Below are 55,777 nucleotides of genomic sequence, written 5' to 3'. Positions count from 1 at the left end.
AGGTACCCGCGCACCGCGACGTCGTGGTCGCCGAACCGCCAGGCTGTGTAGGCGTGCCCGAACTCGTGCAGGCACAGCGACACCACCCAGCCTGCGATGACGAAGATGACCACCCCGGCGTAGGCCATCGGCCGCACGGTGGCCGCCGCGAGCCACGCGAGCACCCCGCCCAGCACGGTGATCGCGACGATGACCAGGAAGATCGGGCTCGGACGCACCGACTGGTGCAGGGGGCGGACGCTCACGCCACGAAGCTACCCCGGCCGCCGACGGATCCGTCGCTCAGTGAACCCGCAGCCACCCGGTGACGTGCCGGTAGAACGCCGCCCGCTTGACCTCGCGCGGCCCGTTCGCCCCGTCACGGACCACACGGGCGCCGGTGCCGCCGAATTGGACGGCCCTGCCGGTGAGCCAGCGCTGCGGGCGCATCCGGCCCGACACGACCGCGGCCCGCAGCCCCGGCATCGACGTGATGGGCTCGATCCGCACACCCGGCACCGACCCGTCGAAGAGCACGTCGTCGTCGACGACGGCCTCACCGTGCAGCATGGCCTCCTCCCCGGGCGGCAGCCACAACGCCGCCCCCACCACCACCGTGCCCGACTCGTCGCGGATCAACGGAACCCGTTGCGCCGCAGCCGTCAACGCCGCGCGCACCCCGCGCCATCCACCGACGTGGGCCACTTCGAGATCGAGCCGCTCGGTGCGCAGCAGCCGGGTCAGCACCGCCGCCAGATCTGCCTCAGTGCCCACCACGACGACCCGTCGCAGCCCCTCGACGGCGGCGTCGATGGCTGCCGCACCGTCGGCGTCATGGCACGGCAACGTGGCCAGCGGACGGGGTATCCGGCGGCCCCCGAAACGCAACACGGCGATATCGGTCTTGGTCAACGACACTCCTCGTCTCGCGCTCCGATAGGGTGGGTCACCGGCTTGACCACAATAAGCAGGAGAAATGCCATGCCGGCAATCGTCCTCATCGGCGCCCAGTGGGGTGACGAAGGCAAGGGAAAAGCCACCGATCTTCTCGGTGGCCGTGTGCAGTGGGTGGTGCGGTACCAGGGCGGCAACAATGCCGGCCATACCGTCGTCCTGCCGACGGGTGAGAACTTCGCGCTCCACCTGATCCCGTCGGGCATCCTGACGCCCGGGGTGACCAACGTGATCGGCAACGGGGTGGTCGTCGACCCCGGTGTGCTGCTCACCGAGCTGGCGGGCCTCGACCAGCGGGGCGTGGACACCACGCGGCTGCTGATCTCGGCCGACGCGCACCTGCTCATGCCGTACCACGTGGCGATCGACAAGGTCACCGAGCGCTACATGGGCAGCAAGAAGATCGGCACCACCGGCCGCGGTATCGGCCCCTGCTATCAGGACAAGATCGCCCGGATGGGAATCCGGGTCGCCGACGTTCTCGACCGCGACCTGCTGGCCGCGAAGATCGGCGCGTCCCTGGAACTCAAGAACCAGGTGCTGGTCAAGATCTACAACCGCAAGGCGCTCGACCCCGACGAGGTGGTCGACACCCTGCTGGAACAGGCGGAGGGCTTCAAGCACCGCATCGCCGACACCCGGCTGCTGCTCAACAACGCCCTGGAGTCCGGCGAGACCGTGCTGCTGGAAGGTTCGCAAGGCACGCTGCTCGACGTCGACCACGGCACCTATCCGTACGTCACGTCGTCGAACCCCACCGCCGGCGGCGCGGCGGTCGGATCCGGGATCGGACCGACCCGGATCACCACGGTGCTGGGAATCCTGAAGGCCTACACCACCCGGGTGGGGTCGGGTCCGTTCCCGACCGAACTGTTCGACGAGTACGGCGCCTACCTGTCCAAGACCGGCGGCGAGGTGGGCGTCACCACCGGGCGGCCCAGGCGCTGCGGCTGGTTCGACGCTGTCATCGCCCGTTACGCCACCCGGGTCAACGGCATCACCGACTACTTCCTGACCAAGCTCGACGTGCTGTCGAGCCTGGAGACCGTGCCGGTGTGCGTCGGTTACTCGGTGGACGGCAAGCGCACCAGCGAGATGCCGATGACCCAGAGCGACATCGCCCGCGCCGAGCCGATCTATGAGGAACTGCCCGGCTGGTGGGAGGACATCTCGACAGCCCGCGAGTTCGACGACCTGCCCACCAAGGCGCGCGACTACGTGCTGAGGCTGGAAGAGCTTGCCGGAGCCCATGTTTCGTGCATCGGTGTCGGTCCCGGGCGGGAGCAGACGATCGTGCGCCGCGACGTGCTGGCGCCCCGGGTATGAGCGACCCGCACCAGCTCGACCCCGAGTACGACCGCCACGGCGGCTTCCCGAAGTTCGAACCCGCCGATCCCGGCCCGGGCTTCGGCAGGTTCCTCGAGGCGATGCGCCGGGTGCAGGACTTCGCGGTGTCGGCCGATCCCGATCGGGATACCTGGGACGCCGCCGCCGACCGTGCCGAGGAACTCGCCGCGCTGCTCGCGCCGTTCGAGGCGCCCGAGGGGGTGGGTCCGGCCAACCGGGTGCCGAGCCTGCCCGGCGCCGGCAGTCTGTTGATGGCGCCGTACCGGGCGACGAAGTTCCGGTCCGACGGCGTCGAGTTGACGGTGCAGTTCAGCCGGTTCCACGTCGGCGGCAACTACGCCGTGCACGGCGGGGTGCTGCCGCTGATGTTCGACTCGATGTTCGGCATGGTCATCCACGCCACCGGCCGCCCGATCAGCCGCACCGCCTTCCTGCACGTCGACTACCGCAACGTCACTCCGATCGACGTGCCACTGACGGTGCGGGGCTGGCTGGACCGCGCCGAGGGCCGCAAGGCGTTCGTCAAAGCCGAGATGACCGACCCCGACGGCACGCTACTGGCCGAGGGGCACGGACTGATGGTGCGTCTGCTGCCCGGGCAACCCTGACATCTGTCACCATGGCGGCGTGGTTGAACACCGATCCAAGACCCTCAAGGCACTGACCACCCCGCGGGCGGCGGCCTTGGCCGGCGTGCTGTTCGCGCTGTTGTTCGGGGCGGCGCTGATCCTGATCAGGACCGCGCTGCCCGAGGGTGGCTCGCCCGGGTCGCAGTGGCTCGACACCGGCAGCGCCAAGATGGACCTCGCAGGCAAGCTCATGCCGTTCGCGGGAATCAGCTTCCTGTGGTTCATCGGCGTGATCCGTGACGGCTTCGGGCGCTACGAGGACCGCTTCTTCTCCACGGTGTTCCTGGGCAGCGGACTGCTGTTCCTGGCGATGATGTTCGCGACATCGGCGGTGGGAGCGGGGCTGGCGGGCAGCAACATGGCGGTCGCGGGTACCGAGATCAACACCGACGTCGCGCTGTTCGGCCAGATGACGGTGCTCGCGCTGTCGAAGACCTACGCGGTGAAGATGGCCGCCGTCTTCATGATGTCGCTGGCGACGATCTGGTTGCGCACCGACCTGATGCCGCGCTGGCTGGTCGCTGTGACATACATTGCGGCCTTGGGCATCATCGTGGCCAGCGAACTGAACATGTGGATCGTCATGGCGTTCCCGATCTGGGTGTTGATCGTCAGTGTTCTATTACTCACCCGGGCAGGCGTTTTCGAGCGCCACCGCGACGAGTACCAGAACGACCGCTAGCGCGCCTCGATCTCGTCGCGGGTGAACGCCGGCCACCAGATCCGCGGGCCGATCAACGTGAACAGCGCCGGGATCACCACGGTGCGCACCACAAAGGTATCCAGCAGGATGCCCAGGCCCACGATGATGCCCAGCTGGGTCAGCACGATCAGCGGCAGCACGCCGAGAACGCAGAACACCGCCGCCAAAACGATTCCCGCACTGGTGATCACCGCACCGGTGGCCGACACCGCCCGAACGATACCGCCGCGGGTGCCGTAGGCCGGTGTCTCCTCGCGGGCCCTGGTGACCAGGAAGATCGTGTAGTCGACGCCGAGGGCCACCAGGAACAGGAAGGCGAACAGCGGCGTGCTGATGTCCAGGGCCGGGAAGCCGAGCACGTGAACGCTGACCCAACCGCCCAGTCCGAGGGCGGCCATCGTCGATAGCACGGTGGCTGCCACCAGTACCAGCGGTGCGATCGCCGCCCGCAGGAGCACGTAGAGCACCGCGAGCACGATGATCAGGATCGCGGGGATCACCACCCAGCGATCGTGGATCGCCGCGGTCTTGGCGTCCAGCGCCTGCGCGTCGGAGCCGCCGACGAGCGCTCCGGGGTCGGCATCCCTGAGGGAATTGCGAAGCGCAGCAACGGTATCGAATGCCTTCTGCGAGCCTGGTGCGGCGTCGGTGACGACCTGCCACTGGGTCAGTCCGGTGGCCGACTGGCCGGCGGGGTTCACCGACACCACGCCGGGGGTGCCCTGGATCGCGGCGGCGACGGCGTCGGCCTTGTCGGTGTGAGCGAACACCCGGGTCGGATCGGTCAGGCCGCTGGGGTAGTGCGCTGACAGGGTCTTGAAGCCGGTGACGGAGTCTGCGCTGACGCGGAACTGGTCGATCTGGTTGAGGCCCACCGGGGTTGCCAGCAGGCCGGTGGCGAGCACGGCCAGTGCCGCGATCGAGATGACGGCGACCCGGGTGGCGTGCCGGGACACCCAGTCGGCCACCCGATGCCACGCGCCGGTGGTGGTGATCTCCTCGGAGCCGGCCTTGGGGACGAAGGGCCAGAACAACTTCCGGCCGAACAGGGCCAGCAGCGGCGGGAGTGCCAGCAGCACGAATACGGCGGCCACCAGCAGCCCCGACGCGGCCTGCACGCCGAGGCTGCGAGTGCTCGGTGACGACGCGAACAGCAGTGTCAGCAGCGCGAGTACCACGGTGGCGTTACTGGCCACGATGGCCGGGCCGGCGTGGCGCACCGCGGTCTGCAGGGCCCGGCGGTGATGCTCGGTCTGATGTCGCCGGCCGCGCGGCTCCGGTGTGCGGCGCAGTTCCTCGCGGTAGCGCGAAATCAGCAGCAGCGCATAGTTAGTGCCCGCACCGAACACCAGCACGCTGGTGATACCCGACGTCGAACCGTCCGCCGTCATCCCGCTGGCGTCGGCGATGGCCGAGCCCAATACGGCCGCCACCCGGTCGGCGAATGCGATCACCAGCAGCGGGACCAACCACAGCACAGGGGAGCGGTAGGTGACGATCAGCAGCAGCGCCACCACCGCGCCGGTCACCGCCAGCAGGGTGATGTTGGCGCCGGAGAAGGCGTTGGCGATATCGGCGCCGAACGCCGGCCCGCCGGTGACGTTGACCACCAGATCGCCCGGCAGGCCGTCCTTGGCGGCCTCCCGCAGTTCCTTGACCTTGTCGGACAACGCAAACCCGGACAGCGTGGCGTCCAGCGGCACCGGCGCCAGGGCTGCCTTGCCGTCGGTCGAGGGAACGACTGGGATCGGTGGTCCCGCGGGGCCGGCGACGGACACCATGCGGGCGCGGGCGTCCTCGGCGGCGGCGAGATCCGATGGCGACAGCGTGCCGCCGTCACCGCGGGTGACGACGAGGATTACCGGCGCCTGGTCGCCGCCGGGGAATTCCTTGAGCAACGCGGCTGCTTTCGCCGACTCCGCACCGGGCGGCAGGGAGACCGGCGACTTGTCGGCCGAGGCGCTCTCCCCGAGCGCGCCCATCAGCCCGACGCCGATCATGGCCACGAGCAGCGCGATCACCCAGGAGAAGCGGACTGCGAGCAATTCGCCGAGGCGGTCCCACAGCGGCGGGGCGGGTTGAGGCGTCTTACGCATGGCGATCAGCATAGCTTCATTTTCTTAACAGTTCATCTACTTAAGGGATATGCTGGGAGTCATGGACGAAACGCGGCGGGCATCGCTGGAATCCGCGGTGGTCGCCGACGTACAGGCACTGTCCGCTGAGTCCGACCAGATCGGCCGGGTGTTCGCCGCCGTCCATGACATGTCCGCGAACGACTTCCGCGCGCTGACGCACATCATGGTCGCCGAGAACGCAGGTACCCCGCTGACCGCGGGGGAGCTCAAGAGCCGGATGGGGATGTCGGGCGCGGCCATCACCTACCAGGTGGAGCGGATGATCGAATCCGGGCACCTACGCCGCGAAGCCCATCCGGCCGACCGCCGCAAAGTGATCCTGCGCTACGCCGACCACGGCATCGAGGTAGGCCGCGCGTTCTTCACCCCGCTGGCCACCCACACCCATCGTGCGCTGGCCGAGTTGTCGGACTCCGACCTGGAAGCGGCCCACCGGGTCTTCGCTGCGGTGCTGGCCGCCATGGGCGGGTTCCGCGCCGACCTGTCGGCACCGCCTGGTTAGCTGACGCCGTGCTCGACACCGTCGCAGTGGAGAACTACCGATCGTTGCGCCGGCTGGTCGTCCCGCTGCGGCGCTGCAACGTCGTCACCGGCCCCAACGGCAGCGGCAAGTCAAGTCTGTACCGCGCCTTGCGGTTACTCGCCGACTCCGCCCGCAACGGGGCGGTCAGCGCGCTGGCCCGCGAGGGCGGCCTGAGTTCGACGATGTGGGCCGGGCCCGGCAAGAAGGGCCCGGTGAGCCTGAAGCTGGGCTTCGCCGGCGACGACTTCGGCTACGCCGTCGACTTCGGGATGCCCGTCCCCGGTCGCACCGCGTTCAACCTGGACCCGGAGATCAAATCCGAAGCGGTGTGGGCCGGTCCGGTGCTGCGGCCCTCGGCGCTACTCGCCGAGCGGACGGGGCCGGCCGTGCGGCTGCGTGACGCCGACGGCGCCTGGCGGGTCAGCCCTGCCGGACTGCGCCCCTTCGACAGCATGCTCAGCGAGCTCGGCGATCCGCAGTCCGCGCCCGAACTACTGGTCCTGCGTGAGCGCGTGCGGTCCTGGCGGTTCTACGACTACGTCCGTACCGACGGCGACGCCCCGGCCCGACAGCCCCAGATCGGCACCCGAACCACGGTGATGAGTCACGACGGATCGGACCTTGCGGCGGCACTGCAGACCATCACCGAGATCGGCGACGCCGAAGCGCTGGCCCGCGCGGTCGACGCCGCCTTCCCGGGTAGCCGGGTGGAGATCGACTGCACCGAGGGCCGCTTCGGGGTGACCCTGCACCAGCCCGGCATGCTGCGTGCCCTGACCGCCGCCGAACTCTCCGACGGCACCCTGCGCTACCTGTTGTGGGCGGCGGCGCTGCTGACACCGCGTCCGGCCGAGCTGACGGTGCTCAACGAACCCGAGGCCAGCCTGCACCCCGATCTGCTGTCCGCGCTGGCCGGGCTGATCACCCGCGCCGCGGAGGGATCGCAGATCATCGTCGTCACCCACGCCGCACCGCTGGTGGCCGAGCTGACGGCCCGAGGCGAGGTCAACACCGTCGAACTCACCAAGGACAACGGCCAGACCGCCATCGTCGGCCAGGGTCTGCTCGACGAGCCGTCCTGGCATTGGCCTGGCCGGGGCTGAGCGCACCTATCCTTGGGCATCATGCGTGTGATGCTGGTGGGATCCGGTGAGCTGAGCCGCGAGCTGGTGCTGGCCTTCCAGCGCCTGGGCGCCGAGGTGATCGCCGTCGACCGCTACGCCGGGGCCCCGGCACACGACGCCGCCGACGAGGCCCTCGTGGTGTCGGTGACCGATCCCGAGGAGCTCGCCGCCGCGGTCAGCCAGAGCCGTCCCGACTATCTCGTGGTGAACACAAACGCGGTGGCCATCGATGCGCTGCGCACCGTGGAGGACAGCGGTGCCGCCCAGGTGGTGCCCTCGGTGCATGCCACCCGGCTGAGCCTGGACCGCGAGGGCATTCGCAAGCTCGCCGCCGACGACCTGGGCCTGCCGACGGCACCCTTCTGGTTCGCCGGGTCGGTCGCAGAGCTCACGGCGATCGCCGAGCACGCCGGATTCCCGCTCGTGGTCAAGCCTGTAGTGGGCGCACCCGGCCAGGGCCAGTCCGTGCTGCTCCGCCCCGATGATGTCGAGCCGGCCTGGCAGCGGGCCGCCGACGCCGGCGGGCGGGTGCCGCACAACCGGGTGCTCGCCGAGACCGTCGTCGAGATCGACTACGCCGTCACGCTGCTCACGGTGCGCACCGAGGGCCCCGCCGGGCCGCAGCTGCATTTCTGCGAACCGATCGGCTACCGCCAGCTCGACGGCGTCGTCCTGGAGTCCTGGCAGCCGCAACACATGACGCTGGCCGCGCTCGGCGCGGCGAAGTCGGTCGCCGCGCGGATCGTGCGGGCCCTCGGCGGTCGCGGGGTGTTCGCGGTAGAACTGCTGGTTCGCGGCGACGAGGTGTACTTCTCCGACGTCCGGGTGCGGCCCAGCGACAGCGCCCTGGTGACGTTGCGCACCCAGCGGCTCTCGGAGTTCGAGTTGCACGCCCGCGCGGTGCTTGGCCTGCCTGTCGACACCATCATGATCTCGCCCGGCGCCGCCGAGGTCACCTACGCCGGCGAGGCCGATGGTCGACCCGAGCGACTGCCGGAACCCGCCGCGGTGCTCGCCGAGGCGATGACCGTGCCCGAAAGCGACGTCAGGCTGTTCGGACGCCACGAGGACGCGTCCCGCCGCCGGCTGGTCCTGGCTTTGGCGACGGCAGGCGACGTCACCACCGCCCGTGACCGGGTGCGCCAGGTTTCGACCACCCTGCGGAGGCTGTGGCAGTCATGACCGACGAAGACAACACCGGGTCGAGCCCGATGCCGATCCTCATCGCGCTGGGGGTGGCTGCGATCGTCCTGATCGGATTCGGCATCTCGTGGCTGATCCGCGGTGACGGCATGACCGAGGACACCCGGGTGGGCCGCGCCGCGGTGGGCCAGAACGACGCCCTGCAACGCGAGAACTATCCGGACTTCCGTAAGTACACATGCGCCGCGCAGCAGGCCACCGAAGCCGATGTGCTTGCGCACCAACAACAGTCGAAGTCGGCGCGCGGAGCTCGGTACGTCGACGACGTCACGGGTGTGAAGATCGACGGCGATCGGGCCACCGCGACCGTGGTCTATCACTTCGAGCGCACACCCGACAAGCGCCTGGATACGCCGATGACGTTCGTCCGGGAGAGCGGGGACTGGAAGGTCTGTTCACCGAGTCCTGCCTAGCCAGCACTCGATTCATCTCAGGGGCATGTGCGAGACTCACGGCCGTGAGCTATGCAGGTGACATCACCCCCGAGGACAGCTGGAAACTGCTCAGCGAGAACCCGGAAGCGGTGCTGGTCGACTGTCGTACCGACGCCGAATGGCGGTGGGTGGGCGTACCCGATCTGACCAGCCTGGGCCGCGACGTGGTGTTCGTGGAGTGGAATCGCAGCAACGGCCAGCGCAACGCCGACTTCGTCGCCGAGCTGATCGCCGCCGGGGTCACGCCCGGCGAGCGCCCCGTGGTCTTCATCTGTCGCTCGGGCAACCGCTCGATCCCCGCGGCCGAGGCGGCCACGGCGGCCGGTATCGCACCGTCCTACAACATGCTCGACGGCTTCGAAGGACAGCTCGACGAGCAGGGCCACCGAGGTGCCAACGGCTGGCGGGCCCTCGGCCTGCCCTGGAAGCAGTCATGACCGACCGAAGACGATCGCGAGTGAGGATCGCAGCGAGGTACGAGCGAGGACCGGAGCGAGTGGGAGTCGAGCGATGACAGACGTGCCCTCGGTGCGCATCCCCGCGCCGCTGCCCGACGGGGTCAGCCAGGCCACCATCGGCGTGCGCGGCGGCCTGCTGCGGTCGGGCTTCGAGGAGACCGCCGAAGCGATGTACCTGACGTCGGGCTACGTCTACTCCTCGGCGGGCGAGGCCGAGAAGGCCTTCACCGGCGAGATCGACCGCTACGTGTACTCCCGCTATGGCAACCCGACGATCTCGATGTTCGAGGAGCGGCTGCGCCTGATCGAAGGCGCCCCTGCGGCGTTCGCCACCGCCTCGGGGATGGCGGCGGTGTTCACCTCGCTGGGTGCGCTACTGGGTGCGGGGGATCGGCTGGTGGCCGCCCGCAGCCTGTTCGGCTCGTGTTTCGTCGTCTGTAGCGAGATTCTCCCGCGCTGGGGAGTCGAAACCGTCTTCGTCGACGGCGAGGACCTCTCGCAGTGGGAAGAAGCGCTGAGCAAACCTACCAAGGCCGTCTTCTTCGAGACACCATCCAACCCGATGCAGTCCCTGGTCGACATCGCGGCGGTCTCGGATCTGGCCCATGCTGCCGGCGCGAAAGTGGTGCTGGACAACGTTTTTGCCACCCCGCTGCTGCAGCAGGGGTTCCCGCTCGGGGTGGACGTCGTGGTGTACTCGGGCACCAAGCACATCGACGGTCAGGGCCGGGTCCTCGGTGGGGCGATCCTCGGTGACAAGGAATACATCGACGGGCCGGTCCAGAAACTGATGCGCCACACCGGGCCAGCGCTGTCGGCGTTCAACGCGTGGGTGTTGCTCAAGGGCCTGGAGACGATGTCGGTCCGGGTGGACTACTCGAACCGCTCCGCGCAGCGCATCGCCGAGTTCCTCGAAGCCCAACCCGGCGTGAACTGGGTGCGGTACCCGTTCCTGGAGTCCCATCCCCAGTTCGACCTGGCGAAGCGTCAGATGCGCGGCGGCGGAACTGTGGTGACCTTCGAACTCGACGGTGGCAAGGACCGCGCGTTCGAGGTTCTCGACAAGCTGCAGATCATCGACATCTCCAACAACCTCGGCGACGCCAAGTCGCTCATCACCCACCCGGCCACCACCACCCACCGGGCAATGGGGCCGGAAGGTCGCGCCGCGATCGGCCTGGGCGACGGTGTGGTGCGCATCTCGGTGGGCCTGGAGGGCACCGAGGACCTGATCGCCGACCTGGATCGGGCGCTGAGCTAGCGGTGTCGCGGCACTCCGATGCCAAGAAGGCCCGCCGCAGGAAGCGGCAGGCCGCCCGCGACTCACGGTGGATTCCCGAGCCGGTGATGGACGCGCTGCTCGGCGACCAATTCGACGACGCGCCACACTTACTCGAGCAGGCCGCGGAGACCTTCGATGAGTGGCTGCTCGCCCGCGGATGGACGTTCGACGCCGAATTCTCCAGCGAGACGGTTCTCAGCTGGTACTTCGCCCCGTCGGCCGCGGAATTCGCCGACGAGCAGTACGAACCCGTGACCAGAATCTGGATCACGTTCGCCGGCACCGAGAACGACTTCCCCGAGCGAGTCACCGCCGTGCTGGTCGGTACCGGGGGAGAGCAGGGCAAGCTCTACACCGTTGAGCCGGAGACGCTGCTACAGAGCATCGAGCCGATCGAGGCATACCGCCCCGGCGATGCCGTACCGGTTCTCGGCTAGTCGTTCTTCGGAGGTTCCACCACGCCGGTGGCTGCCTGGGCGCGCTGCTCGTAGGCGGCACGCGCCGTTGTGTCGAAGTCGAGGAACACGCGGTCGGTGCCCGACTTCGCGCTCAGCCAGCGCCGGGCGCGCGGCGGCAGGAACGCCGTCCCAGCGGCGATGAACCGCAACGGATAGGGAACGGAGACAGCCGTTTTCGGCTTGTCGAGCGTCTTGACGACGGCAGCGGCGATGTCTTCGGGCTGGACGGGCCTGCTGGCGCCGGTGGCGTTGGTGCCGGCGATGAGCTCGGTATTGGTGAACGTCGGCATGACGCAGCTGACGTGCACTCCCTGCGGCGCAAACTCGTCGGAGAGCGCCGTGGACAACCCGACCACCGCGAATTTGGTTCCGGCGTAAAGGGCTTGGCCCGGCACGGCCAGCATGCCTGCCATCGAGGCGATGTTGACGATGTGCCCGCTGCGGCGCTTGACCATCTCGGGAAGTACCAGTCGGCAGCCGGTCAGCACACCGTAGAAGTTGACCTCCACCGCGGTGCGGACGGCTTGTTCGGAGTGGTCCAGGAACGGCCCGACCGGCATCACCCCGGCGTTGTTGATCAGCACGTCGATGTGGCCGCCGCCGTCGGCGCGGGCCTTGTCCAGGAAGGTGGCGAACGACTCGGCGTCGCTGACGTCGAGCGGGTAGCCCGACACCGGCCCGATCTTGCTGAGCTGGGCGACCGCGGATTCCTCCAGCGCGACGTCACGATCACCGATCACCACGCGGGCACCCCGCTGCAGCAGGGCGCGGGCAGTGGCGAAGCCGATGCCCCGGGCAGCTCCGGTGATGGCGATGGTCTTGCCGCGGATGTTGTCCATGGGGACGAACTTTACAGGTGTCAACTATGGGTGGGAAGGGGTCCCGGGTGCGTAGGCTGTGGCCCCGTGAGCAGGGCAGTTCTGATGGCGGTGGTCGTGGCCCTGATCGTCGCCGCATGCTCTCCCGCGCCCCGTCTGACCCCGGCACAGCAGGCCGCGCTACCCGGCGAGCACATCGTGGTCATCGGAGACTCCTACACGGTCGGCGTCAACAACGACCCCGAGGACCCCGACCTGTGGCCCGCGATGGTGTGGAGCCGGCTACGCGACCTGCACTACGAGATCCAGCCGACGGTGGCCGGGGAGGGTGGCGCCGGATACGTCCACATCGGCACCCGCGGCGGGGTGTTCGCCGACCGGCTGGACGTGATCCAGCCGTCCACCGACCTGGTCGTGCTCTTCGGAAGTCCCAACGACGTCGGAACCGCGCCGGACACCCTGCGGTCGGCCGTGCGGGACACCTTGGCGCGGGCGCGCAGCGCCGCCCCGTCGGCACGTCTGCTGGTGATCGGGCCGGCCTGGCCGCGGCCCGATCCGTCAGCCGAGGTGTGGCAGGTGCGCGACATCGTGCGCGACGAGGCCGCCCGGATCGGTGCGACATTCGCCGACCCGCTCGCGCAGCGCTGGTGGTGGGATGACCCGAACCTCATCGGGTGGGACCGGGTGCACCCGAACCGGGCCGGCAACGAGTACCTGGCGCGGCAGATCCTGCCGCTGATCGAAGCCCAGCTGCCCCCGCCGAAATGACCGCGCCGACCGTCGACCTGGGCAGATTTTCAATCACGGCGAGCTGATCACCCGCCAGCGGAATGCGCTGGGCCGCGGCGCGGTAGACAGGTAGGTGATGACTGTGACCGCCGGCAGCGAATTGCGGTTCGTCCGCGTTCGACAGGATGACGACCTGGCTCAGCCCCTGCTGGGCGAGCTCGCCGTGGAGTATGCGACCCGCTATGGCGGGTCGGTCGATGCGGTTCTGGGCGGCCTGCGCAACTACCCCGGCGACGAGTTCGCGCCGCCGCACGGCGGATTGTTGATCGGCCTTCTCGACGGCGAGCCGGTGACCGGTGGCGCGTTCCGCAGGTTCGGTGTGGTCGACGGGCACGAGACCGCCGAACTCAAGCGGATCTGGACCGACAACCGATTCCGTCGCCGCGGCCACGCCGGCCGCCTGCTCGACGCACTCGAGGCCGAGATCGTCGAGCGTGGCTATCGGCGGATCTACTTGACCACCGGGGACCGTCAACCCGAAGCCGAAGCGCTGTACCTGTCCCACGGCTACACCCGACTGAGCGAGCCGCTGCCCGCAGCAGGCGAGGGGTACCCGGTCGCCTTCGAGAAACTCGTGCAACCGTGAAACCGCTCCATCTCGGCGTCGCGCTCGACGGGTACGGCTGGCACCCCGAGGCCTGGCGGCGCACGCTGTCGGCCGACCCGGCCGCGGCACCGGTGACCAGCGGCCGGCACTGGGCCCGGGCGGCGGGCATCGCCGAACAGGGTCTGCTGGACTTCCTGACGGTCGAGGACACCTTCGACACCTACCCGCCGGCCGTGCGCCCAGACGCCGTCCTGGTGGCGGCGCGGATCGCACCGGTGACGCGGCACATCGGACTGATCCCCGTCGCCACCGTGACGCACACCGAGCCGTTCCACCTCTCCAAGGCGATCGCAACCCTGGACTACGTCTCGGGCGGTCGCGCGGGCTGGCAGGTGCGGGTCAGCCCCAGCACCCAGGCCGCGGCCCTGTTCGGCCGCAGAGCCAAGCCCGAGCCCGGCGAATTGTTCGGTGAGGCAGCCGATGCCGTCGAAGTGGTACGCCGGCTGTGGGACAGCTGGGAGGACGACGCGGTGATCCGTGACGTGCCCAGCGGGCGCTACATCGACCGCGACAGGCTGCACTACATCGACTTCACCGGCCGCTACTTCTCGGTGAAGGGACCCTCGATCACGCCCCGGCCGCCGCAGGGTCAGCCGGTGGTCGCTGCCTTGGCCCACGCGGCGCCGGTCTACGAATTCGCTTCCGGTTCCACCGATATCGTGTTCGTCACGCCGACCGACGAGGCGTCCCTCGGCTCTATCCTGGGTGAGGTCGCCGCGGCCGGCGGCGCCCATCTCAAAGTGATCGCCGACGTGGCGGTGAGCTTCACCGGGGACACCGACCTGCGCTCGGACGCGCTGGTATGGGGCGGTACCCCAGCAGAATTGGTGAATCTTCTGCTCGCATGGCACGACGCCGGCGCCGACGGATTCCGGCTGCGCCCCGCGGTCACCGCCACCGACCTGCCCGTGATCACCGACGAGGTGGTTCCGGCACTGCAGCGTGCAGGCCGCTTCCGGTCGAGTTACCGCGACGGCGAGACACTGCGAGAGCGGTTCGGGCTGCCGGCCGCCACAAACCGTTACGCCCCGGTGAGGTTGTCATGACTGTCCCACTGTCCATCTTGGATCTCTCGCCCATCAGCGATGGCTCCGATGCCGCTGCGGCACTGAGCAATTCGGTCGATCTGGCCCGGCACGCCGAAGGCTGGGGATACCGGCGCTACTGGGTCGCCGAACACCACTTCGTCGCCGTCGCCAGCTCCCGCCCGGCGGTGCTGATCGGGCAGATCGCCGCGGCCACCGAACGCATCAGGGTCGGCGCTGCCGCGGTCCAACTCGGCTACACCACCGCACTGTCTGTCGTGGAGAGCTTCGGTATCCTCGATGCCTTCCACCCCGGCCGCATCGACCTGGGGCTGGGCCGATCGGGGCAGCGGCGCCGAGAAGTCGAGAAGGGCGGTCCGGCACCGAAAGAGGCTTCCGATCAACAGGATTGGCGTGACGTCGATGGCGTGGTGATCCCACCTCAGTTCGACGTCCGGTTGCTGTTGGCGAGCCCGAAGATGCGTGCACTTGCCACGGTGCTGACCCAGCCGGAGGCCCAGCCACCGGACTTCGCCGACCAGGTCGGTGACATCCTGGCCTTGCTGGAAGGCAAACACACCGCCGACGGGTACCCGGTCCGCGCCGTACCCGGAGAGGGCTCGGCCCTGACTCCGTGGGTCTTCGGCAGCAGCAAGGGGCAGAGCGCGGCGGTCGCCGGAGCCCGCGGCCTGCCGTTCGTGGCGAGCTACCACAGCACCCCCGGCACCGCCCTGGAGGCCGTCGACGCCTACCGGGCGGCGTTCAGCCCGTCGCCGTTCCTGTCGAAGCCCTATGTTGTGGTCTCCGCCGACGTCCTCGTCGCCGACGATTCCGCGACGGCCCGCCACCTCGCGGCGCCGTTCGGCCACTGGGTGTATTCGATTCGGGCACAGGGCGGTGCGGTGCCCTACCCGGACCCCGATGCCTGCCCGGCGCTGACCGACGAACAGCGCGCCGTCGTCGAGGACCGCCTCGCCACCCAGTTCGTGGGAGACGCCGACGAGGTCGCCGACAAGCTTTCGGCGCTGCAACGGGTCACCGGCGCCGACGAACTGGTGGTCACCACCGCCACCCACCGCCACACCGACCGCCTGCGTTCCCACGAACTGCTGGCCCGACGCTGGGGGCTGGCGGCATGACACGGCAAGGCAAGCAGCGCAAGCAAATTCATCTCGCCGCGCACTTCCCCGGGGTCAACAACACCACGGTGTGGTCGGATCCGACGTCGGGCAGCCAAGTCGACTTCGACTCCTTCATCCACCTGGCGCGCACCGCCGAGCGTGGGCTGTTCGACTTCTTCTTCCTCGCCGAAGGGCTGCGGCTGCGCGAGCATCGCGGCCGCATCCACGACCTCGACGTCGTCGGACGACCGGACACTTTCACCGTGCTCGCCGCGCTGGCCGCCGTCACCGACCATCTCGGCCTGGCCGGAACCATCAACACCACCTTCAACGAACCTTTCGAGGTGGCACGACAATTCGCCACCCTCGACCACCTGTCCGACGGGCGGGCAGCCTGGAACATGGTCACCTCGTCGGATGCGTTCACCGGGGAGAACTTCCGCCGCGGCGGCTTCCTCGACCATGCCGACCGGTACCGCCGCGCCGAAGAGTTCGTCACCGTCGCCCGGGAGTTCTGGGACAGTTGGGCTCCCGGCGCGGTCGTGGCCGACACCGCCGCCGGCGTCTACCTCGACATCGACAGCATTCACACCGTCACCCACCACGGACACCAGTTCGACATCCGCGGCATCGCCACACTTCCCGCCACCCCGCAGGGTCACCCGATCCTGCTGCAGGCCGGCGACTCAGACGAGGGCCGCGACTTCGGCGCCAAACACGCCGACGCGCTGTTCACCGTGCACGGGACGCTGGAAGCCGGGCAACGCTACTACGCCGACGTCAAAGCCCGTGCCGCCGCCAACGGCCGAGATCCCGACCAGCTCAAGGTGTTTCCCGGTGTGACATTCGTGCTCGGCGACAGTGCCGCCGATGCCGAGGACAAGGCCCGCCACATCCGCAGCCAACAGGTCAGCCCCCAGACCGCCATCGCGATGCTCGAACAGGTCTGGCAACGCGATCTGTCGGGATACGACCCCGACGGTCCGCTTCCCGACGTCGAACCCGCCGACGATCCCACGGTCACCCAGGGACGGGTCCGCCACGGCGACCCCAAGGCGTTGGCCGCTGCCTGGCGCGAACGCGCCGAAGCCGAGAACCTGTCCATCCGGGAACTCGTCATCGCCGTCACCAGCCGCCAGCAGTTCGTCGGCACCGCCGACCACGTCGCCGCCGAGATCGACCACTATGTGCAGTCGGATGCCTGCGACGGGTTCATCCTGGTGCCCCACCTCACGCCGCATGGCCTCGACGAGTTCGTCGACACCGTGGTGCCCCTGCTGCAGGAGCGCAGCGTGTTCCGCACTGAGTACAGCGGTGCCACGCTGCGGGAGAACCTCGAACTCAAGCAGGTGTCGCCTGCCGAACGGCTTCCCGGATAGGCCCCCGCCACACCGGCCCGTGGCCGGGGATCAGCGTGTCGGTCTCCAGCATGGCCAGCGCCGCCAGGCTGCGTACGCAGCCCTGCTCGTCATGGTTGAACAGCCCCGGCAGAAGTTGCGGCCCGCGGCGGCGGGCCAGTGGATGACCGGTCACCAGCGCGTCGCCACTGACCAGCACGCCGTCGACCAGATACGAACAGTGCCCGCCGGTGTGGCCCGGCGTCGGCACGGCCAGTGGCCTGCCGGGCAGCCTCTCGGCGACCTCGTCGGTGAGCGCTTCGGTGCTGGGGATACCCGCGCGCACCAGAGCACCCTTGGCTGCGATCTCCAATGACCACTTGATCCAGCGCGGCTGCCAGGCGTGGGCCAGCAGGTCAATGGGACCGGCCTGTTCCAGGTAATCGCGTTTGGAGTGCCCCACTTCGGCGGCGTGGCAGTAGACCGGTGTGCCGTGGGCCTTGGCGAACCAGATCGCCGAGCCGAAGTGGTCGACATGGGCGTGCGTGAGCAGGATCGCGGTCACATCGTACGGCCCGAATCCCAACTGGCGCAGCGATGTCAGAACATCGTCACGACTACCGGGGAAGCCGGCGTCGATCAGCATGACGCCCGCGCCGCCGGTGACCAGTGTCCAGTTCACCAGCTCGGTCCTGGCGACGTGCACGGTGTCGGTGATGGCTTCCAGTGCCGCGGGCATGTCTGAAGTCTATGTACCCTGGTCCGCCGGTCCCGCGGCCATTGGAGTACAAACGAAGATGTGGCTGAACTGAAACTGGGATACAAGGCGTCGGCGGAGCAGTTCGCGCCGCGTGAGTTGGTCGAGCTGGCAGTGCTCGCCGAGGCGCACGGAATGGACAGTGCGACGGTCAGCGACCACTTCCAGCCGTGGCGGCACGAAGGTGGCCACGCCCCCTTCTCGCTGGCCTGGATGACCGCGGTGGGCGAACGCACCGAGCGGATCGTGCTGGGCACGTCGGTGTTGACCCCGACCTTCCGCTACAACCCCGCCGTGATCGCCCAGGCCTTCGCGACCATGGCCTGCCTGTACCCCGACCGGGTGTTCCTCGGGGTGGGCACCGGTGAGGCTCTCAACGAGATCGCCACCGGGTTCATCGGCGAGTGGCCGGAGTTCAAGGAGCGCTTCGCCCGGCTGCGCGAGTCGGTCCGGCTGATGCGCGAGCTGTGGCGCGGTGACCGGGTCGACTTCGACGGCGACTACTACCACCTCAAGGGTGCGTCGATCTACGACGTGCCCGAGGGTGGCGTCCCCGTCTACATCGCCGCGGGCGGCCCCGCGGTGGCCAAGTACGCCGGGCGGGCCGGCGACGGGTTCATCTGCACCTCGGGCAAGGGTGTGGAGCTCTACACCGAGAAGCTGCTGCCCGCCGTCGCTGAAGGTGCCGCGGCCGCTGAGCGCAATGTCGACGACATCGACAAGATGATCGAGATCAAAATCTCCTACGACACTGATCCCGAACTGGCGCTGGAGAATACGCGCTTCTGGGCGCCGCTGTCGTTGACCGCCGAGCAGAAGCATTCGATCGACGACCCGATCGAGATGGAGAAAGCCGCCGACGCGCTGCCGATCGAACAAGTGGCCAAGCGGTGGATCGTCTCCTCGGATCCCGACGAAGCCGTCGAGAAGGTCGGCGAGTACGTCAAGTACGGGCTCAACCACCTCGTCTTCCACGCCCCGGGCCACGACCAGCGCCGGTTCCTCGAACTCTTCGAGAAGGATCTGGCACCGAGATTGCGAAAACTCGGTTAACTCGCTGGCGGTCGTCGCGGACTAAGGAATGCTGTAGCCCGTGACCTCCGCGCGCGCAACGACCTCGATCTACATCGCCTCCCCGGAGGGCGACACCGGGAAGTCGACCATCGCGCTGGGCATCCTGCACCGTCTGACCGCCACGGTGCCCAAAACCGGCGTGTTCCGGCCTATCACCCGCCGTGAGGACCGCGACTACATCCTGGAGTTGCTACTGGCCCACAGCAATGCGGGACTGAGCTACGACGACTGCGTCGGGGTGAGCTACCAGCGGCTGCACGAGGATCCCGAAGGGGCCATCGCCGACATCGTCGACCGCTACCACGCGATGGCGGCCCGCTGCGACGCCGTGGTCATCGTCGGGTCGGACTACACCGATGTCGCCACTCCGACCGAACTGAGCGTCAACGCCCGCATCGCGGTCAACCTCGGCGCGCCCGTTGTGCTCTCGGTACGGGCCCGCGACCGCACGCCGCGGGAAGTGGCCCAGGTCGTCGAACTGTGTCTGGCCGAACTGGCTTTGCAGTACGCGCACACCGCCGCGGTGGTGGCCAACCGGTGCGACCCGGCCCAGATGGATGCCGTGGCGCAGGCGTGCAAGGGGCTGGGCCCGCATGTCTACGTGCTGCCCGAGGAGCCGCTCCTGGTGGCGCCGACGGTGGCCGACTTGCGCACCGCGGTCGACGGTGTGCTGATCCACGGCGACGAGTCCTTGCTGGGCCGCGAGGTGATGGACGTGCTCGTCGCGGGTATGACAGCCGAGCATGTCGTGGAGCGACTGACCGAGGGCGTTGCCGTCATAACCCCGGGCGACCGCTCCGACGTGGTCCTGGCGGTCGCGAGCGCCCATGCCGCAGAAGGATTTCCGTCGCTGTCGGCGGTCATCCTCAATGGCGGTCTGGCGCTGCACCGCAGTATCGCCGAGCTGGTGACCGGGCTGGGCCTCCGGCTTCCGATCATCGCGACCGACCTGGGCACCTTCGAGACCGCGAGCGCGGTGGCAGGTGCGCGGGGCAGAGTGACGGCCACTTCGCAGCGCAAGGTCGACACCGCCATCGAACTGATGGAACACCACGTCGACATCGCCGACCTGCTCGAGCGGTTGTCCATCCCGATCCCGACGGTGACCACCCCGCAGATGTTCACCCACCAGCTGATGGAACGGGCCCGGGCGAACCTCAAGCGCATCGTGCTGCCCGAAGGCGAGGACGACCGCATCCTGCGCGCCGCGGGCCGGCTGCTGCGCCGCGGCGTCGCCGAGTTGACGATCCTGGGTGAGGAAACTCAAGTCCGTTCCCGTGCAGCCGAACTGGGTGTCGACCTGAGTGCGGCCACGGTGCTCAATCCGCGCACCAGCGAGCTCTGCGACCAGTTTGCCGCGCAGTATGCCGAGCTTCGCAAGAAGAAGGGGGTCAGCCTGGAGCAGGCCCGCGAGATCATCCACGACGTCTCATACTTCGGAACGATGCTGGTGCACAACGACATCGTCGACGGCATGGTGTCGGGCGCGGCCCACACCACCGCGCACACGGTGCGCCCGGCATTCGAGATCATCAAGACCCAGCCCGACGTGTCCACGGTGTCGAGTATCTTCCTGATGTGCCTGAGCGATCGGGTGCTCGCCTACGGGGACTGCGCGATCGTGCCGGACCCGACCGCCGAACAGCTGGCGGACATCGCGATCAGCTCGGCGCGCACCGCCGCCCAGTTCGGTATCGAACCCAGGGTGGCGATGCTGTCGTACTCGACCGGTGACTCCGGCAGCGGAGCCGGTGTCGAGAAAGTCCGCGCTGCAACCGAACTCGTCCGAACACGGGCCCCGAGCCTGCTGGTGGAGGGGCCGATCCAGTACGACGCCGCCGTCGACGAGACCGTGGCCGCCGCGAAGATGCCCGGCTCGCAGGTCGCCGGCCGGGCCACGGTGCTCATCTTCCCGGACCTCAACACCGGCAACAACACCTACAAGGCTGTGCAGCGCAGCGCGGGTGCCATCGCGATCGGACCCGTCCTGCAGGGGTTGAACAAACCGGTCAACGACCTGTCCCGAGGTGCCCTCGTGGAGGACATCGTCAACACCGTCGCGATCACCGCGATCCAGGCGCAGGAGGACTGACGATGGGTACGGGAGCCGCTGTGCCGGCGACATCAGGAACCGTTCTGGTCCTCAACTCCGGATCTTCATCGCTGAAATACCAACTCATCCAACCGGATACCGGCGAATCCGTGGCGCACGGCATCGTCGAGCGGATCGGCGACGACGGTGGCGTCCCCGACCACGAGGCAGCGCTGCGGCTGGCATTCGACAGCCTGACCGCAGACGGTCAGGACCTCGACAGCCTCGGTCTGGTCGCCGTCGGCCACCGGGTGGTTCACGGCGGGCAGCAGCTGTTCCGCCCGATTGTGGTCGACGAGTCGGTACTCGACCAACTGCGCGAGCTGTCGTCGCTGGCCCCCCTGCACAACCCGCCGGCCGTGCTCGGGATCGAGGTGGCTCGCCGGTTGCTGCCCGACCTCCCGCACGTAGCCGTGTTCGACACCGCGTTCTTCCATGACCTGCCCGCCGCCGCCGCGACATACGCGATCGACCGGGAGTTGGCTGCGCGCTGGCAGATTCGCCGCTACGGCTTCCACGGCACCTCGCATCAGTACGTCAGTCGGCAGGCGGCCGACTTCCTCGGTGTTCCCCCGGAATCGCTGAATCAGATCGTGCTGCACCTCGGCAACGGCGCGTCGGCCTCAGCCATCGCCGGCGGGCGGCCCGTCGACACGTCGATGGGCCTGACGCCGATGGAAGGCCTGGTGATGGGCACGCGGTCCGGCGACATCGACCCCGGCGTCATCAGCTATCTGGCGCGCACCGCCGGGATGGGCATCGAGGACATCGAGTCGATGCTCAACCGCCACTCCGGAATGTCCGGTCTGGCCGGTGAGATCGACTTCCGGGTGGTTCACCAGCGCATCGAGTCCGGCGACGAGCATGCGCAATTGGCCTACGACGTCTACATCCACCGGCTGCGCAAGTACGTCGGCGCATACTTGGCGATCCTCGGCCACACCGACGTGCTGACGTTCACCGCGGGAGTGGGGGAGAACGACGCGTCGGTGCGGCGCGACGCACTGACGGGGTTGGCTCCGTTGGGCATCGAACTCGACGAGCACCTCAACGAAAGCCCCTCGCGCGGTGCGCGTCTCATCTCGGCCGACAAGTCACCGACCACCGTGCTGGTGATCCCCACCAATGAGGAGCTGGCGATCGCCCGGGAGTGCCTGACCGTCATCTAGGCCAAGTTGTACAGCAACGTCACGGCTGGTTCCCAGGCAATGCACGGTAGCGTCATGGTTCATGGTCCTGCTGTCGTGGACTCTCGACGCGCTCGCGCTTGCGGTGATCGCGGGGCTCGCTGCTGTCTACTTCGGTTGCCGGCGAGCCGCGGGCGCAGCGGTGGGCCGCGGCCAGGCCGTCTGCTTCGGGACGGGACTGGTGGTCTGGGTGCTGGCTGTGGCCAGCGCCGTGGGCGTCTACGCGCCGGTGCTGTTCTGGGTCCGGGCGCTGCAGGTCCTCCTGCTGTTGTTCGTCGTACCGTTCCTGTTGGCGCTCGGACGGCCGTTCACGGCGCTGCGCGCGGGATCGCAGCGAGGTCGCCGGATGGTCGAGTGGGCGCTGCAGTCCCGGCTGATGCGGGTGGCCTTGTCGCCGCCCGTGACCTCGGTTGCCATGTTGGCCACACCGTGGCTGCTCTACCTCACACCGTGGTACGTCGCGTCGATGACGGGACCGCTGGCGGCGCTGACGCGAGTCGTCCTGGTGGTCATCGGGTTCGGGTATTTCTATGCGCGCCTGCAAGCCGACCCGGTGCCCACGCCGTACTCACCGCTGCTGTCCATCGGGATCAGCGTGGTGGAGGCCCTGGCCGACGGCCTGCTCGGTGTGGTGCTCTGGCTCGGCCCGATCGTCGCTGGGCCGTATTACGCCTCGCTGCACCGGGACTGGGGCCCGAGTCAGCGGGTGGACCAGTCCGTCGGGGCGGGCATCCTGTGGATCCTCGGCGACGTGGTCGGCATTCCGTTCATCCTGGTCCTCATGCGGGCCCTCGGCCGCGACGAGAAGGCCAAGGCCGCCCGGGTGGATGCCGACCTGGCCGCGACCCCGGAGGCCGGGGCGTCGACGCTGTGGTGGGAGAACGATCCGGTGTTGCGGGAGCGTTTCGGACACCGTTGAGTGTGCACGCTAGAACGTACTGGTCGGGCGAACGTTGTTGGCCATGTCGACCAGCGCGTAGCGGTGCGCCTGGCTGGTGGCCACCCGCGCCAGGTTGCGCAGCGCAGCCTCGACGCCCAGTCGCAGACCGTGGTCGGTGAACGGGAACCCGAGAATGTGATTGGTGCTGGCCGCGTTGTCGGCGATCCAGTCCATCGCCGTACCCAGCACCAGAGCCCGGATCTGCAACACCCTCGGCTCGCTGTCGGGCAGCGCCTCGACCCGGTGGGCCGCGTCGCGAATCTGCTCCTCGGTGAGTTCCTGTGCCGAGCGGCCGGAGAGCAGGGTCACCGCGCTGGTCAACCGCGCGGTAGTGAAATGCCTTGAGGAAGCCGGCACTTCGTCGAGCGTGCGCACGGCGGCCGCACGTTCACCCTCCACCGACTGCGCGCGTGCCAGGCCGAAGCCCGCCGAGATGATGTTGTTGTCGGTATGCCACACCGTTTGGTAGAACGGTCGCTCACCAGAGGTTCCCGCCAGTTCAGCCGTCGCCGCAAGAGCCAGCTTCGGCGCCTGCTCGCCAGGAAAGGTGTCCAGGACTTCGGTGAAATGCTTTGTCGCCGAGTCATAATCGCCGGTCAACAACTCCGAGACGGCCTTGAACCACACCAGCCGCCACCGCCAGCCCACCCGATCGGCCAGGTCGTCGAGCTTACGGTTCGCTTTGGCCACGTCACCGAGGTCGAGCAGGGCCCGCACTTCCATCAACGGAAGCTCCACCGACTCGCTCAGATCGATGCCCTCGGAGTCCAGTGAGCCGTGCCGGGCCGCACGCAACGAATCCAGCGTCTGCACCGGCTGGGACAGCACCGTCGCCGACAGCACCGTGGCCGCCACGTCGGAGGGGTCGACCAGCGGGACCGGGAGCGCCGTCACGATCTCCGGCGCCGTCAGCTTCTCGGCGTGGGCCAGTCCGTCGAGGTACACATCGGTATGTGCGACAAGCAGTTCCACCCCGAACGTGGAGCGGGTTCGGGTGAACACCGTCGACAGACCGGGCCGGGGCACCCCGGTGTCCTCGGCGACGACCTCCCGGAGCACGCCGAGCAACTGCGAGGACATCTCCTCGGCGGTAGCGAACCGGCGCCGCGGATCGGGGTTGATCGCGCGGCGCAGCAGCCGGCCGAACGAGTCGTACTTGGCCAGCACCGGATCATCGGGCGGCAGCCCGTCGACGTAACGGCCCTTGCGGGTGCGCAGATTCAGCGTCAACGCGGCCAGGGTGCGGCCCACGGTGTAAATGTCAGAGGCAATAGTCGGCCCGGTGCGCACGATCTCGGGAGCCTGGTAACCCGGGGTGCCGTAGAGGTAGCCGAATGAGTTGATTCGCGAGACGGCGCCGAGGTCGATGAGCTTGAGCTGCTCCTCGGTGACCATGATGTTCTCCGGCTTGAGATCGTTGTAGCACAAGCCGATCGAGTGCAGATAGCCCAGCGCAGGCAGAATCTCCAGCATGTAGGCGATCGCCTCGGAGACCGCCAGTCGCTCACCTTTGGGAAGTTTCAGCGACTTGCCGCCGACGTACTCCATCACGATGTAGCCGACCGGTTCGCCGCGGGAGTCAGGGTGTTCGACGAAGTTGAAGATCTTCACGATCGACGGGTGGACGACCTCGGCCAGGAACTGCCGTTCGGCCATCGCGATCGCCTGGGCCTCGGCGTCGCCGGAATGCACCAGCCCCTTGAGAACCACCGGCCGTTCGTTGACGTTGTGATCGACCGCCAGATACACCCAGCCGAGCCCGCCGTGGGCGACGCAGCCCTTGATCTCGTACTGGTCGGCCACCATGTCACCGGGAGCCAGCTGCGGCACAAAGGAATAGATGCTGCCGCAGTGCGGACAACTACCTTCGGACTCCGCTGGGTGATCCTTCGACGAACGACCCACCGGCCGGCCGCAGTTCCAGCAGAACCGCTTCGACTCGGCCACCACGGGATTGACCATCAACGCCGCGAGCGGATCGATCTCGGGGACCCGGGGAATCTCGACCAGGCCGCCGCCGAGCCTGCGGGTCGGGGACAGCAGCCGCGCCACCGTGGTGTGGTGCATGTCTTCGGGCTCGGTGCCCACACTGCCGACGGAGTCGTCATCGTCGTCGAAGTGCGGACGGAAGATCGCCTGGGTGGCCATCGGGCGCATCGTCGACATCGAATCCATGCCGAGGTCGTCGAAGTTCGCCGGCTGGGTGCCGACGTCGATTTCGGGCGGATCCGGCGTGTCCATCAGTCCACGTACCTTGGAGTCGGCGGTGCAGGAGCGGGACCCAGAACCGTCAACCACTTGCGGTACAACGTGTTCCACGTGCCGTCGCGGCGGATGCGCTCCAACGTTCCGTTGACGAATCGCACCAAGGGTGTGTTCTCCAGGTTGATGCCGATGCCATACGGCTCCTGGGCCATGTTCGGTCCGATGATGTGCAGGTACGGATCCTGGGCGACCAGCCCGGCCAGGATCGAGTCGTCGGTGCTGACCGCGTCGACCTCGCGCTGCTGCAATGCGACCAGGCAGTCAGCCCACGTCACCACCGTCACGATGATCGGCGGCGGCGCGATCTGCTGCACCCGCTTGAGCGACGTGGTGCCGCGGGCCACGCACACCCGCCGGCCCGACAAGTCCGACGCCTGGGCGATCGGAGACTCCCGCGGAGCCAGAATGCGTTGGTAGGCAGTGAAATACACCGTGGAGAAGTTCACCTGCTTGCGGCGCTCACAGGTGATCGTCATCGTCTTGACGACGATGTCGACGGTGTTGCTCTGTAGTGCGCTGATCCGGTCGGCCGAGGACAGGATGCGGTACTCGACCTGAGAGGGCGTACCGAAGATGTCCCGCGAAACCTCACCGGCGATGTCCACGTCGAAACCGGTGATCTCGCCGGTGATCGGATCGCGGAAGCTGAACAGGTTGCTGCCGATGTCCAGACCCACGATCAGCCGGCCCCTGGCCCGGATGGTGGCCACCGCGGCGTCGGCGTCGGCCTTGTTGGTGAACGGTCGAAGGCTGGCGGTGCGGTCGCAGTCGTTGTCGTCGGGGTTGGGCGGCTGCGGCGGTTCCGGCGGCAACTCGGCCATCCCGGCCGGGGAGGGCGGCGCCAGCGTCGGTACCGGCGGGGAGTTCGTGTATTCCGTGGTGCTGCAACCGCTGAGCACCGTCACCGCGACGACTGCGAGGCAGGCGAGCACACGAAGTCTGCTCATCGCGGGCTTTTTGGTCTTCGCGCAAGCGCTCATCGCGGGCTTTTTGGTCTTCGCGCAAGCGCTCATCCCGGGCCCTTTGGTCTTCGCGCAAGCGCTCATCCCCGGTACTCGCTCATCCTCGGCCACAACCCCAGCGCCACCGCCATCGCCGCACCGATCGAGAGCACGGCCCCACCGACCGTCGTCCCCGACAACACCCGGCGGGCCGACAGGATGTCGTTACGCAACTGGTTGCGGCTCTCCCGGATACCGCTGGACAGTGCGGCGTCGAGCTTGTCGAACGCGGGCGTCGAATCGTCCTCGCCGGTCCCCAACGCCACCTGGGTCGCGGCTTGGTAGTTGCCCACCGAGATGTAGGCGTTGATCCGCTCGTCGGCCTGGCGCCACTTCATCAGCAACTGGTCGGCGCCGGCCAGATCGGTCTTGTCGATCGCGTCCTCGCGGGCGAGGTAGTCGGTCAGTTGCTGGTGCATCGTCTCAACGCGCTGGTAGTAGGACCGCTTGCGAAGGTCTTCGTCACCGCGGCGGATCAGGGACAGCGTCTCGTCGGCGCGGGCCTGCTGCGCGGTGATCGCCAGGGTAGTCACTGTTTTCAGTGATTCGGCCGCGGTGCCCTTGGCGGCCCTGCTGCCCGCGGTGGAGATGGCCAGCGCCGAGCCCACCCAGATGATCATGATCACGATCGCCAGCCCACCGGCCACCAGGCCGACGTTCACCCTGCGCTTGGTGTGCGACGCCAGCCAGCGGTGGGCGAACGCACCGAACACCAAGGTGATCGCGACGACGACGATCACCGGCGCCGGAATCCGGGTGGAGGCGGTGGTCTCGGCGTCGACCCGCGCCGAGGTCTGCTCGTAGAGCTGCTGGGCATCGGGCAGGATCTGCTGCTGCATCAGGGCCGAGGCCTCCGACAGGTACGACGAGCCCACCGGGTTGCCCATCCGGTTGTTGGTGCGCGCCGTCTCGATGAGCCCGGTGTACACCGCCAGCCGGGCGTTGATCCGGCCGAGCAGCTCGATCAGCGGCTCGTCGGTCAGGCCGCTCGCCGCCCGCGTCACCGCGACGGCCGCGTCGGTGATCGCCTGCTCGTAGCGTTGCCGCACCGCACGAGGTTCGGAGCCGGCGATGAACGCGGTGGCCGCGGCGGCGTCGGCCACCGACAGCGTGGTGTAGAGCTGCCCGGCGGCGAACGCCAACGGCTCGGTGTGGTTGAGCACGGTGGTCAGCTGGCTCTGCCGATTGTTGATCGTCGTCGAGGTCGCGAAGGCGCTCAGCAGTCCGAGGGTGGCAAGGATGATGCCGATGGCAAGGATGCGTCCCGGGCTGGTTTTGAAGAACCACCACCGGGGATGGGCGGGCTCGGTCGGCGACCGCCATGCCAATGGTTCGGTCGACGGGTGCGCCACCTCAACGGTCACCTCGCGCGGACCTCATTTCCTTCGCCCGGATCCCTATCGCGCATTCTGAGTGAATTCTAAGAGCACCTGTGACGGATGGGGCTGGATCGGCCGACGAGTAGCGGCGTGGCGTGCTTATCCTGAACGCGTGCGAGGCGACGGAGACGGCTGGGTGGTGTCCGAAACCGGCACGCCCTACTGGGGCCGGCACGGCGCCGCGGGGCTGTTGTTGCGTGCGCCCCGCCCCGACGGGACCCCGGCGGTCCTGCTCCAGCACCGCGCGCCATGGAGCCACCAGGGCGGCACCTGGGCCCTGCCGGGCGGCGCCCGCGACAGCGACGAGACTCCCGAGCAGGCCGCCATCCGCGAGGCTCACGAGGAGGCCGGGCTGCTCGCCGAACAGCTCAACGTGCGCAGCACCATCGTCACCGCGCACGTCGCCGGCCGGGACGACACCTCGTGGACCTACACGACCGTCATCGCCGATGCGCACGAACAGCTGACCACCATCCCCAACCGGGAGAGCTCTGAGTTGCGGTGGGTCGCCGAGGACGACGTGGCCGACCTGCCGTTGCACCCCGGTTTCGCCGCGAGCTGGCAGCAGTTGCGCATCACCGAGGTGCGGCCTCATGAGCACGACGCCTGCCGGCTGCCCGGCGCGCACACCGTGGAGATCGAGACCGGCGTCTTCATCTGGTGCGCACCGGTCGAGGTCATCCGGCAGTTCTGAGCGCCGACGCGAGGCGGTGCGCCGCCGCGGCCGGATCGGCGGCAGCCGTGATCGCGCGCACCACCACCACCCGGCGGGCGCCGGCGGCCAGCACATCGGGCAGGCGCGCCTCGTCGATACCGCCGATGGCGAACCACGGCTTGTCCGGACGCATCCCGGCCACCTCGCGCACCAGATCAAGCCCCGGCGCGGGGCGGCCCGGTTTGGTCGGCGTCGGCCAGCACGGTCCCACGCAGAAGTAGTCGACGTCCTCCATCAGCGCGCGGGCGGCCTCGCCGGAGGCGTGCGTGGAGCGGCCGATCACGGTGTCGGGGCCGACGATCTCGCGGGCGACGTCCAACGGCAGGTCGTCCTGGCCCAGGTGCAGCACGTCGGCACCGGCGGCACGGGCGATGTCGGCGCGGTCGTTGACGGCCAGCAGGGCTCCGTGCCGGCGCGCCACGTCGGCCAGGATCTCCAGCGCACCCAGCTCGGCGCCGGCCTCCAGCGGCCCGAACCGCTGCTCGCCGGGCGAGCCCTTGTCCCTGAGCTGGATGATGTCCACCCCGCCGGCCAGTGCCGCGTCGGCGAACTCGGCCAGGTCACCGCGCTCGCGGCGGGCATCGGTGCACAGGTACAGCCGGGCAGCGGAGAGCCTCGAGCCGAGCTTGGTTCGACGTTCGTGCACACCGCGACGGTAGCGGCTAGCGTGGAAGGTCGGCACGGGAGTCCCTGGAGCGGGACTGAGAGTGGAGGCCAATACCTCCAGACCGTCACCACCTGATCCGGGTCATGCCGGCGAAGGGAAGCGAAAGGGATATGTCGGTGGAATCGCTGGGCGTCGTCGGGGGCGGCGTCATCGGTCTGGCGGTGGCGCGTCGCGCCGCGCAGGCGGGACTGTCGGTGCGGGTGCATCGTGCCCCGCAACACGGCGCCTCGTGGGTGGCCGGTGGGATGCTCGCCCCCCGCAGTGAGGGCTGGCCCGGTGAGGACCAGTTGTTGGCGATCGGCCTGGAGTCGCTGCGGCTGTGGCACGACGGCTTCCTCGACGGTCTGCCCGACGACATCGTCACCGCCCGGGAGTCGCTGGTGGTCGCCGTCGACCGGGCTGACGCCGCCGACCTGCGTACCGTCGGGGACTGGCTGACCGACCAGGGCTACCCGGTGACCGTCACCACCGCGGCCCGCGATATCGAGCCGCTGCTGGCCCAGGGCATCCGGCACGGTTTCCTCGCCGAGGACGAACTCGCGGTCGACAACCGCAAACTCGTGCAGGCGCTGCAGGACCACTGCGAGCAGCTCGGGGTGCGCTGGGCGGGGCCCGTCGAGCGCCTCGACGACGCCCGCGACGGCGTGGACACCGTCGTCATCGCCAACGGTATCGACGCCCCATCGCTGTGGCCCGGGTTGCCGGTGCGGCCGGTCAAGGGTGAGGTGCTGCGGCTGCGGTGGCGACCGGGCTGTATGCCGGTGCCGCGCAGGGTGATCCGGGCACGCGTGCACGGCCGGCCGGTCTATCTGGTGCCGCGCGCCGACGGCGTGGTGGTCGGTGCCACCCAGTACGAGCACGGCCGCGACACCGCCCCGTCGGTCAACGGTGTCCGCGAGCTGCTCGACGACGCCTGCGAGGTGCTGCCCGCCCTCGGCGAGTACGAACTGGCGGAATGCTCGGCCGGCCTGCGGCCGATGACGCCCGACAACCTGCCGATCGTCGGCCGCCTCGACGAGCGCACCCTGGTCGCCACCGGCCACGGGCGTTCCGGATTCCTGCTGGCGCCGTGGACGGCCGAACGCGTCGCCGCCGAACTTCTGGTGGGGGCACGCGCATGAAACTCACGGTCAACGACTCCGAGATCGAAGTCGGCGAGGACACCACGGTGGCGGCGCTGCTCGCCGACATGGACTTCCCCGTCAAAGGTGTGGCCGTCGCGGTCAACTGGGCGGTATTGCCGCGCTCACAATGGAATTCGGTGCTGCCCGACGGGGCGCACGTGGAAGTGGTGACGGCGGTGCAGGGTGGGTGACATCAAACAACTGACCATTGCGGGCCGAACGTTCGGCTCACGGCTGATCCTGGGCACCGGCGGCGCGCCGAACCTGACGGTGCTCGAGGAGGCCTTGATCGCCTCCGGTACCGAGTTGACGACGGTGGCCATGCGGCGGGTCGACGCCGAAGGCGGAACCGGGGTCCTGGATCTGCTGAGCCGTCTGGAGATCACCCCGCTGCCCAACACGGCGGGCTGCCGCGGCGCGGCCGAGGCGGTACTGACCGCCCAGCTTGCCCGCGAGGCGCTCGGAACCGACTGGGTCAAGCTCGAGGTGATCGCCGACGAGCGGACGTTGCTGCCCGATGCTGTCGAATTGGTGCGTGCTGCAGAACAATTGGTCGACGACGGCTTTGTTGTGCTGCCGTACACGAACGACGATCCGGTACTGGCTCGCCGCTTGGAGGACACCGGCTGCGCCGCTGTCATGCCGCTGGGCTCGCCGATAGGTACCGGTTTGGGTATCTCCAACCCGCACAACATCGAGATGATCGTCGCCGCCGCCGGGGTACCGGTGATCCTCGACGCCGGCATCGGTACCGCCAGTGACGCGGCACTGGCGATGGAACTGGGTTGTGACGCAGTACTTCTGGCCAGCGCGGTAACCCGGGCGGCTGACCCGCCCGCGATGGCCGCGGCGATGGCCTCGGCGGTCACCGCCGGTCTGCTGGCCCGCCATGCCGGCCGCATACCTAAGCGGTTCTGGGCGCAGGCGTCCAGCCCGAGCGTGGTGTGATGGCCAAAAGATATGTCGCCCTGGGCAGTTCGATGGCCGCAGGGCCCGGCATCAAGCCCAGGGCAGTCGGCTCGCCGTTGGCCGCGGGCCGCTCGGCGCGCAACTACGCGCACCAGGCCGCCGAGCGGCTCGGCCTCGACCTGATCGACGTCACCTACTCCGGTGCCACCACCGCCCACATCCTGCGTGAGCGCCAGAACGGTGCGCCGCCGCAGGTCGACGCGCTCAACGGCACCGAGGATCTGGTCACCGTCACCATCGGCGGCAACGACGTCGGCTACGTACCCCTGCTGTTCGCCGCGACCATGCCGCCGCTGCTGCGCCGGCTGCCCGTGCTGGGCGCCAGCCTGGGCGAGCTACTGGACCCGGCGGCCCGCGAGCGGGCGCTCGACGCGGTCGGCGGATCGCTACGGGAGGTGGGGGAGGCCCTGCGCCTGCGCTGCCCGCGGGCGCGAATCCTGTTCGTGGACTACCTGACTCTGCTGCCCCCCGCGGGCGTGGCGGCTCCGCCGCTGCCCGACGACGTCGCCGACCTGGGCCGCCACGTCGCCGACCGGCTGGCCGAGATCACCGCTGAGGCGGCCCGGGACACCGGCTGTGAGGTGGTGGGCGCCGCGCACGCCAGCCGCGAGCACCACGCCTGGTCGGCGCAGCCCTGGACCATCGGCGCGGGCTCGCTGCTGGCGTGGTGGCGGCCGAAACCGTTCCACCCCAACGAAGCAGGCATGCGCGCGGTGGCCGACCTGCTCGTGGCGAGGCTTCAGGAACCGTAGGTGTTGGTCGGCGGGTCGATCCGCACCACGCTGGACACCTCGATCCTGGGAATCGAGTCGGTTCCCGAATACCGTTGGCCGGGTGGCACGGCGCCCTCGACCCGCACCCAGGTGTTGTCCGGCAACCCCGCCGCGACCGGCAATGCCGGCCCCGACAACTGCAGCCGGGCCAGCTGCGCGTCGGCGGCACAACAGAAGATGACGATCTTCGCCAGATACACCCGATCGCCGTCGTGCATCGTGAACCCGGTGACGGTGAGTTCGCGACCGTCCAGGCCGCCGACCCGGCCGACCGCCACCCGCATCAACACCTCGGGCAGTGACACCGTGGGCGCCCGACCGCCGGGTAGTGGCGGAAACGACTGCGCCTGAGTCACTGTCACCGTTGCCGGTGGTGTGGCCTTTGCGCTCAGCGGCGGCGGCACCACGAAGATCAGCAACACGACGGGGACCACCAGCAGCCAGACCACGCCGTTGCGGTGGGTGTGCCCGTGGCCGTGCTCGCCGCCGCCGCGGATGTCGCGCACGATGGCCACCAGCGCCAAACCGATCAACACCGCAGCGGAGGCGGCCAGCCACGGCAGCATCCCCGGCTTGACGTAGCGGGTGTAGGCGCCCGTCACCGTGACCATCGCCACGGCGATCCCGACGACCAGCAGCACCACGTTCTCCGTCTCGCGCCTCACAACAGCACCAACCCCACCGCTGTCGCCAACACGGCGGCGACCACCAGGGTGACCGGCGCGAACCGCAGCGCGAACGCCCGCCCGAACAAACCCGCCTGCATCGCAACAAGTTTCACGTCAACCGCCGGGCCGACCACCAGGAACACCAGCCGCGGAACCAGCGGCACCATCGTGAGGCTGGCCGCGACGAACGCGTCGGCTTCCGAGCACAGCGCCAGCACGAACGCCAGCAGTGCCATGGTCACCACCCCGAGCAACAGATGCCCGGCCACATGCTCGAACACCCACGGCGGCACCACAACCCGCAGTGTCGCGGCCGCGGCGGCGCCGATCACCAGATACCCTCCGGCCTGCAGGAAGTCATGGCGGGCGGCCTCGCTGAACACCGTCCAGCGCGACGCGTCGTCGTCCTCGGAACGCGGCATCCGGCGGGTGACCCACCCGGGCCGGCCCCACCGCGACCACAGGGTGCCCATCACCACGGCGGTGGCCAGCGAGGCCACGCAGCGGGCCAGCACCATCTTCGGCTGACCGGGAAAGGCCACCGCGGTCGCCACCAGGACCACCGGGTTGATCGCCGGGGCGCTGAGCATGAAGGTCAGCGCGGCCGCCCCCACCGAACCCTCGCCGTAGAGCCGCCGGGCCACCGGCACCGAGCCGCATTCGCAGCCCGGCAGCGCCGCCCCGGCCACCCCGGCGGCCAGCACCGCCACCGGGGTCTTGCTGGGCAGCCAGCGGGCCAGCCGTTCGGTGGACACGTAGGCGGCGATCAGCCCGCTGATCACGACACCGAGGACCAGGAACGGCACCGCTTGCAGGAACACTCCGCTGAACACGGTTCCCGCCGTCGCCAGCCGTTCGTTGCCCGCGACGCCGTCACGCATCCAGGTGCCGACCAGTGCGCACACCACCAGCCCGGCCACCAGCACCTCGGTCGAGGTGATCGCGGGGCGGCGGACCGTGTCGACCTCGGTCGGGGCGGCAGGGTCCACGGCGTCGAGATTAACCGCGCGGTGACCGGGATGCGAACGTCTACCCTGGGCGCAGTGAAGCGCACTTACCCGACGGTGATGACCTGGCTGGCCGTGCTGGCCGCCGCCGTCGCCCTGACCGGCTGCAGCAGACCGGCTGTCACCGCCACACCGGTCCCCGCCGGCAAGCCCGCCGCCGAGTTCGCCGAGGCATTACGCAAACAGGTCAGCGTCGACGCCCTGGTGGCGCACCTGCAGAAGCTGCAGGACATCGCCAACGCCAACAACGGCACGCGGGCGGTGGGAACGCCGGGGTTCGACGCCAGCATCGACTATGTCGCCGGTGTGCTGCGCGGCAAGGGCTTCGACGTGCAGACCCCCGAGTTCACCACCCGCATCTTCCAGACCGGCAAGACCGAGATGACCGTCGGCGGCGCCACCGTGGAGGCCCGTGCGCTCGAGTTCAGCCCGGGCACGCCGCCCGCGGGCGTCAGCGGCTCGCTGGTCGCCGCGCCGGCCGACGAGACCCCGGGCTGCGCGGCCGCCGACTACGCCGGCCTACCGGTGCGCGGAGCGATCGTCCTGGTGGACCGGGGCAGCTGCCCGTTCGCCGAGAAGCAGGCGATCGCCGCCAAGGAAGGCGCGGTGGCGATGGTGGTGGCCAACAATGTCGACGAGCAACATATGGGCGCCACCCTCGGCGAGAACACCGACGCCACGATCCCGGTGGTCGGGGTGAGCAAGGCCGACGGCCAGCGGCTACGCGCCAACCCCGGGCCGACCACGATCAAGCTCGAGGCGACCACCAAGACCGTCACCGCCCGCAACGTGATCGCCCAGACCAAGACCGGCTCGGCAGGCGACGTCGTGGTGGTCGGCGCGCACCTGGACAGCGTCCCGGCCGGTCCCGGGATCAACGACAATGGGTCCGGCGTGGCGGCCGTCCTGGAGACGGCCACCCAGCTCGGTCCCAATCCGCCGGTGAAGAACGCCGTGCGGTTCGCGTTCTGGGGTGCCGAGGAACTCGGGACCGTGGGGTCCACCAAGTACATCGAGTCGCTCACTGTCGAGCAGCTCAAGGACATTGCGCTCTACCTCAACTTCGACATGATCGGCTCGCCGAACCCCGGCTACTTCACCTACGACGGTGACCAGTCCACTGCACCGGGCCGCAACGAGACCGTGCCCCGGGTGCCCGAGGGGTCACCGGGTATCGAACGCACGTTGGTCGCCTACCTCAAGGCGGCCGGAAAGCCCGCCCAGGACACCTCTTTCGACGGCCGCTCTGACTACGAGGCGTTCACCATGGCCGGTATCCCCGCCGGTGGGCTGTTCTCCGGCGCCGAGGAGAACAAGACCGAGGAGCAGCAGAAGCTGTGGGGCGGCACCGCCAATGCGCCGTTTGACCCGAACTACCACAAGCCGACCGACACCCTGGACCACATCGACCGGCCCTGCCTGGAAATCCAGGGCGGCGGTGTGGCGTTCGCGGTGGGTCTCTATGCCCAGGACATCTCCGGCCGCAACGGCGTCCCGGTCCGTGACGACCGCACCCGCCACCTACTCACCGAACCCTGAGTTCGGTTCAGCGAGTCTGCGTGTAGATCGTGTTTTCTCGCGTCAGCGCGATCTGTGCGCAGACTCGATGGTCGGCCCGGAGGTCGCGCGCACCGCGCCTAGGGCCCGCATACCGTGGTAGACCACCAACGCTGCGATCGAACCCAGGGCGATTCCGGTGAACGTGAGACTGCCGATGTGCCAGGTGAAGTCGGCGATGCCGATGATGAGCGCGATCGCGGCCGTCATCTGGTTGATCGGTAGGCCGAAGTCCACCTGATTGGTCAGCCAGATCCGCACCCCGAGCACCCCCACGAGCCCGTACAGCACGATCGTCGCACCGCCGAGCACACCGGCTGGGATCGCCGAGATCGCGGCGCCGACCTTGGGACACAACGCCAACAGGATCGCCGTCACCCCGGCCACCCAGTACGCCGCGGTGGAGTAGACCCGGGTGGCCGCCATCACCCCGATGTTCTCGGCATAGGTGGTGGTGGCCGACCCGCCGCCCAGGCCGGCCAGCACGGTGGAAACACCATCGGCGGCCAGGGCGCGTCCGGTCAGCGGGTCGGTGTCGACCCCGGTCATCTGGCCGACTGACTTCACATGGCCGATGTTCTCGGCGACCAGCGCGATCACCGCGGGCAGGAACATCGGCAACACGGCCAGGGTGAAGGTGGGCGTCTGGAACGTCGGTAACCCCACCCAGCCCGCTGCGGCGATGCCGGACGTGTCGACCTCGCCGAGCGCCAGCGCCAGCAGGTAGCCGACGGCGACCGCGAGGAAGATCGCCAGCCGGCCCAGGATGCCGCGGAAGAACGCCAGCGCCGCCACCAGCAACACCAGGGTGACGATGCCGACCAGCGGGCCCTTCTCGAAGTTCGTCTTGGCCGCGGGCGCGAGGTTGAACCCGATGAGCGCGACGATGGCGCCGGTGACCACCGGCGGCAGCGTCACCTCGATCCAGCGCGTCCCCACCACCTGCACAGTGACGCCGATCAGGATCAGCAGCACCCCGACGGCGACCAGACCGCCCAGCGCGCTGCCGGAACCGTGGGAGGCCACCGCGGCGGTCACCGGCGCGATCACTGAGAAGCTCGACCCCAGGTAACTCGGTAGCCGGTTGCCGGTGACCACCAGGAACAGCAGTGTGCCGACACCGGAGAACAGCAGGGTGGTGGCCGGCGGGAAGCCGGTCAGCACCGGCACCAGGAACGTCGCCCCGAACATCGCGACCACGTGTTGGGCCCCGAGGCCCACCGTGCGCGGCCAGCTCAGCCGCTGATCGGGGCCGACGACCAGGTTGTCGCCGGGCCGGGAGTCGACGCGCGTCCAAGTCAGCGGGATCACGGTCAGCACTCAACCGCATGCGGGCGCGACGCGCACGGTGATCGGGCAAGACGCTGTCCACCGGGCAGGCCTACCGCGCCCGGCGCACCGCGTAGACCACCGCACCCAGCACCAGCACCGCCGCCCCGACAACCACGGATTGCGCCGGCAGCGCGAATGCCAGCACCACACACCCCACCAGTCCAGCGGCCGGGATCACCCGGCGCAGCCCCAAAGTCCATGCCGAGGCATTGGCGATCGCGTAGTACACCAGCACGGCGAACGACGAAAAGCCGATCACGCCGCGAAGATCGGCTACCGCGGCCAGTGCGGCGACGACCACGCCGACCGCCACCTCGGCCCGGTGTGGCACACCGAAGCGCGGATGCACCGCAGCCAGCCCGGCGGGCAGATGCCGGTCACGCGCCATCGCCAGTGTCGTCCTCGACACCCCGAGGATCAGCGACAGCAGCGACCCCAGCGCGGCGACCGCCGCACCCGCGCGCACCACCGGCTCCAGCCAGCCCGCACCGGCCGCGCGGACCGCATCAGCCAATGGTGCTGCGGCAGTTGCCAACCGGTCGGGCCCGAGCACACTGAGCACGGTCACGGCCACCGCGGCATACACCACGAGCGTCAACCCCAACGCGATGGGAATGGCACGCGGGATCGTCCTGGCCGGGTCGCGCACCTCCTCGCCCAGCGTCGCGATGCGGGCGTATCCGGCGAATGCAAAGAACAACAGCCCGGCTGCCTGCAACACACCGAGCAGCGTCCCATCGCCGAGCGCCAGCCGCCCGGTCTCGGCCACACCCGAAAACCCCACGGCGACAATCACTCCGGCGAGAACAGCAAGCACCACCGCGACGATGATCCGGGTGAGGAGCGCCGACTTCTGCACGCCGCGATAGTTGACCGCGGTCAGTGCCACCACCGCGGCGACCGCGACCGCATGCGCGTACTGCGGCCAGACGTAGAACCCGACGGTGAGCGCCATCGCCGCACACGATGCGGTCTTGCCGACCACGAAACTCCACCCGGCCAGATACCCCCAGAACGGGCCGAGCCGTTCGCGGCCGTAGACGTAGGTTCCGCCAGAGGTCGGATAGCGGGCGGCCAGCCATGCCGAGGAGGTGGCGTTGCAGTAGGCCACCGCCCCGGCCAGCGCGAGGCCGACCAGCAGCCACGAACCCGCCGCTGCCGCAGCCGGGGTCAGCGCGACGAAGATGCCGGCGCCGATCATTGACCCCAGTCCGATGACGACGGCGTCGCCCGTGCCTAGCCGCCGTTGCAGATTGCTCACCGGCGGCATGGTAAGCCCCGAACATGAATGCGGACCGGTGTGGGAGCGCAGAGCGCCCCCACGCCGGTCCGGCACGGTCCCCCGACCCGGATTAGCGTGGCATCCTCGCGAGCCAACGACTTACGGCGTCGCCGTGCTCGATCAGATTAAGCCAAAATTCTGACGCGGTCGTAAACCTTGCTGAAGTTGTGACCTTCGGGCTCAGCGGTTCCGGGCGATGTTTGCGCCCAGATAGGCGCCGTAAGCGAGCAATCCGGCGACCGCGAGCTTGCGGGTCTTCGGCGCCACCAACGCCAGGCCGATCGCGGTTTCGATGCCGCCGTCGATGTAGGTGTGCGCCACGGTGTTGTTCGGGAACGCCTGGGCCGTCACCGACTCGTAGAGTGCGGGGCGCACGAAGTGCGACAGCCCGGTGGCGGCCACGGCAACTCCGGTGAGCTTGATCAAACCCTCTGCAGACATCGACGTCCTTTCGTGGTTCTAACTGATGTGGTAGTCGCTGATCGGATAGGTCGTGGCCTCACGCACCGCGGTACGCGTGGACATCGGCCGCAGCAATGTTGCCTCACCACTGGGATTGAAATAGTACGACCGCGCCGAGCCGCAGTTGCCGTTGGCGAACAAGGTGTCTCCGAGAAGCTCGGTCATGCGGTCGAGGTAGCGGCTGTTGGCATCCTCGGTGATCTCGAATGTGGTTGCGCCGCGGCGCTTGACCTCGCCCAGCAGGCGGTCCATGTGCCGCATCTGGTATTCCATCGAGTTGAAGAAGTTCAGGCCGAGGAACGCATACGGGCTGGCCAGGCTCAGGAAGTTCGGGAAGTACGGCACTGACACGCCCTGGTAGGCCTGGAACCGGGTCTCCCGCCACCACTTCCCGAGGTTGCGGCCGTCGCGGCCGATCACCTCGAAGGCCGGGAAGTTCGCTTCCCAGATGTCGAAACCCGTTGCCAGAACCAGGGTGTCGATCGCGGCCTTGGTGCCGTCGTTGGCCACGATGCCGTCGGCCTCGACATGGTCGATCCCGCTGGTCTGCAGGTGCACGTTGGGCTTGGTGAAGGTGCGGTAGTACTTGTTGGAGAACGTTGGCCGCTTGCAACCGAAGTCGTAGTCCGGGGTGAGCTTGCGGCGCAGTTCCTTGTCCCGGATGGTCGCGAACCGCCACATCTTGGCCAGGTCGGCGGCGGCGATGGTGATCCGCCCGAAGTGCTTCTGGCGCAGTACCCCGACGTAGACCATCCACTCGTAGAGCGAGTCGGTGATCGTGCGGATGGCCCGCTGCGTCAGCGGCACCCGGGCGAACAGCCGTTTGGCCCGCGCCGAGAACCTGATATCCACCTTGGGCACGACGTAGATCGCGGTCCGCTGGTAGACGGTGAGGTCGGCGGCATCCTTGGCCAGCTCCGGGATCACCTGCACGGCGGTGGCCCCGGTGCCGATGATGCCGATCCTGCGCCCGGCCGAGTCGAAGGAGTTGTCCCAGTCGGCGGTGTGGATAACTGTGCCTTCGAAGTTCTCGATACCCGGGATCTCGGGGGTCTTGGGCTGTGACAGGAACCCGGTCGCGGTGATCAGATAGCGCGCGGCCAGGCTGTCCCCGCCGGCCAGCGTGACCCGCCACAGGGCGGCGTCCTCGTCCCAGCGGGCGCTGTCCACGGCCGAGTTGAACCGCATGTGCCGCCGGATGTCGTACTTGGCGGACACGTCGTCGGCGTACTGCTTGATCTCGGCCCCGGTGGAGAACAGCCGGTCCCAGTTCGGGTTGGGCTCGAAGAAGTAGGAGTACGTGGTGGTGGGCACGTCGACGGTCAGTCCGGGGTAGTGGTTGACGTACCAGGTCCCGCCCAGGTCGTCCTCACGGTCCAGGATCACGAAATCGTCGAAGCCCAGGCGCTTCAGCTGGATTGCCGCGCCGATTCCGGCGAAACCGGCGCCGACGATGATCGCGTCGAACTGCTGCTCGGTCATGCAAAGACGGTACCTGACTCGCCGGTAACCACCCGGGACCAGCGCAGCCTCAGTCGATGGGACCAAGGTCCCCGATCGAGGTCACTCGAGTCGCCATACGCGCGCTAGGGCAGTGCCTTCAAGGCCGCGTCGACGGCCAGTGCGGGCACGTCGAGCGTCTTGGACCCCAGATCGTGGCGTGCCCCGCTGACCTCGACGATCTGCACGGGAGCCGGGATGAGACGGACGGCCTGGCGCAGTTCCTCGATGGTCCCGAACGGGTCGGCGCTGCCCTGGGTGAACACCGTCGGCACCGAGATCGCCGAGAAGTGCTCGGTGCGCAGCCGCTCGGGCTTGCCCGGCGGGTGCAGCGGATAGGAGAACGGTGTGAGCAACCCCACCAGATCGGGATGCTCGGCGACGACCATCGAGGTCTGCCTGCCGCCGTAGGAGTGCCCGCCGGCGATCACCGGGCCGTCGGCCAGGGTGCGGGCCAGGATGATGGCCTCGACGATGCCGTCGCGGTCCCCGGCCGCCGACCCCGACGGCGGTCCCTTGGGCCGACGCCGCCGGTAGGGCAGGTTGTAGCGCACCGCCAGCCAACCGCGGGACGCCCACTGGTCGCAGATCCGGATCAGCATCGGCGAGTCGCGGTTTCCGCCGGCGCCGTGGGTGAGCACCACCACGCCGGCCGGGGTGCCGGCCGGCTCGTGCGCGATGCCGTCGATGTCGTCCAGGCCCGGGCTCATGCTTGCAGCCGCCACAGCGCCGACACCGGCCCGTGCCCGGCGCCCAGCGGGTAGGCGGCGCGCAGGCACTCGGTCACCCACGCCTTGCCAAAGGCCACCGCCTCAGGCATCGAATAGCCGTGCGCCAGTGCGCAAGCGGTGGCCGCGCCCAGGGTGTCACCGGCACCGTGGTCGTGCCCGGTGTCCACGCGCGGGGCGTCGAACTCGTGGAAGTCGGTGCCGTTGTAGAGCAGATCCGGGCTGTGTGTCGACCCGCGCAGGTGGCCGCCCTTGACTAGCGCCCACTGCGGGCCGAGCGCATGCAGGGCCTTGGCGGCGTCGCGCTGGGTCTGCTCGTCGACGACGTCGATCCCAACGATCAGCCGCACCTCGTCGAGGTTCGGGGTGACCAGGCTGGCCAGCGGGAACAGCTCGGTGCGCAGCGTCTCCAGCGCCGACGGATGCAGCAGCGGATCGCCGTGCATGGAGGCGCAGACCGGGTCGACGACGAACGGGGTGGTGCCGGCCAGGCCCAGGTCGCGCCAGGTGCCCGCGACGGTCTCGATGATCGCCGAGGACGCCAGCATGCCCGTTTTGGCGGCCTGCACCCCGATGTCGGTGGCCACCGCCTCGATCTGCCCGGCGATGATATCGGTGGGAATCTCGTGAAAACCCTTGACGCCCAGCGAGTTCTGAATGGTGACGGCGGTGACGGCCACCAGCGAGTGCACGCCGAGCAGGGCGAAGGTGCGCATATCGGCCTGGATGCCCGCACCGCCCCCGGAGTCGGATCCGGCGATCGTCAGGACCCGCGGCGGGGTCTGGGTCGGCGGGGTCAACGGCAGGAAGTTCACGGCTGTGAGTTTTCCAGAGGGATGTACACCCGGTTGCCGTGTGCGGCGAACTCGTCGGATTTGGCCGCCATCGCCTCCCGGATGTCCTGGGTGATGCGCATCGAGCAGAACTTCGGGCCGCACATCGAACAGAAGTGCGCGGTCTTGGCCGGTTCGGCAGGCAGCGTCTCGTCGTGGAAGTCGCGGGCGGTGTCGGGGTCCAGCGACAGGGCGAACTGGTCTTTCCAGCGGAACTCGAAGCGCGCCTTGGACAGCGCGTCGTCGCGCTGCTGGGCCCGCGGGTGACCCTTGGCCAGGTCGGCGGCGTGCGCGGCGATCTTGTAGGCGATCACCCCGTCCTTGACGTCCTTGCGGTTGGGCAGGCCCAGATGCTCCTTGGGGGTGACGTAACACAGCATCGCGGTGCCGGCCTGGGCGATGATCGCCGCACCGATCGCCGAGGTGATGTGGTCATAGCCCGGTGCGATGTCGGTGGCCAGCGGGCCGAGGGTGTAGAACGGGGCCTCCTCGCACAGCTCCTCTTCGAGCCGGACGTTCTCGACGATCTTGTGCATCGGCACATGGCCGGGACCCTCGATCATCACCTGCACACCATGGGATTTCGCGATCGTGGTCAGTTCGCCGAGGGTGCGTAGTTCGGCGAACTGGGCCGCGTCGTTGGCGTCGGCGATCGATCCCGGGCGCAGCCCGTCGCCCAGTGAGAAGGTCACGTCGTAGCGCGCGAGCATCTCGCAGAGTTCACCGAAGTTGGTGTACAGGAACGACTCTCGATGATGGGCCAGGCACCAAGCGGCCATGATGGAGCCGCCCCGGCTGACGATCCCGGTGACCCGCTGCACGGTCAGCGGGATGTGCCGCAGCAGCACCCCGGCATGCACCGTCATGTAGTCCACACCCTGCTCGCACTGTTCGATCACGGTGTCGCGGTAGACCTCCCAGCTCAGCCGGGTCGGATCGCCGTTGACCTTCTCGAGGGCCTGGTAGATCGGGACCGTGCCGACCGGGACGGGGGAGTTGCGCAGGATCCATTCCCGGGTGGTGTGGATGTCGGCTCCGGTGGACAGGTCCATGATCGTGTCGGCGCCCCAGCGGATGGCCCACACCATCTTGTCGACCTCTTCGCCGATCGACGACGTCACCGCGGAGTTGCCGATGTTGGCGTTGACCTTCACCCCGAACGCTTTGCCGATGATCATCGGTTCGGATTCGGGGTGGTTGTGGTTGGCCGGGATCACCGCGCGACCGGCCGCGACCTCCGAGCGCACCAGCTCGGCGGGCACGCCTTCGCGGGCGGCGATGAAGGCCATCTCCGCGGTGATCTCGCCGGTGCGTGCCCTTTGCAGCTGTGTCCCGCGGTCGGTGACCACGCCCGCTCGGGGCGCCAGCCCGGCGCGCAGGTCGATCACGGCGTTCGGGTCGGTGTACGGCCCGGAGGTGTCGTACAGGTCGAGGTGCTCGCCGTCGGCGGTGCTCACCCGGCGAAACGGAACCCGGGCGCCGTCCTCGAGCTGGAGGTACCCCTTCACGCTGCCCGCGATGGGGCCCGTGGTGACGGTGGGGTCGACAAAAAGTTCGGTCATCGTGCACTCCCTACGCCGGCATTACCCGGACAGGTTCATACGGTCGACGGCACCTGGTCAGCCGTCCTCTCAGCGCACTGAGGCGTGCGCTCCCGTGTGTGGTTGTATTCCGCCGCCCACAGTAGCCCAGGCCGCGGCGGGCGGCCGAGCAACGAGTTTCACGTTTCGCAGCGGCCCACTCGACCTTTCGCTGCAGAAGGTGAAAGTCGATCGGTGTCGGTGCCCGGTGACAGGCTCCCGCCATGGCCGAGCGGGAGGTGTTCATCGGACGTGAGGCGCTGACGGATGGTCGGCTCACCAGGAGTGAGCTGGCCCGCTGGTACCAGCCGCTTTTCCGGGGTGTGTACATGCCCAAGGGCTCGGCCGTCACGCTGTGGGATCGGGCGAAGGCGGCGTGGTTGGCGACTGGCTGTCAGGCCGTGGTCACCGGCGTGGTGGCGTCCGGACTGTACGGCGCGAACTGGGTCGACGCGCACACCCCCGTCGAACTGATATCACCGCGTCACGCGCGGCCCCAACCAGGCCTGGTGGTCCGGCAGGAGTCGATCGCACCAGATGAGGTCACCAAAGTTTCGGGTATCCCCGTTGTCGTGCGGGCCCGAGCGGCATTCGATCTCGGCAGGCACCTGGGGCGCGGTGAATCGATCGCGCGGTTGGACGCGCTGATGCGCAATCAAGTGTTCTCATCCGAGGATGTGGTGCTCCTGGCCAAGCGTTATCCCGGAGTGCGCGGTCTGAAACGGCTGGCCGAGGTGCTGCCCCTCGTGGACGGCGGAGCGGCCTCGCCGCAGGAGACAAGGCTGCGGCTGTTGTACGTCGATGCGGGTCTCCCGCGTCCCGAAACCCAGGTACCGGTTTTCGACGGCAGGCGGGCGGTGCGGATTCTCGACCTGGGGTGGGAGCGTTTTCGGGTCGGCTCGGAGTACGACGGCGATGTGCACCGCACGGACCGCCGCTCCTACGTGAAGGACGTGCGACTACGCCCGGTCATGGAAAGTCTTGGTTGGGCGGTCGATCACGTCATCAAGGAACATAGCGATGACGAGATCGTCGAACGCACCCGGCGAAATCTCCTGTCGCGCGGCTGGAAGCCCTAAGCAAGGGCGGGCCCGGATCGAGTTTCACGTTTTGCGCGGGTCTACTCGGTCTTTCGCGGCGAAAGGTGAAATTCGACGCGGATTGGCCTGAAAAGATTTGTATAGCTAACATATGCGTTATTGCGCCGTGGGCGCCTGATGCTGCTACTGATTGATTGCACACGAAACGAGATAGGCCCGTGACCACCGAGATCGACGCCGCCGATATCGAAACCGACCGCCGCCGGCGGCGGATGGACCACGACCATCCCCACTACAAGTGGGTCGTCCTGTCCAACACCACGCTGGGCATCCTGCTGGCTGCCGTCAACGCCTCGATCGTCCTGATCTCCCTGCCCGCGATCTTCCGCGGCATCGGGCTGAACCCGCTGGCCCCCGGCAACGTCAGCTACCTGCTGTGGATGCTGATGGGCTACCTGGTGGTGACCGCGGTCCTGGTGGTGCCGTTCGGCCGACTGGGTGACATGTTCGGCCGGGTCAAGATGTACAACATCGGCTTCGTGGTGTTTACCCTGGCCGCCATCGCGCTGTCGTTCGATCCGTTCCATCTCGATGCTGGGGCGATCTGGCTGATCGGGTGGCGAGTGATCCAGGGGATCGGCGGGGCGATGCTGATGTCCTCGTCGTCGGCCATCCTCACCGACGCGTTCCCCGCCAATCAGCGCGGAATGGCATTGGGCGTCAACATGGTTGCCGCCGTTGCGGGTTCGTTCCTCGGGTTGTTGATCGGCGGCGTGCTCTCCGAGATCCACTGGCAGGCGGTGTTCTGGGTCGGCGTGCCCATCGGCATCATCGGCACCATCTGGAGCATGCGGTCCCTGAAGGAACTCGGGGTGCGCAATCCCGGGAAGATGGACTGGGCAGGCACCGTCACCTTCGGCGTCGGGCTGACCGTCCTGCTCATCGGAATCACCTACGGAATCCAGCCCTACGGCGACTCGACGACCGGCTGGACCAACCCACTGGTGCTCGGCTCGATCATCGGCGGACTGCTGCTGCTGGTGGTGTTCTGTCTCATCGAACTGCGCGTCGCGGAGCCGATGGTCGACATCCGGTTGTTCCGGTCCGCGGCGTTCGGCATGGGAAACCTCGCCGGGTTGATGTCCTCGGTGGGCCGCGGCGGCCTGCAATTCATGCTCATCATCTGGCTGCAGGGCATCTGGCTTCCCTTGCACGGCTACAGCTTTGAATCCACCCCGCTGTGGGCGGGCATCTATCTACTGCCCGCCACATTCGGGTTCCTCGCCGCCGCACCGATCGCGGGGTCGCTGGCCGACCGATTCGGATCCCGGCCCTTCACCGTCGGCGGCATGGTACTGATGGCGGTGACGTTCGTGGCGCTGCTGATGATCCCGGTGAACTTCAACTACTGGGTGTTCGCCGTGCTGGTGTTCCTCAACGGTCTCGGCGGCGGCATCTTCACCGCGCCCAACACCGCAGCGATCATGTCCAGTGTTCCGGCCGCCCAACGCGGGGCCGCCTCCGGCGTGCGAGCGACGTTCTTCAACGCCGGCTCGTCGCTGTCGATCGGCATCTTCTTCTCCCTGATGATCGTGGGACTTGCGGGCACCCTGCCCGATGCGATGAGCCGCGGACTGCAGGCCCAAGGCGTGTCGGCCGCGGTGGCCCAGGACGTGGCCAACCTGCCGCCGGTCGGCAGCCTGTTCGCGGCATTCCTCGGCTACAACCCGATCGCCGAACTGCTTGCGCCACACGGCGCACTCAACCAGCCCGGTGTCAATACCGAAGTGCTGACCGGAAAGACGTTCTTCCCGAACCTCATCATCGAGCCGTTCCACGCCGGATTGGTCGTCGTGTTCGGCGCCGCCGCACTGATGATGGTGATCGGCGCGATCGCCTCGCTGTTCAACCCCGGCCGCTACGCCGAGGACTTCGTCGCCGACTAGTGGCGGCAGTCCGAATCTCCGCTGTCCCGGATGACTTTCGGCCCTGCTGACAGCAGCGGGTGCGCGCCTACCGTTGAACATCCCGGAGGGGCGGAGGAGTCGACGGTGACCTGGCAGCAGATCCAGCCGTTCCTGGTCGCTCTGGCGATCGGGCTGCTGCTCGGCTTCGAGCGCGAACGCAGCCACAGCCGCAAGCTGCCGGCCGGCTCGCGGTCGTTCGCGCTGCTGGCACTCGCCGGCGCCGTCGCGGCGAGTTTCGACATCCGCGTCGTGCTGGTCGGGTTGCTCGGTGTCGGGGCGCTGCTGGCGCTGGCGTACTTCCGCACCAGCTCCGACGATCCCGGGACCACCACCGAGATCGCCGCGCTCGTCGTGTATCTGCTTGGCGCGCTTGCCTACACCAAACCGGCGCTGGCGGTGGCACTGGCCGTGGTGGTCGTGGTTCTGCTGGTATCGAAATCCCGGATTCACCGGTTCGCCCGCGAGATCGTCAGCGAGATCGAACTCGAGGACGCCATCAAGTTCTTCGTGGTGGCGTTCGTGGTCCTGCCGCTGCTGCCGGACCGGTCGATGGGGCCCTACGGGGTGCTCAATCCGGCGAAGATCTGGCTGCTGGTGGTGCTGCTGACCGGCATCGGCTGGCTCGGCTACATCGGAGTTCGAGCGCTCGGCCCGCAACGCGGTCTGCTGATCACCGGCCTGGCGGGCGGATTTGTCTCCGCCTCGGCGACCACCGCCTCGATGGGACGGCTCAGCCGGACAGCTGGTATCCGCGCACCGCTGGCCGGCGCCCTGCTGGCGAGCCTGGCGACGTTCGTGCAACTACTCGTGGTGATCGGTCTGGTCGACCCCGACGTACTGAGACGGCTGTGGTTGCCGGTGGCCGCCGGGTTCGTCGTTCTCCTGGCAGTAGCGGTGCTCGTGTTCCGGGGCGGGACGCACCCGCAGCAGCCGGATCACCCGGCCGAGAACCCGCCGGCACCGCCAGACCGGCCCTTCGCCCTGCGCCCCGCGCTGGTGCTGGCCGCGGTGCTCACCGGCGCCCTGCTCGTCGGCCGTTGGGGCGCCGACGCATTCGGGCCGCAAGGCGCGGTTCTGGCGGCGTTCGCCGCCGGCCTTGCCGACGCGCACGCCGGGTCGGTGGCCGCAGCGAGCCTCGCCGCCAAGGGCGACATCACTGTCGACACCGCCCTGCTCTCGATCGCCGCCGCACTCGGTTCGAACCTGATTGTCAAGGCCGTGCTGGCCTTCACCGCGGGAGGCCGGCGCTTCGGACTGGGTTTCGTCGCCGCGATGGCGCTGCCGGCCGTCGTGTTCGGCGTCGCCCTGACCGTCAGCGTGATGCGGGGCTGACGCGGGCACCCGCCCCTATCGGGACTGCTTGAGCGGCGGGGCCGGGACGCCTTCGGCAACCCAGCGATGCAGCCGTCCGGCGGTACGCCACATCGCGGCCTGCATCTGGTCGGGGCCGATTTCGGCCTGCGCCGACATGGTGAGCCGGTCGGTGATCCTGGCCAACGTCAGCGCCGCCACGCGGGTGGTGCGATCCCGAGAGCCTCGCACGCTCTGCTCCAGCGCCTCACGAAATTCGATCAGATCGCCGATGGTGCGGGCCGCGGGCGCCGGCGTCTGCCGGCGATGGAACTCGATGAGCGCCTCGATGCATGCCAACGTCTGATGTGCAGTGCTCTTCGGGATCAGGATGTCCGAACTCATCGTCACCAACTTCGCAGTGCGGCCGACTCTTCCGTCAGCACACCATGCGGCGGCGAACACAACGTGACGTCCGGGATACGGTCCCGACTCACCAATCCGAACGGCCGGCGAGGATCAGGTCGTGCAGCGCGAACACCGGAACGCCGAGCACCTCGGACAGCTGGGTCGCGTAACGCCTGGCGATCCGCGGGCCGTCCCGCTGTTCGTCGAAGTCGCCCGTCAGGTCGACGGCGACGCGACAGCCGAACGTGTCACCGGCGGCCACCACTTCAGTGCGCAGCACACCCTCGGGCTTGGGCAGCCCCGCCGCGGCGGAACTCACCTGCTCGATGGTGGCAGCCCAATCGACGTAGACAGAAACAAACGATCCCACCCGACGATCCTTGCCTTCCGGCGCGGCGATGGCCACGCGATTAGCCCAATGTTTACCTGCCCGCCACAGTGTTCATGCGTCTCGATGTGTGGAAACCGGCCCCGGCACGGTCGTCGCCTTCGGTAGTTTCACTGACCGTGCCCCCGCTGACCAATCGCCAGATTCTGCTGCGCCGACGTCCGGATGGCCTCGTCCAACCCGAGGACACCGAGATGGTGTCGGTACCGGCGCCCACCCTGGCCGAGGGTGAGGCGCTGCTGCGCACCACCTACGTCGGCCTGGACGCCGCCGCACGAACCTGGCTCAACGACCAGCCGGGTTATCTGCCGCCGGTTCAGATCGGGGAGGTGATCCGCGCGGCGGGCATCGGCGAGGTCGTCGAAACCCGCTGCGAGGCGTTCACGGTCGGCGATGTCATCACCACACTGACCGGTTTTCAGGACTACGTCATCATCCGCGACGACATCTTCAGCACCCCGGTGCAGCGCGGCAGCGACCACCTGGCGGTGATGAGCATCTACGGTCCCACCGGTGCCACCGCCTACTTCGGCATGACCGACATCGGCCGGCCCCAGGAGGGTGACACCGTCGTCGTGTCGGCGGCGGCCGGAGCCACCGGGTCAGTAGCCGGGCAGATCGCCAAGATCGCCGGGGCGCGCGTCGTCGGGATCGCCGGCGGCCCGGACAAGTGCAAGGCCGTCGTCGAGGACTTCGGCTTCGACGCGTGCATCGACTACAAGAACGAAGACGTCCGCGCCGCCCTCAAGAAGCATTGCCCCAAGGGCGTCAACGTGTACTTCGACAACGTCGGCGGCCCGATCCTCGACGCCGTGCTCGGCAGGCTCGCCATGAAGGCGCGGGTGGTGCTGTGCGGCGTGATCTCCAGCTACCTGACCGGCGAGCACCCCGGCCCGGCCAACTACGTCAACCTGCTGTCCAAGACCGCCTCGATGCAGGGTTTCAACGCCCTGGACATGTGGGACCGGTTCGAGCAGGCCTACACCGACCTTCGCCGCTGGGAGGCCGAGGGCCTGCTGGTGCACCGCGAGACGGTCTTCGAAGGCCTCGAGAGGTGCGTCGATGCGCTCAACGGTCTGTTCACCGGCGCCAACATCGGCAAGATGCTGGTGAAGCTCAACGAGCCGAGCTGAGCGGCTGCCTCAGCGCTGCAGGTCCACCAGCACCGGCGCGTGGTCGCTGGGTGCGGGGTCGCCCTTCTTGCCGGGCCGGCGCTCGTCTTTCACGATCTCGCCGTGTACCACCCGCTGCGCCAACGCCGGTGAGCCGAGGATGAAGTCGATGCGCATACCGCGGCGCTTCTGAAAAGCCAGCTGCGTGTAATCCCAGTAGGTGTAGACACCCGGGCCCGGGGTGAACGGACGCACCACATCGGTGAATCGAGTGTCGACGATCGCGTTGAACGCCGCGCGTTCGGCGTCGGAGACGTGCGTGGAGTTCTCGAAAACCGAGATGTCCCAGACGTCCTCGTCAGTCGGTGCGATATTCCAGTCGCCGACCAGGGCGACCTGAGCAGCCGGATCGCGCTGCAGCCACGAATCAGCCGTATTCCGCAAGGCGGCAAGCCATTCCAGCTTGTACCGATAGTGCGGGTCGTCCAGGGTGCGCCCGTTGGGGACGTACAGGCTCCACACCTGGACGCCCGCGCAGGTCGCCGCCAGCGCACGAGCCTCGGCCTTGGCGTCCACGCCGTCCTTGCTCCATGACGGCTGGCCGTCGAAGCCCACCTGCACGTCGTCCAGGCCGACCCGGGAAGCGATCGCCACCCCGTTCCACTGGTTGAAGCCGCAGTGCACCACCTCGTAGCCGGCCTCCAGGAACGGCATCGTGGGGAACTGGTCGTCGGAGCACTTGGTCTCCTGCATGGCCAGCACGTCGACGTCGCCGCGCTGCAGCCAGTCGACCACCCGGCCCACCCGGGTCCGGATGGAGTTCACGTTCCAGGTGGCGATGCGAAGGACGTCGGCTGGCATGCGCTACAGCGTACGACCGAGCACCGACCGGGCATCGACGTAGCGGTGGTGATGGTGCAGCACGAAACCCAGCCCGCCGTACAGCGCGATCGCCGGGGTGTTCTCCTCCAGCACCTGCACGTAGGCGCGCGTCGCCCCGCGCTGCACGCCCCAGCCCAGCAACGCCTGGCACAACCTGCGGGCGTGGCCGCGACGGCGGTGCCCTTCGGGCACGTGCACCGCGGAGATCCCCAGCCATCGGGTGCCGTCCGGCGCGGACGTCACCGCGCCGCGGCCCACCGCCGCACCGGCCGTGGTGGCAAAGACCACCTCGCCGTCGACGACGGCGGTGAGCACCCGCACCGGCACCTCACGCTCGTAGGTCGTCAGCCAGTCCGCATCCGGGCGGTCCTGGAACCGCACTGCCGCAACGGTATTGGCCTGCGTCAGCTCGGTGACCATCACCCGGGTGTGCTTGATCCCGGCGGTACGCACCGGCAACAGCCGATCGGGCAGCGCCAGCCACGGCTGCAGCCCGCGCTGCGCATACCAGTCGATTACCCCGCCGATCCCGGCGATGGTTGCCGAGAAGTCCAACGGCACAGCCGAATTGGCGCGGCTGGTGTAGCCGCCGCCGGCCCGCAGGAACCAGCCGTCGAGCCAGTGCTGCTCGGAGCCCGGCCACGCCAGCGCTGCGGCGTGCTCGAGTGCGCGGATCTCGGAGGCCCGCACCGGAACGTCGCTGAGTTCGCGCACCGCGACGACGTCGGCGGGGTCGATGGACACCACCTCACCGGACTTGGTGCGCAGCACCACCGGGTCCAGGGACTGCACGTGCCCGATCACGTCGGTCATCGGCGCCGCGCTGCCCGCCGGCAGTCGGTAGCGGATGCTCACCCGGGCGCCGACCGGCGGCACGCCAGCCATCAGTGACCGAACGGGTCAGGAACCTCGCCGGGAACCCAGGACAGACCGGGCACACCCCAACCGTTGTGCTTGACCGCTTTCTTCGCGGCGCGGGCGTGGCGGCCGATCAGCTTGTCGACATACAGGAAGCCGTCGAGGTGACCGGTCTCGTGCTGCAGCATCCGCGCGAACAACCCGTTGCCCTCCAGCGTCACCGGCTGGCCGTCGGCGTCGAGACCCGTCACCTTGGCCCACGTCGCGCGCCCGCACGGAAACGACTCACCGGGCACCGACAGGCAGCCCTCGTCGTCGTTGTCCGGGTCCGGCATCGTCTCGGGGATCTCGGAGGTCTCCAGCACCGGGTTGATCACCACACCGCGGCGACGCGAGGTCTGGCCGCGGTCGTCGGCGCAGTCGTAGACGAACAACCGCAGCCCGACGCCGATCTGGTTGGCCGCCAGCCCAACCCCGTTGGCGGCGTCCATCGTGTCGTACATGTCCGTGATCAGATCGGCCAGGTCGGCGGGCAGCGAGCCGTCGGCACCCACCGCCACCGGAGTGGTCGGGTTGTGCAGAACTGGATCGCCCAAGATCACAATTGGTCTGACTGCCATGACCGGCAAGCTTAAGTGAGCCGACGCGCGGGCTCGGCTGCCGTCCCAAGTGATGCAACCGTGATTGAATGACGCCAACACAGGAAATCTCACGGTCAGAACTTTGCGAAAGGGTCCACGGAGCGAAATGGACGGCGCCATGGCACGGGCTGAGCGGTCCAACGACGACGTCGATCTGCCCGAGGGACTCACTCGCCGCGAATACGACATCCTGGCTTTCGAACGGCAATGGTGGAAGTACGCCGGAGCCAAGGAAGAGGCCATCAAGGAGCTCTTCTCGATGTCGGCGACCCGCTACTACCAGGTGCTCAACGCCCTCGTCGACCGTCCCGAGGCGCTGGCCGCGGACCCGATGCTGGTCAAGCGCCTGCGCAGGCTGCGGGCGAGCAGGCAGAAGGCGCGTGCCGCCCGTCGACTCGGCTTCGAGGTTCCCTGATTTTTCGGGTTGACCGCCGTGGCTGGTTAAGGTGGGGCCGATGAACGAGCGTGTCCCCGACTCCTCGGGCCTGCCCCTCCGGGCCATGGTGATGGTGTTGCTGTTCCTCGGCGTCATCTTCCTGCTGGTCGGATTCCAGGCCATGGGTTCCGGCGACGACTCCAGCGACGACAGCTCCACGTCCCAGACCGTCACCACCACCACGGCCAAGACCTCGGCAGCCCCAGCCGCCAAGGCTGACGTGCGGGTGTTCAACGTCAGCGGCGAGGAAGGCGTAGCCGGACGGATCGGTGACCGGCTGCGCGAGGCCGGCTGGAATGTCACCGAGACCAGCAACCTCGCCGCGCCGGGCCTGACCGCCACCACGGTGTACTACGGCACCACCGAGGGTGAACAGCAGGCGGCCGAGGCGGTGGCCAAGGTGCTCGAGGCGCCGGTCGCCCCGAGAACCCCGGAAATCGCCGAGCAACCACCGGGCGTGATCGTTCTGGTGACGGGATAGAGTTCGGGGCATGGTTAAGCCCGCCAGCCAGAGCAAAATTGCCGCCGCAGTCCTGTTCGTCGCTCCCGTCGTGTTGCTGACGGCCTGTTCGCCCAATGAGCCCATCGCGACTCAGCCCGGCACCACCCCGCCGGTGTGGACCGGGTCGCCGGACCCGTCGGCCGAGGCCGAGGCCCACGGTGTGGGTAAGGAGCAGGTCACCGAGACCACCAAGACCCTTAACGCGATCATCACCGGCGTGGACGGCTCGCAGCTCGCCGCCGCCACCATCGAGCTGTCCGAGAAGTTTGCCACGGTGACCGTGCAGACCACCGGTGCCGGAAAGCTGGCCCCCGGCCTGCACAACCTGCAGCTGACCTCGGTCGGCAAGTGTGAACCCAACTCGGTGGGCCCGGCCGGTGGTAACCCGGCCGACTTCCTGTCCGCCGGTGACCCGATTGCACCCGCCGCGGCGAGCGGCCCCTTGGTGCCGCTGCAGATTCGCGGCGACGGCACCGGGATGCTCGTCACCACCACGGACGCGTTCAAGGAAGAGCAGCTGCTCGACGGCGACAAGTCGGCCATTGTCATCTACGACAAGTCCGACACGACCGCGGCAGATCAGACCACTCAGGCCGCCGGCAAGCGGGTGGCGTGCGGTGTCCTCAGCGCCGGCTAGCTCACCACCAAGCAGACGCGCCGCCGCCCGCATCGACTTCGCGGGATCCCCGCGCCCGACCCTCGGCGTCGAGTGGGAGTTCGCCCTCATCGACGCGAAGTCTCGCGACCTGAGCAACGAGGCTGCGGCGGTAATCGCCGATCTGGGTGAGAACCCGCATGTGCACAAGGAATTGCTGCGCAACACCGTCGAGATCGTCACCGGTGTGTGCGACACCGTCGACGAGGCGATGATGGACCTGCGTTCGACGCTGCGCGACGTGCGCGGCATCGTCCGCGACCGCGGGATGGAACTGTTCTGCGCCGGTACCCACCCGTTCGCCGAGTGGGCCGACCAGAAGCTCACCGACGCACCGCGTTACGCCGAACTGATCAAGCGGACCCAGTGGTGGGGACGGCAGATGCTGATCTGGGGTGTGCATGTGCACGTCGGCGTCTCGTCCGCGCACAAGGTCATGCCGATCATCTCCTCGCTGCTCAACTACTACCCGCACCTGCTGGCGCTGTCGGCGTCGTCGCCGTTCTGGGGCGGCGGGGACACCGGCTACGCCAGCAATCGGTCGATGATGTTCCAACAGCTGCCCACGGCCGGGCTGCCGTTCCAGTTCGAGACGTGGCGGCAGTTCGAGGAGTTCGTTTACGACCAGAAGAAAACCGGCATCATCGACCACATCAACGAAGTGCGTTGGGACATCCGGCCTTCCCCGCATCTGGGTACCGTCGAGGTGCGCATCTTCGACGGGGTGTCCAACCTTCGTGAGCTCTCGGCACTGGTGGCGCTGACCCACTGCCTGATCGTCGACCTGGATCGCCGCCTGGACGCCGGTGAGCAGTTGCCGGTGATGCCGCCGTGGCATGTACAGGAGAACAAATGGCGGGCGGCGCGCTACGGCCTGGATGCGATCATCATCCTCGACGCAGACAGCAACGAACGGTTGGTCACCGAGGATCTCGATGATCTGCTGACCCGCCTGCAGCCGGTGGCCGAATCACTGCACTGCGCCGACGAACTCGCCGCGGTGGCCGATATTCCGCGCCGCGGCGCGTCTTATCAGCGCCAGCACCGGGTAGCCGACGAGAACGGCGGTGACCTGCGTGCCGTGGTCGACTCGCTGGTCGCCGAGCTCGACATCTAGCGTATGAGGAGGCGCCACATGGCAATCCGCCGAGTAGGGTTCGCGATGCTGGCGGCGATCGTGGTAGTGACCGGCGCCGGGTGCGCCAAGCCGATTCCCGGCACTCCGGTCGCTGTGCCGGGTCAGGCAGGCAAGCCGCTGGTCCCCGCTGATCTGGCCAGCGCCACCTGCCGCGAGTATCTGGCCATGGACGAGGCCACCCGCCGCGAGGTGATCAAGGCGATCGGTGAGAAGGGCAACGGCCTGATCGGCATGAACCCGGAGCTGTGGGTGGGAGTCGCCAGCGCGCTGTGCACGTTCGTCGCCCCCAGCGCACCGGTGCGCGACATCCTGGTCGGTCAGGGTCTGCGATGAGCGCGCAGCCGATGTTCCCGCTGCAGTCCGCCCTGCTGCCCGGGGAAACGCTGCCGCTGCGGATCTTCGAGCCGCGCTACTCCCAACTGGTGCAGGACTGCCTGGCGATGGACGACCCGGCGTTCGGGGTGGTGCTGATCACCCGGGGTCGTGAGGTTGGCGGCGGGGATGTGCGCGGCGACGTCGGCGCACTGGCCCGGATCGCCGAGTACGCCGACCACGGCATGGGTCAGTATCAGCTCAATGCCGTTGTTTGTGAACGTATCCGGGTGACCGAGTGGCTGGCGGACGACCCGTATCCCCGGGCGATCGTGCAACCGTGGCCCGACGAGCCCGGCCCTGCCGTCGGTCCGGAGCGCATCGGTGAGGTCGTCGACCGGATCCTTGCGCTCTTCGAGCGGATCGTCAGTTCCCGCGGCGCGCAGTTGCGTCCCGACGCGCTGGCGGTCGCCCCCGACATCGCCGACGATCCGTCCCGGCACATCTACGCGCTGGCGTCGCGGGTGCCGATGGGCCAGGCCGATCGGTATGCGCTGCTGGCCGCGCCCACATTGGCCGAGCGGGTCGATCTGTTCACCGACGCGCTGGAAACCGTTGCGGCGATGGTGGAGTTCCAGATCGCCGAGGAGTAGCGGTCTAGGCGTTCGTGGTCAGTTCTTGGTGGCGGCGACGAACGTCGTGTCGGGCACGACCTCCTCGTCGGCCGGCGGTCGCCGGTAGTGCGCCATCAGATCTGGCGCGTCGATGGTCTCCACCTGCCAGCCGTGTCCGGTCAGCCAGTCGGCGACGTCGGTCCGCGCTTCGAGATACCACAGTGCGCTGGTGTCGGGGATCTCGTCGATTCCCGCCTCAGCCGCCGCCCGCCGCGCCTGTGCCATCCGCGCCCGACGGCGTTCCATCACCTCGGGAGAGTAGAAGTCGTGCCCGAACGCCTCCACGGCCAGCCGGCTGCCGGCGGCGCTGAGCGCATCGATGCGTTCGAAGAGCCCGTCCTGGGCCTCGGCGGACAGGTACGGCAACAAGCCCTCCGCGCACCAGACCGTCGGGCGGGACGGGTCGAAACCCCTCTGCTGCAAGGCTTCCGGCCAGTCGTGGCGCAGATCGACGGGCACCGCGACGTAGACCGCGGCGGGGCGGGCCCGGTGCTGTGTCAACACCCGCTCCTTGAACTCGAGCACCTTGGGCTGGTCGAGTTCGTAGATGGTCGTGTCGCTGATCCACGGCAGCCGCCAGGCCCGGGTGTCGAGCCCGGCGGCCAGGATCACCACCTGGTCGAGGCCGTTGGCGCCGGCCGTGGTGAAGAAGT

At 68.5% G+C, this 55,777-nt stretch carries 59 protein-coding genes and 2 riboswitches (2 of these 61 running past the window's edge); of the genes, 35 read left to right on the top strand and 24 right to left on the bottom strand.

The genetic code is table 11. The features are described 5' to 3' along the window. Both HBE64_RS21860 and HBE64_RS21855 read right to left on the bottom strand, forming a co-directional pair. A protein-coding gene (locus HBE64_RS21860; RefSeq protein ID WP_167107058.1) for a site-2 protease family protein crosses the window boundary here: on the bottom strand, positions 1-245 show its beginning. 535 nt of this gene lie to the left of the window's left edge; the window shows 245 of its 780 coding nt (coding positions 1-245); it begins with the start codon at positions 243-245; its stop codon lies off the left edge, out of view. Between the two features lie 37 nt (positions 246-282). Beyond that, positions 283-891: a peptidase M50 gene (locus HBE64_RS21855; RefSeq protein WP_167107055.1), complete on the bottom strand. Its 609-nt coding sequence runs from the start codon at positions 889-891 to the stop codon at positions 283-285. A 69-nt stretch (positions 892-960) separates the two neighbouring features. Here HBE64_RS21855 and HBE64_RS21850 point away from each other — a divergent pair, with 69 nt between their 5' ends. From HBE64_RS21850 to HBE64_RS21840, 3 genes are read left to right on the top strand one after another with little or no spacing between them, the layout of a single operon-like run. After that, entirely contained in the window at positions 961-2,259 is a 1,299-nt protein-coding gene (locus HBE64_RS21850; protein ID WP_167107052.1) for an adenylosuccinate synthase, read from the top strand. Beyond that, entirely contained in the window at positions 2,256-2,888 is a 633-nt protein-coding gene (locus tag HBE64_RS21845) for a PaaI family thioesterase (RefSeq protein ID WP_167107049.1), read from the top strand. The genes HBE64_RS21850 and HBE64_RS21845 overlap by 4 nt, the downstream gene beginning before the upstream one ends. A gap of 19 nt (positions 2,889-2,907) precedes the next feature. Beyond that, entirely contained in the window at positions 2,908-3,591 is a 684-nt protein-coding gene (locus tag HBE64_RS21840; protein WP_243841415.1) for a hypothetical protein, read from the top strand. On the opposite strand, the gene HBE64_RS21835 is transcribed toward HBE64_RS21840, so the two are convergent. Further along, positions 3,588-5,612: an MMPL family transporter gene (locus tag HBE64_RS21835; RefSeq protein WP_371744209.1), complete on the bottom strand. Its 2,025-nt coding sequence runs from the start codon at positions 5,610-5,612 to the stop codon at positions 3,588-3,590. The two genes, HBE64_RS21840 and HBE64_RS21835, sit on opposite strands and share 4 nt — an antisense overlap. A gap of 157 nt (positions 5,613-5,769) precedes the next feature. Between HBE64_RS21835 and HBE64_RS21830 the strand changes: the two genes are divergently transcribed. The 7 genes from HBE64_RS21830 (at position 5,770) to HBE64_RS21800 (ending at position 11,211) form a co-directional block, all read left to right on the top strand. Beyond that, positions 5,770-6,252, top strand: a complete 483-nt coding sequence (locus HBE64_RS21830) for a MarR family winged helix-turn-helix transcriptional regulator (RefSeq protein ID WP_167107043.1) — start codon at positions 5,770-5,772, stop codon at positions 6,250-6,252. 8 nt (positions 6,253-6,260) lie between these two features. After that, complete coding sequence (locus HBE64_RS21825) at positions 6,261-7,376, top strand: AAA family ATPase (protein ID WP_167107040.1); 1,116 nt, start codon at positions 6,261-6,263, stop codon at positions 7,374-7,376. Between the two features lie 21 nt (positions 7,377-7,397). Then, on the top strand, positions 7,398-8,579 hold the full coding sequence (purT, locus tag HBE64_RS21820) for a formate-dependent phosphoribosylglycinamide formyltransferase (protein ID WP_167107037.1): 1,182 nt from the start codon (positions 7,398-7,400) through the stop codon (positions 8,577-8,579). Beyond that, positions 8,576-9,013 (top strand): lumazine-binding protein, encoded by a 438-nt coding sequence (locus HBE64_RS21815; protein WP_167107034.1) that lies wholly within the window; start codon positions 8,576-8,578, stop codon positions 9,011-9,013. Before purT ends, HBE64_RS21815 begins: the two co-directional genes overlap by 4 nt. A 44-nt stretch (positions 9,014-9,057) precedes the next feature. Further along, positions 9,058-9,471: a rhodanese-like domain-containing protein gene (locus HBE64_RS21810; protein ID WP_167107031.1), complete on the top strand. Its 414-nt coding sequence runs from the start codon at positions 9,058-9,060 to the stop codon at positions 9,469-9,471. A 73-nt stretch (positions 9,472-9,544) separates the two neighbouring features. Continuing rightward, the gene (locus tag HBE64_RS21805) at positions 9,545-10,753 is read left to right on the top strand and encodes an O-succinylhomoserine sulfhydrylase (RefSeq protein WP_167107028.1); all 1,209 of its coding nucleotides are present in this window, start codon (positions 9,545-9,547) and stop codon (positions 10,751-10,753) included. Between the two features lie 2 nt (positions 10,754-10,755). Next, complete coding sequence (locus HBE64_RS21800) at positions 10,756-11,211, top strand: hypothetical protein (RefSeq protein ID WP_167107025.1); 456 nt, start codon at positions 10,756-10,758, stop codon at positions 11,209-11,211. Here the strand turns inward: HBE64_RS21800 and HBE64_RS21795 are convergent. Beyond that, the gene (locus HBE64_RS21795; protein ID WP_167107022.1) at positions 11,208-12,071 is read right to left on the bottom strand and encodes an SDR family oxidoreductase; all 864 of its coding nucleotides are present in this window, start codon (positions 12,069-12,071) and stop codon (positions 11,208-11,210) included. The genes HBE64_RS21800 and HBE64_RS21795 overlap by 4 nt on opposite strands. A 66-nt stretch (positions 12,072-12,137) precedes the next feature. Between HBE64_RS21795 and HBE64_RS21790 the strand changes: the two genes are divergently transcribed. The 5 genes from HBE64_RS21790 (at position 12,138) to HBE64_RS21770 (ending at position 16,971) form a co-directional block, all read left to right on the top strand. Further along, on the top strand, positions 12,138-12,818 hold the full coding sequence (locus HBE64_RS21790; protein WP_167107019.1) for an SGNH/GDSL hydrolase family protein: 681 nt from the start codon (positions 12,138-12,140) through the stop codon (positions 12,816-12,818). A gap of 97 nt (positions 12,819-12,915) precedes the next feature. After that, positions 12,916-13,425 carry a GNAT family N-acetyltransferase gene (locus HBE64_RS21785; protein WP_167107016.1) on the top strand — a complete coding sequence of 170 codons (510 nt, stop codon included), beginning with the start codon at positions 12,916-12,918 and terminating at the stop codon, positions 13,423-13,425. Then, a complete protein-coding gene (locus tag HBE64_RS21780) occupies positions 13,422-14,492 on the top strand; it encodes an LLM class flavin-dependent oxidoreductase (protein WP_167107013.1) in 1,071 nt (356 codons plus the stop codon). Before HBE64_RS21785 ends, HBE64_RS21780 begins: the two co-directional genes overlap by 4 nt. Then, a complete protein-coding gene (locus tag HBE64_RS21775; protein ID WP_167107010.1) occupies positions 14,489-15,610 on the top strand; it encodes an LLM class flavin-dependent oxidoreductase in 1,122 nt (373 codons plus the stop codon). The genes HBE64_RS21780 and HBE64_RS21775 overlap by 4 nt, the downstream gene beginning before the upstream one ends. Beyond that, positions 15,607-16,971, top strand: coding sequence for an NtaA/DmoA family FMN-dependent monooxygenase (locus HBE64_RS21770; protein ID WP_167107007.1), 1,365 nt, complete (start codon positions 15,607-15,609; stop codon positions 16,969-16,971). The genes HBE64_RS21775 and HBE64_RS21770 overlap by 4 nt, the downstream gene beginning before the upstream one ends. Here the strand turns inward: HBE64_RS21770 and HBE64_RS21765 are convergent. Beyond that, positions 16,934-17,668 (bottom strand): MBL fold metallo-hydrolase, encoded by a 735-nt coding sequence (locus HBE64_RS21765; RefSeq protein WP_167107004.1) that lies wholly within the window; start codon positions 17,666-17,668, stop codon positions 16,934-16,936. The two genes, HBE64_RS21770 and HBE64_RS21765, sit on opposite strands and share 38 nt — an antisense overlap. A gap of 60 nt (positions 17,669-17,728) precedes the next feature. Here HBE64_RS21765 and fgd point away from each other — a divergent pair, with 60 nt between their 5' ends. The 4 genes from fgd to HBE64_RS21745 all read left to right on the top strand — a co-directional run bounded on the left by fgd (position 17,729) and on the right by HBE64_RS21745 (position 22,958). After that, complete coding sequence (gene fgd / locus HBE64_RS21760; RefSeq protein WP_167107001.1) at positions 17,729-18,739, top strand: glucose-6-phosphate dehydrogenase (coenzyme-F420); 1,011 nt, start codon at positions 17,729-17,731, stop codon at positions 18,737-18,739. 40 nt (positions 18,740-18,779) lie between these two features. Next, a complete protein-coding gene (gene pta / locus HBE64_RS21755) occupies positions 18,780-20,852 on the top strand; it encodes a phosphate acetyltransferase (RefSeq protein WP_167106997.1) in 2,073 nt (690 codons plus the stop codon). A 2-nt stretch (positions 20,853-20,854) separates the two neighbouring features. Next, complete coding sequence (locus HBE64_RS21750) at positions 20,855-22,021, top strand: acetate kinase (RefSeq protein ID WP_167106995.1); 1,167 nt, start codon at positions 20,855-20,857, stop codon at positions 22,019-22,021. Between the two features lie 61 nt (positions 22,022-22,082). After that, on the top strand, positions 22,083-22,958 hold the full coding sequence (locus HBE64_RS21745) for a cytochrome c oxidase assembly protein (protein WP_167106992.1): 876 nt from the start codon (positions 22,083-22,085) through the stop codon (positions 22,956-22,958). Positions 22,959-22,967: 9 nt separating this feature from the next. On the opposite strand, the gene HBE64_RS21740 is transcribed toward HBE64_RS21745, so the two are convergent. The 3 genes from HBE64_RS21740 to glnX all read right to left on the bottom strand — a co-directional run bounded on the left by HBE64_RS21740 (position 22,968) and on the right by glnX (position 27,609). Then, the gene (locus tag HBE64_RS21740; RefSeq protein ID WP_167106988.1) at positions 22,968-25,220 is read right to left on the bottom strand and encodes a serine/threonine-protein kinase PknG; all 2,253 of its coding nucleotides are present in this window, start codon (positions 25,218-25,220) and stop codon (positions 22,968-22,970) included. Beyond that, positions 25,220-26,191, bottom strand: a complete 972-nt coding sequence (locus HBE64_RS21735; protein WP_167106985.1) for a glutamate ABC transporter substrate-binding protein — start codon at positions 26,189-26,191, stop codon at positions 25,220-25,222. Before HBE64_RS21735 ends, HBE64_RS21740 begins: the two co-directional genes overlap by 1 nt. 95 nt (positions 26,192-26,286) lie before the next feature. Then, positions 26,287-27,609 carry a protein kinase G-activating protein GlnX gene (gene glnX / locus HBE64_RS21730; RefSeq protein WP_167106983.1) on the bottom strand — a complete coding sequence of 441 codons (1,323 nt, stop codon included), beginning with the start codon at positions 27,607-27,609 and terminating at the stop codon, positions 26,287-26,289. 127 nt (positions 27,610-27,736) lie between these two features. Here glnX and HBE64_RS21725 point away from each other — a divergent pair, with 127 nt between their 5' ends. Then, positions 27,737-28,318, top strand: coding sequence for an NUDIX hydrolase (locus HBE64_RS21725; protein ID WP_167106980.1), 582 nt, complete (start codon positions 27,737-27,739; stop codon positions 28,316-28,318). Here the strand turns inward: HBE64_RS21725 and thiE are convergent. Continuing rightward, positions 28,302-28,985 (bottom strand): thiamine phosphate synthase, encoded by a 684-nt coding sequence (thiE, locus tag HBE64_RS21720; protein WP_167106977.1) that lies wholly within the window; start codon positions 28,983-28,985, stop codon positions 28,302-28,304. The genes HBE64_RS21725 and thiE overlap by 17 nt on opposite strands. Before the next feature lie 24 nt (positions 28,986-29,009). Then, positions 29,010-29,121: riboswitch (TPP riboswitch) on the top strand. Between thiE and thiO the strand changes: the two genes are divergently transcribed. From thiO to HBE64_RS21700, 4 genes are all read left to right on the top strand, one after another. Beyond that, positions 29,090-30,127 (top strand): glycine oxidase ThiO, encoded by a 1,038-nt coding sequence (thiO, locus tag HBE64_RS21715; RefSeq protein ID WP_371744027.1) that lies wholly within the window; start codon positions 29,090-29,092, stop codon positions 30,125-30,127. (Overlaps the previous riboswitch by 32 nt.) Then, positions 30,124-30,321, top strand: coding sequence for a sulfur carrier protein ThiS (thiS, locus tag HBE64_RS21710; RefSeq protein ID WP_167106971.1), 198 nt, complete (start codon positions 30,124-30,126; stop codon positions 30,319-30,321). The genes thiO and thiS overlap by 4 nt, the downstream gene beginning before the upstream one ends. Before the next feature lies 1 nt (position 30,322). Beyond that, positions 30,323-31,078, top strand: a complete 756-nt coding sequence (locus HBE64_RS21705) for a thiazole synthase (protein ID WP_208300713.1) — start codon at positions 30,323-30,325, stop codon at positions 31,076-31,078. Further along, on the top strand, positions 31,078-31,851 hold the full coding sequence (locus HBE64_RS21700; protein WP_167106966.1) for an SGNH/GDSL hydrolase family protein: 774 nt from the start codon (positions 31,078-31,080) through the stop codon (positions 31,849-31,851). Before HBE64_RS21705 ends, HBE64_RS21700 begins: the two co-directional genes overlap by 1 nt. Here the strand turns inward: HBE64_RS21700 and HBE64_RS21695 are convergent. Together HBE64_RS21695 and HBE64_RS21690 are read right to left on the bottom strand one after the other, a co-directional pair. Further along, positions 31,839-32,537, bottom strand: coding sequence for a TIGR03943 family protein (locus tag HBE64_RS21695; protein ID WP_167106963.1), 699 nt, complete (start codon positions 32,535-32,537; stop codon positions 31,839-31,841). The genes HBE64_RS21700 and HBE64_RS21695 overlap by 13 nt on opposite strands. Beyond that, positions 32,534-33,421, bottom strand: coding sequence for a permease (locus HBE64_RS21690; RefSeq protein ID WP_167109543.1), 888 nt, complete (start codon positions 33,419-33,421; stop codon positions 32,534-32,536). Before HBE64_RS21690 ends, HBE64_RS21695 begins: the two co-directional genes overlap by 4 nt. A 138-nt stretch (positions 33,422-33,559) precedes the next feature. On the opposite strand from HBE64_RS21690, the gene HBE64_RS21685 reads away from it, so the two are divergent. Beyond that, positions 33,560-35,086, top strand: a complete 1,527-nt coding sequence (locus HBE64_RS21685) for a M28 family metallopeptidase (protein WP_167106961.1) — start codon at positions 33,560-33,562, stop codon at positions 35,084-35,086. Positions 35,087-35,128: 42 nt separating this feature from the next. Here the strand turns inward: HBE64_RS21685 and HBE64_RS21680 are convergent, their stop codons facing one another. From HBE64_RS21680 to thiC, 7 genes are all read right to left on the bottom strand, one after another. Next, positions 35,129-36,415, bottom strand: a complete 1,287-nt coding sequence (locus HBE64_RS21680) for a uracil-xanthine permease family protein (RefSeq protein ID WP_167106958.1) — start codon at positions 36,413-36,415, stop codon at positions 35,129-35,131. 70 nt (positions 36,416-36,485) lie between these two features. Beyond that, the gene (locus tag HBE64_RS21675; RefSeq protein ID WP_167106955.1) at positions 36,486-37,706 is read right to left on the bottom strand and encodes an APC family permease; all 1,221 of its coding nucleotides are present in this window, start codon (positions 37,704-37,706) and stop codon (positions 36,486-36,488) included. 192 nt (positions 37,707-37,898) lie between these two features. Beyond that, positions 37,899-38,159, bottom strand: coding sequence for a hypothetical protein (locus HBE64_RS21670; protein WP_167106952.1), 261 nt, complete (start codon positions 38,157-38,159; stop codon positions 37,899-37,901). Positions 38,160-38,177: 18 nt separating this feature from the next. After that, positions 38,178-39,662, bottom strand: a complete 1,485-nt coding sequence (locus tag HBE64_RS21665; RefSeq protein ID WP_167106949.1) for an NAD(P)/FAD-dependent oxidoreductase — start codon at positions 39,660-39,662, stop codon at positions 38,178-38,180. A 104-nt stretch (positions 39,663-39,766) separates the two neighbouring features. Beyond that, positions 39,767-40,390: an alpha/beta family hydrolase gene (locus HBE64_RS21660; protein WP_167106946.1), complete on the bottom strand. Its 624-nt coding sequence runs from the start codon at positions 40,388-40,390 to the stop codon at positions 39,767-39,769. Next, the gene (gene thiD / locus HBE64_RS21655; RefSeq protein WP_167106943.1) at positions 40,387-41,223 is read right to left on the bottom strand and encodes a bifunctional hydroxymethylpyrimidine kinase/phosphomethylpyrimidine kinase; all 837 of its coding nucleotides are present in this window, start codon (positions 41,221-41,223) and stop codon (positions 40,387-40,389) included. Before thiD ends, HBE64_RS21660 begins: the two co-directional genes overlap by 4 nt. After that, positions 41,220-42,803, bottom strand: coding sequence for a phosphomethylpyrimidine synthase ThiC (gene thiC, locus HBE64_RS21650; RefSeq protein ID WP_167106940.1), 1,584 nt, complete (start codon positions 42,801-42,803; stop codon positions 41,220-41,222). The genes thiD and thiC overlap by 4 nt, the downstream gene beginning before the upstream one ends. Beyond that, a riboswitch (TPP riboswitch) is annotated at positions 42,794-42,909 on the bottom strand. Its footprint overlaps the gene before it by 10 nt. Positions 42,910-43,045: 136 nt before the next feature. On the opposite strand from thiC, the gene HBE64_RS21645 reads away from it, so the two are divergent. From HBE64_RS21645 to HBE64_RS21635, 3 genes are all read left to right on the top strand, one after another. After that, entirely contained in the window at positions 43,046-43,900 is an 855-nt protein-coding gene (locus HBE64_RS21645) for a hypothetical protein (RefSeq protein WP_167106937.1), read from the top strand. 179 nt (positions 43,901-44,079) lie between these two features. Further along, the gene (locus HBE64_RS21640; RefSeq protein ID WP_167106933.1) at positions 44,080-45,807 is read left to right on the top strand and encodes an MFS transporter; all 1,728 of its coding nucleotides are present in this window, start codon (positions 44,080-44,082) and stop codon (positions 45,805-45,807) included. 105 nt (positions 45,808-45,912) lie between these two features. After that, the gene (locus HBE64_RS21635) at positions 45,913-47,160 is read left to right on the top strand and encodes a DUF4010 domain-containing protein (RefSeq protein ID WP_167106930.1); all 1,248 of its coding nucleotides are present in this window, start codon (positions 45,913-45,915) and stop codon (positions 47,158-47,160) included. Positions 47,161-47,175: 15 nt separating this feature from the next. Here HBE64_RS21635 and HBE64_RS21630 read toward each other — a convergent pair whose 3' ends face one another. After that, positions 47,176-47,523: a hypothetical protein gene (locus HBE64_RS21630; RefSeq protein WP_167106927.1), complete on the bottom strand. Its 348-nt coding sequence runs from the start codon at positions 47,521-47,523 to the stop codon at positions 47,176-47,178. An 88-nt stretch (positions 47,524-47,611) separates the two neighbouring features. Further along, complete coding sequence (locus HBE64_RS21625) at positions 47,612-47,896, bottom strand: hypothetical protein (protein ID WP_167106924.1); 285 nt, start codon at positions 47,894-47,896, stop codon at positions 47,612-47,614. Between the two features lie 137 nt (positions 47,897-48,033). Between HBE64_RS21625 and HBE64_RS21620 the strand changes: the two genes are divergently transcribed. Then, complete coding sequence (locus HBE64_RS21620) at positions 48,034-49,047, top strand: NADP-dependent oxidoreductase (RefSeq protein ID WP_167106921.1); 1,014 nt, start codon at positions 48,034-48,036, stop codon at positions 49,045-49,047. Between the two features lie 9 nt (positions 49,048-49,056). Here the strand turns inward: HBE64_RS21620 and HBE64_RS21615 are convergent, their stop codons facing one another. The 3 genes from HBE64_RS21615 to HBE64_RS21605 are packed head-to-tail and all read right to left on the bottom strand — an operon-like array spanning position 49,057 to position 51,386. Next, entirely contained in the window at positions 49,057-49,887 is an 831-nt protein-coding gene (locus tag HBE64_RS21615) for an exodeoxyribonuclease III (RefSeq protein ID WP_167106918.1), read from the bottom strand. A gap of 3 nt (positions 49,888-49,890) precedes the next feature. Continuing rightward, positions 49,891-50,793 (bottom strand): GNAT family N-acetyltransferase, encoded by a 903-nt coding sequence (locus HBE64_RS21610; protein ID WP_167106915.1) that lies wholly within the window; start codon positions 50,791-50,793, stop codon positions 49,891-49,893. Continuing rightward, positions 50,793-51,386: a peptide deformylase gene (locus HBE64_RS21605; RefSeq protein ID WP_167106912.1), complete on the bottom strand. Its 594-nt coding sequence runs from the start codon at positions 51,384-51,386 to the stop codon at positions 50,793-50,795. The genes HBE64_RS21610 and HBE64_RS21605 overlap by 1 nt, the downstream gene beginning before the upstream one ends. 127 nt (positions 51,387-51,513) lie before the next feature. On the opposite strand from HBE64_RS21605, the gene HBE64_RS21600 reads away from it, so the two are divergent. Genes HBE64_RS21600 through HBE64_RS21575 form a run of 6 tightly spaced genes read left to right on the top strand, consistent with a single transcriptional unit; the run spans position 51,514 to position 55,103 of the window. Continuing rightward, a complete protein-coding gene (locus tag HBE64_RS21600) occupies positions 51,514-51,822 on the top strand; it encodes a DUF3263 domain-containing protein (protein WP_167106909.1) in 309 nt (102 codons plus the stop codon). A gap of 40 nt (positions 51,823-51,862) precedes the next feature. Next, the gene (locus tag HBE64_RS21595; RefSeq protein ID WP_167106906.1) at positions 51,863-52,324 is read left to right on the top strand and encodes a LytR C-terminal domain-containing protein; all 462 of its coding nucleotides are present in this window, start codon (positions 51,863-51,865) and stop codon (positions 52,322-52,324) included. A gap of 10 nt (positions 52,325-52,334) precedes the next feature. Next, a complete protein-coding gene (locus HBE64_RS21590) occupies positions 52,335-52,982 on the top strand; it encodes a superoxide dismutase family protein (RefSeq protein ID WP_167106904.1) in 648 nt (215 codons plus the stop codon). After that, positions 52,963-54,117: a glutamate--cysteine ligase gene (locus HBE64_RS21585; protein WP_167106901.1), complete on the top strand. Its 1,155-nt coding sequence runs from the start codon at positions 52,963-52,965 to the stop codon at positions 54,115-54,117. The genes HBE64_RS21590 and HBE64_RS21585 overlap by 20 nt, the downstream gene beginning before the upstream one ends. Positions 54,118-54,135: 18 nt before the next feature. Beyond that, positions 54,136-54,471 (top strand): hypothetical protein, encoded by a 336-nt coding sequence (locus tag HBE64_RS21580; RefSeq protein WP_167106898.1) that lies wholly within the window; start codon positions 54,136-54,138, stop codon positions 54,469-54,471. Continuing rightward, positions 54,468-55,103: an LON peptidase substrate-binding domain-containing protein gene (locus HBE64_RS21575; RefSeq protein WP_167106895.1), complete on the top strand. Its 636-nt coding sequence runs from the start codon at positions 54,468-54,470 to the stop codon at positions 55,101-55,103. Before HBE64_RS21580 ends, HBE64_RS21575 begins: the two co-directional genes overlap by 4 nt. An 18-nt stretch (positions 55,104-55,121) precedes the next feature. Here the strand turns inward: HBE64_RS21575 and HBE64_RS21570 are convergent, their stop codons facing one another. After that, positions 55,122-55,777 carry the 3' portion of an SAM-dependent methyltransferase gene (locus HBE64_RS21570; protein ID WP_167106892.1) on the bottom strand. Its footprint extends 277 nt past the window's final position, so only the last 656 of its 933 coding nucleotides appear in the window; the start codon falls outside the window, past its right edge — the gene reads right to left on this strand; its stop codon occupies positions 55,122-55,124.

The sequence above is a fragment of the Mycobacterium sp. DL592 genome, from assembly GCF_011694515.1.
Lineage (GTDB): Bacteria > Actinomycetota > Actinomycetes > Mycobacteriales > Mycobacteriaceae > Mycobacterium.
Note: the sequence above shows the minus strand (reverse complement) of the source record. Positions and strands in the feature narration are given on the sequence as shown.

What these genes read in the sequence shown, in the direction of transcription:
- HBE64_RS21850 (WP_167107052.1), top strand. Translation starts at nt 961, where the DNA reads ATGCCGGCAATCGTCCTCATCGGCGCCCAGTGGGGTGACGAAGGCAAG.
- HBE64_RS21845 (WP_167107049.1), top strand. Translation starts at nt 2,256, where the DNA reads ATGAGCGACCCGCACCAGCTCGACCCCGAGTACGACCGCCACGGCGGC.
- HBE64_RS21835 (WP_371744209.1), bottom strand. Translation starts at nt 5,612, where the DNA reads ATGATCGGCGTCGGGCTGATGGGCGCGCTCGGGGAGAGCGCCTCGGCC.
- HBE64_RS21830 (WP_167107043.1), top strand. Translation starts at nt 5,770, where the DNA reads ATGGACGAAACGCGGCGGGCATCGCTGGAATCCGCGGTGGTCGCCGAC.
- purT (WP_167107037.1), top strand. Translation starts at nt 7,398, where the DNA reads ATGCGTGTGATGCTGGTGGGATCCGGTGAGCTGAGCCGCGAGCTGGTG.
- HBE64_RS21815 (WP_167107034.1), top strand. Translation starts at nt 8,576, where the DNA reads ATGACCGACGAAGACAACACCGGGTCGAGCCCGATGCCGATCCTCATC.
- HBE64_RS21805 (WP_167107028.1), top strand. Translation starts at nt 9,545, where the DNA reads ATGACAGACGTGCCCTCGGTGCGCATCCCCGCGCCGCTGCCCGACGGG.
- HBE64_RS21795 (WP_167107022.1), bottom strand. Translation starts at nt 12,071, where the DNA reads ATGGACAACATCCGCGGCAAGACCATCGCCATCACCGGAGCTGCCCGG.
- HBE64_RS21785 (WP_167107016.1), top strand. Translation starts at nt 12,916, where the DNA reads ATGACTGTGACCGCCGGCAGCGAATTGCGGTTCGTCCGCGTTCGACAG.
- HBE64_RS21775 (WP_167107010.1), top strand. Translation starts at nt 14,489, where the DNA reads ATGACTGTCCCACTGTCCATCTTGGATCTCTCGCCCATCAGCGATGGC.
- HBE64_RS21770 (WP_167107007.1), top strand. Translation starts at nt 15,607, where the DNA reads ATGACACGGCAAGGCAAGCAGCGCAAGCAAATTCATCTCGCCGCGCAC.
- HBE64_RS21765 (WP_167107004.1), bottom strand. Translation starts at nt 17,668, where the DNA reads ATGCCCGCGGCACTGGAAGCCATCACCGACACCGTGCACGTCGCCAGG.
- HBE64_RS21750 (WP_167106995.1), top strand. Translation starts at nt 20,855, where the DNA reads ATGGGTACGGGAGCCGCTGTGCCGGCGACATCAGGAACCGTTCTGGTC.
- HBE64_RS21745 (WP_167106992.1), top strand. Translation starts at nt 22,083, where the DNA reads ATGGTCCTGCTGTCGTGGACTCTCGACGCGCTCGCGCTTGCGGTGATC.
- HBE64_RS21740 (WP_167106988.1), bottom strand. Translation starts at nt 25,220, where the DNA reads ATGGACACGCCGGATCCGCCCGAAATCGACGTCGGCACCCAGCCGGCG.
- HBE64_RS21735 (WP_167106985.1), bottom strand. Translation starts at nt 26,191, where the DNA reads ATGAGCAGACTTCGTGTGCTCGCCTGCCTCGCAGTCGTCGCGGTGACG.
- thiO (WP_371744027.1), top strand. Translation starts at nt 29,090, where the DNA reads ATGCCGGCGAAGGGAAGCGAAAGGGATATGTCGGTGGAATCGCTGGGC.
- thiS (WP_167106971.1), top strand. Translation starts at nt 30,124, where the DNA reads ATGAAACTCACGGTCAACGACTCCGAGATCGAAGTCGGCGAGGACACC.
- HBE64_RS21700 (WP_167106966.1), top strand. Translation starts at nt 31,078, where the DNA reads ATGGCCAAAAGATATGTCGCCCTGGGCAGTTCGATGGCCGCAGGGCCC.
- HBE64_RS21690 (WP_167109543.1), bottom strand. Translation starts at nt 33,421, where the DNA reads ATGCGTGACGGCGTCGCGGGCAACGAACGGCTGGCGACGGCGGGAACC.
- HBE64_RS21685 (WP_167106961.1), top strand. Translation starts at nt 33,560, where the DNA reads ATGCGAACGTCTACCCTGGGCGCAGTGAAGCGCACTTACCCGACGGTG.
- HBE64_RS21675 (WP_167106955.1), bottom strand. Translation starts at nt 37,706, where the DNA reads ATGCCGCCGGTGAGCAATCTGCAACGGCGGCTAGGCACGGGCGACGCC.
- HBE64_RS21670 (WP_167106952.1), bottom strand. Translation starts at nt 38,159, where the DNA reads ATGTCTGCAGAGGGTTTGATCAAGCTCACCGGAGTTGCCGTGGCCGCC.
- HBE64_RS21665 (WP_167106949.1), bottom strand. Translation starts at nt 39,662, where the DNA reads ATGACCGAGCAGCAGTTCGACGCGATCATCGTCGGCGCCGGTTTCGCC.
- HBE64_RS21660 (WP_167106946.1), bottom strand. Translation starts at nt 40,390, where the DNA reads ATGAGCCCGGGCCTGGACGACATCGACGGCATCGCGCACGAGCCGGCC.
- thiC (WP_167106940.1), bottom strand. Translation starts at nt 42,803, where the DNA reads ATGACCGAACTTTTTGTCGACCCCACCGTCACCACGGGCCCCATCGCG.
- HBE64_RS21645 (WP_167106937.1), top strand. Translation starts at nt 43,046, where the DNA reads ATGGCCGAGCGGGAGGTGTTCATCGGACGTGAGGCGCTGACGGATGGT.
- HBE64_RS21630 (WP_167106927.1), bottom strand. Translation starts at nt 47,523, where the DNA reads ATGAGTTCGGACATCCTGATCCCGAAGAGCACTGCACATCAGACGTTG.
- HBE64_RS21615 (WP_167106918.1), bottom strand. Translation starts at nt 49,887, where the DNA reads ATGCCAGCCGACGTCCTTCGCATCGCCACCTGGAACGTGAACTCCATC.
- HBE64_RS21610 (WP_167106915.1), bottom strand. Translation starts at nt 50,793, where the DNA reads ATGGCTGGCGTGCCGCCGGTCGGCGCCCGGGTGAGCATCCGCTACCGA.
- HBE64_RS21605 (WP_167106912.1), bottom strand. Translation starts at nt 51,386, where the DNA reads ATGGCAGTCAGACCAATTGTGATCTTGGGCGATCCAGTTCTGCACAAC.
- HBE64_RS21600 (WP_167106909.1), top strand. Translation starts at nt 51,514, where the DNA reads ATGGACGGCGCCATGGCACGGGCTGAGCGGTCCAACGACGACGTCGAT.
- HBE64_RS21595 (WP_167106906.1), top strand. Translation starts at nt 51,863, where the DNA reads ATGAACGAGCGTGTCCCCGACTCCTCGGGCCTGCCCCTCCGGGCCATG.
- HBE64_RS21590 (WP_167106904.1), top strand. Translation starts at nt 52,335, where the DNA reads ATGGTTAAGCCCGCCAGCCAGAGCAAAATTGCCGCCGCAGTCCTGTTC.
- HBE64_RS21580 (WP_167106898.1), top strand. Translation starts at nt 54,136, where the DNA reads ATGGCAATCCGCCGAGTAGGGTTCGCGATGCTGGCGGCGATCGTGGTA.
- HBE64_RS21575 (WP_167106895.1), top strand. Translation starts at nt 54,468, where the DNA reads ATGAGCGCGCAGCCGATGTTCCCGCTGCAGTCCGCCCTGCTGCCCGGG.